The organism is Vibrio sp. 1159, assembly GCF_033340395.1.
Taxonomy (GTDB): Bacteria; Pseudomonadota; Gammaproteobacteria; order Enterobacterales; family Vibrionaceae; genus Vibrio; species Vibrio alginolyticus.
Genome location: NZ_JAWOWL010000008.1, coordinates 115344 through 157950, shown reverse-complemented (window position 1 = coordinate 157950; position 42607 = coordinate 115344). Strand labels below are relative to the sequence as shown.

Sequence of the window (42607 nt, the reverse complement as noted above, 5' to 3'; positions counted from 1 at the left end):
GGCTACGACGATTAATGGGTGTAGCCGATCAGATCGTAGCTTCTTGATTTAGTTCCATCGATTTAAGCAACAAAGCCGCGCCATTCTTGTCTGCAAATACGATCGTATTTAGTAGTAGCCAGCAGCCTAGTGTCATACTGGAACTGGAAGAGATCCAAGCTTTACCTACCACTAGCTACACGATGACATTGCCTTGGCTTCCTGCTTCGTCAGAGTTTTTAGGCGTTAAACTCAGCACGCTTCTTACACACGTCTACGGAAAGGTACCAGAGCAGGTTGATATCAGCAGCTTAAACGACTATCACTCGACATTGTCCCGACAAGATATTCTTCGATATCAACCAATACTGGCTTATCAACAAGATCAGAATTACATAAAAGTCAGGAATAAAGGCCCTTTCTGGGTGATATATCCACTCAATCTCTATCCAGAGCTAAACTACAATAAATATCATGCGCAAATGGTATGGCAAGTAAATGAAATAAAAGAAAAATAATAAGAATGAAGTTATCAGAACCCTATTCTAAGAAACAAAGAATATTGCAATATTCTACCACCAGCAAAATGCTGCTGGTGGTGTTTGCCGTTTCTTTGCTTCTCGCGAATGTCGTGCTTTTACAGCAAACACGTTCACTCTCACAAAATTTTAATAACGAACAAAAACAAGCGACTTGGTTTTTATTCCAACTCTCCAAAGAACTATCAGAACTTGTCGGCGAGGCCAGACGGTTAGATGAAAACGTATTGAATATTGATGGTGCAGAGCTTCAATACGAGTTAGCGTGGAGCCGCTTTGACTTATTGACCAGTAGCACGAAAGCCAATAAGTTCTTTTCTCGGAACAACATGCACCTTTACTTCATTAATCTTTTTGAAGAGTTCAAAGAGCTAGAAAAACAACTAGTAGAAGCTAGAACAGGTGACAGCCAAGCTGCTGCTGCATTTTATCGTTCAACTCAAACACTATATTTAGGCTTAATAGACTTCGTTAATCAAAACTTCCGCCTAAGCAGTAAAGCTTATGAAGCACAAAAAGGTCAAACCCAGCGCTTAATGCAAGCACAATATATGTTGTTTGCGACGTTCGTTTTGTCGATTATCTCTCTAACTTATTTCTTTTATCGTGAATCCCATTTTCATAGAAAATTGGCGCTCAGCGACCCTTTAACGAACCTAGGGAACCGCAATGCACTATTCATTACCCTAAACAAATTTACTCAAGAAAAAAGGCCCTTTTCTCTCTGGATTCTAGATTTAAATGGTTTTAAAGAAGTCAACGACACACACGGACACCAAGTTGGCGACACTGTACTGCGGGAAATCGCTAGGCGGCTTAATTCTATGGCACTCAATGATTTTACTGTTTATCGCATGGGAGGAGATGAGTTCGCGGTTATCCTTGAAGGTGAACATCTCAATGAAGAGAACGTACGTGAGCAGATAAATACCGTCTTTGATGCACAAATATTAAACTCCGATAAAGTCTCAACACTTTCAACAAGCATGGGCTTAGCGCAATACCCTAAAGACAGTGACAATGTTGACTTTCTTATCAGCATAGCGGATAAGCGCATGTACAAAATGAAATTTCAACGTTAAACGGTATATATGATGAGAAAGTTCATGCAAGTACTGCTTCTACTGGCAGTCATTGCGGCAGGTGTGTTGGCTTGGGTATTTATTCCATCGCACGAAACCATCGGGCAAAAAACGCTTGAGCAGGCACTCAACGACGACTACAGCCTCGTTGGCCATCGAATCTACTCAACCGATCCGGATGCTGGTAACCGATTCGGTTACTTCGTATTGGCAACGGGTCAGAGCATTGAAGAACAAGAGCCGTTTTTGGTCACTTCGGATCAGTTTATTCGCATGGAACAAACGGGTGATAACACCTTGTCTGTGACCGTCAATGGCCGTATCTACCAATACCACAACGACTTGTGGGTACCAAAATCGGATGGAAAGTTGCAGCACTTTTTAGTCAGCGCAACTGCCAACTACGTGCGCTAAAAAACGGGAACATTACTCCCCCCTCCCATCACACACAAAAAAACAAAGCCCCGCATGTACTGCGGGGCTTTCTACGTTAACAAGAAAGTAACATCGAAAGGAGGGCGTTACTTCGCTAACACTTTCTCTTTAATCACTTTGAGTACCCCAGCCTCTTGGTTGCTTGGCGCAGAATAACGAGCGATTTTCTTAATCTCTTCATGCGCATTGGCAACCGCGTACGAATGCTCACTGACTTGCAGCATTTCGAGGTCGTTGAGGTAATCACCAAACGTCATGGTTTCGGCCGGAGTAAAATTCATTGTATCTTGAAGATGCTTAATGGCCGCGCCTTTAGATGCCTCGGCATTCATCACATCCAGCCAAATTTTTGCGCTCACTACAACTTTATGCGTTGCACCAAACTTCGCGTTCATGGTCGGGAACAGGAGCTCTTCCGAACCGTCAAAGTGACAAATCGCTACCTTGATGAACTCGTCTTCGACCTCAAGCAAATCCGTCACCGTTTCACAGCGATGGTAGTACTTTTGAAACTCTTCCAGTGATTGCTGATCATGCGTTTCGATGTACGCCGAGCGCTTGCCACACAATACGATGTTCGCTCCATCAATTTCACGAGCCGCTTTCACAATCTCCGCCACTTCCGCTTTAGGAATGGCGCAACTGTAGAGCTCTTTGTCTTGGTACATCACCAAGGTGCCATTTTCGGCCACATACAACACTCTATCTTTGATTGGCGCGAACGTGTCTCGCAGGCTGTAATACTGACGACCAGACGCAGCGGAGAACAAAATACCTTGCTCTTCCAGTTGCAAAAACAGGTCGAAAAACTCTGGATCCAAACGACCGTATTGGTCAAGCAAAGTGCCATCCATATCGGAAGCAATAAATTTGATGCGAACTTGTGACATTAACTAAAACTCTAAATGACGCTGCGAAAAATATATCCATGTAAGGTACAGGATCTTGTATGAATCTCAAGTCGGGACAACGACGCCTTCGCGATTACCAAGGGTGCAGTTTAAAGTAATCTTCACTGTGATCGATGAAGGCTCTCACCGCAGGAGACAAGTGTTTACGTGATGAATACAGCGCGTAAATGTTGAGATCATTTGGCTTCCAATTCGGCAACACCGACTCAAGCTGACCCGATTGCAGATAGATATTGCTCAAATAGGTTGGCAGCATCGAAATACCCATGCCTTGTAACGCGCCATGCAATAACGCCGTGGCCTCATTGCTGGTTAGGCGACACTCAATTCCCACCGATTCGAACTGGTCGCCCTGAGACAAATGCCACACGTGACGCTCAAAGTTTTTGTAACCCAAACAGTCGTGTGAAGATAAATCTCGCGGATGCGCGATCGCGTGGTGAGTTTGCAAGTATTGTGGCGATGCCACCAACACCGATTCACACACCGCAATCGGCTTACCAATCAAAGAAGGATCGGGATCTGACGCAATTCGGATTGCCAGATCGATGCGTTGCTCGGTTAGATCACTCACTGAGTCTTGCAGATCTATGTCGATATGCACTTTGGGGTGCTTTTGCATAAAACTGTTTACTGCTGGGATCAACTGTGAGAATCCAAATGAAGTGCTAGACGCGAGACGGATTTTTCCGGACAGCTCACCATCAACGGCAATGTTCGACGTCAACGTATCGGCCTGTTTTAACCAGCGCTCAATCTGAGGCAAGCTGCGCTCCCCTGCGGTGGTGAGCGACACCTTGCGCGTGGTGCGGTGCAACAAACGAGTTTGCAGCCAGTTCTCCATCGCCTCTACATAACGAGTCACCATAGGCCGAGACATGTCTAACCGCTCTGCGGTCGCGGTAAAACTGCCAGAATAGACCACATCCACAAATACTTTTGCTGCCGTTACTCTGTCCATACATTTGCTCGAAATAAGAAATAGTGATGCACATTATTGTGTATTTTTCCGAGCGTATCAATTTCCTAATATAGCTCCCGTTCCCAAGCCATCGTCGCTTGGCCCCAAATTCTTTAGGAGCTTATTATGAAAAAATTCACTTTGATTGCTGCATCCGTTTTAATGGCAAGCCCTGTCCTAGCGGCAAACCACTCTCCCCTTACTCTTGAGGTTTACAACGCCGACGGTAACAGCTTCCACGTTAACTCAACCTTGGTATACGGTGAGACTGACGCCATGGTCATCGACACTGGCTTCACCAAAGCTGACGCGATGCGCATTGCCGCTAAAGTGTTGGACTCAGGCAAAACGCTTAAAACCATTTTTATCAGCCAAGCGGACCCAGACTACTACTTTGGCGCAGAGGCCCTACACCAACTGTTCCCTGATGCGCAGATCATCGCAACGCCTGCGGTTCAAAAAATTATTCAAGAGAAATTGGCTGGAAAGCTGGCGTACTGGGGACCAAAGCTGGGCGCAAACGCACCGGTAAAACCAGTGATCCCTGTCGCGTACGATAAAGCATCATTAGAGCTAGAAGGTCATAAGATTGAAATTCGTGGTAACCATGGCACATCAGCACACCGCCCTTACCTATGGATTCCAGATAACAAAGCGATTCTAGGTAACGTAGCCGTGTACTCAAACGTACATTTGTGGATGGCAGATGCCGCTGACCAGACCGCCATCAATGCTTGGGAGCAGCAACTTAGCGAGATGCTTGCGCTTAAACCTCAAGTGGTCATTCCTGGTCACATGAAAGCAGGCACAAAGCTGAACGCAGACACCATTCGCTACTCGCAACAATACTTGCAGGATTTTCAGCAAGCGAAAAAACACAGCAATAACAGCGTTCAACTCATTGACACCATGTCTGCGAAATACCCAGAAGCTCAATTGCCAATCGCGCTAGAAATCGGTGCGAAAGTGCATACTGGTGAAATGTCATGGTAACCGTGCATTACTTCTTCGATCCCATGTGTGGTTGGTGCTACGGGGCATCACCACTCATCGAAGCCTTGATGGACACCTCTCAATTTAAGGTAGAGCTTCATCCCGGCGGTATGATTGAGAAACGCGCGATTGAACCTGAATTTCGTCAGCACATCATCAACAGTGACGCTCGTATTGCAACCGAAACCGGAGCGACGTTTGGTGAAGCATATCTGCAACGCGTGAAAAGCGAAGATGCGTTTGTTCTTGATTCTTATCTACCAACACAAGCGATCTTGAGTGCGGAAAAAATGGGGCTGAATCCATGGCACATGCTAAAGGCCATCCAATCTGCGCATTATCAGCTCGGGTTAAAAGTGAATGAAGCATCGACGCTCAAAGCCATTGCAGAATCGCTAGGTTTAGCAAGTGATGCGTGGGAGCAAAACATGGCGTTAAGCGAAGCCGAACTAGATGAGAGAATTCGCTCTAGCCGACAATTGATGCGACAGTTACACGTTGGTGGTTATCCAACCCTGATTGCAGAAGTAAATGGCGAGTACTTGACCTTGCCGCACTCGGCCTACTACGACAAACCGGCACAGTGGAAGCTTGCATTACAAAAACTGCGATAAGCTCTTCCCCACTCGCTCTTGTTCTTAATCCAAGAGCGAGTGCCAACACCGACATGGCAATCCTGACTCAAACAGGTACAATCCTCGCTCGATTTTTTACTCTCGCGGATACCCACCATGCACTCGCCTGAACATTGTTTTACTCGTTTTACTGCTGATATTTCTGGCTATGAATTGCCAACGCAGTTTACGTTTCCGTTCTACTACACGCCGCATCCTCTTTGCGTTATGGCCGCAAAGCAATTGCAACAGCACTTATTAGCGCAAACCGACTTCGAACACGATTTTGGTTTGGTTAATGAAGAAACGGGGCGAGGCAAAATGTTTGGCGTATTGCTGGTAGAAAACCCTCAAGGCGATCTCGGCTTTTTAAGTGCGTTTTCTGGCAAAATTGCTGACCAAAACTTGATTCCAGGATTTGTCCCTCCTGTGTACGACATGCTGACCGATGAAGGCTTCTTCCGCGCAGAAACGGATGCCATCAACGCCGCCAATGCGGAGTACAAAACCTGTGCCGCGAATCCGGAATTAGCGGATCTTAAAGCGCAAATCCAAGCCGACCGAGCCGCTTATCAGCAAGAGGAGCAAACACAGCGCCAAGTGATGATTGATGGCCGAGCAGCACGCAAGCGACAGCGCCAACAGGGCGAGCAAACGCTCAATGCCGATGACCTCAAAATCTTGTTGGATGAGTTGGGTAAACAAAGTGTCGCCGAGAAAAACGTTCTCAAATACTTAAAGCAAGCGTGGGATGAAAAGCTTGCAATCAAAGAAGCGCGATTGGCCGAGTTAGAGCAGCAACTTGCTCATCTGAAAGAGCAGCGCAAGACACTCTCCAACGCTTTGCAGCACAAACTGCATAAACAATACCGCTTTCTAAACAACCATGGCGAAGCACGCGACTTGGTGGACATTTTTGCGGACACCACAAACCCAGTCCCACCAGCAGGTGCGGGGGAATGTGCTGCGCCAAAACTGCTTCAATACGCGTTTAAACACGAATTCAAACCGCTGGCGCTGGCAGAATTTTGGTGGGGTGTGTCGCCAAAGTCTGAAGTTCGCCAACACAAAAAGTTCTACCCATCGTGTAATAGCAAATGTCAGCCGATTTTGGGCCATATGATGCAAGGACTGGATGTCGAACCTAACCCATTGGCGGAGAATTGGGCAGAAGACAAAGAGCTAGAGATAATCTACCAAGACGACGCTATGGTCATCGTCAACAAGCCCTCGGGCTTACTTTCAGTGCCAGGTAAAACTATCAAGGACTCTGCTTATACACGCCTACAAGCGATGTTCCCTGATGTGGAAGGGCCGTTTGTGATTCATCGCCTCGACATGGCGACCTCTGGCATTTTGGTGTTTGCCTTAACTAAACGCGCGAACAAAAGCCTGCAAAAACAGTTTATGGCTCGCGGCGTACAAAAACGTTATATGGCACTGCTCGAAGGCGTATTAAACGAGCCTGAAGGGGAAATTTCACTGCCAATGCGTGGTGACCCAGACGACCGCCCACGTCAACTGGTGTGTTTTGAACACGGGAAACATGCAGAAACCTACTGGCAACTGATTGAAGTCAAAGATGGACGCAGCAAGGTATACATGTATCCGAAAACCGGGCGAACTCACCAACTACGTGTACACAGTGCTCATCACATGGGGTTAAACATGCCGATGGTTGGTGATGGTTTATACGGCGAAAAATCGAATCGCTTACACCTGCATGCTGAGATGCTAGAGCTGGATCATCCATACAGCAAAGAGCGTATGGTGTTCCAAGCTGAGTGCGAATTCTAACGTCTTCCCGATTTTAAATAACAAAAAGGCACTGACTATCAGTGCCTTTTTTTGTTTTCTAACAACAGAATAAGCGTGATGCGCGATACCGAAAACCGTTAGCTCACCTTAAACTTGGTCCACACCTGAGAGCGCCAACGTCTTGCCATGATGATACCACGTACCCATTCATCGAGAGCGATTGCCATCCAAGCCCCTAAAACGCCATAACCCAAGTGGATGCCAAAGATGTAAGAGAAAAGCACGCCTAGTCCCCACATACTCAAAATCCCCATTTGCACTGGGAACTTGATGTCACCCGCGCCTTTGAGCCCCGCGATAAAAATCAGGTTAAACACACGTCCGGCCTCGAGCAGAATTGAGCCCATGACTAACGAACCTGCCAATGCGAGTATCTCTGGTTGATCGGTAAATACGCGCAGAATCTCTTCTCTAAACAGGTAAATCAGTGTGGTTGCCGCCGTTGATGCCACAAATCCTAGTAAGAAGTAGATTTGTACGCGTTTTAAAATGCTGCTCACCCAACCTTTACCGATGTAGTAACCAGTCTGAATTTGCGCTGCCTGACCAATTGCCAGCGCGAAAGCAAACGAGAAACGGGCAATGTTTTGCGCATAAGTGAAAGCCGCTAACGATGCCGTCCCCATTTGCACCACAAAATACACAATGCAGATTTGCGCCACATTGTAAGACAGCACTTCACCCGCGTTCATACCGCCGATTTTTAAGATTTTTTTGTAAATCTCTGCCGGTACTTGTTTCATAGTCGACATTGGTAGTTCAATGCTACTGCGAGCGAGAATAAACCATAACATTAACGTACCGATGACTTGGCTGACGACGGTTGCTATTGCTACACCTTGCACACCATACACAGGTAAACCGAATGGCTGGTAAAGCGCAATATAGTTACCAATGATGTTGAACACACCCGAGATCAAGTTCACCACCATTGGAGAGCGCGAATAGCCATGGCTACGCAGAATGGTCGTAAAGACTATGCCTATGGTGACGTTGAACGTCATCGCTCCGCTGATCAGCAAATATTCACGTGCGTATTGCTCGACTTGCGCCTCCAAACCGTAATACGGGAGCAGGAATATCGCACCAAGCACGGCAATCACACTCAATAGCACACCGACGAGCACAGACAACGCAATACTCGCAACACCAACGCTCACTGACTCTTGCTCGCGTCCAGCGCCATTGTATTGGGCAATCAAAATCCCCGTACCGCTACTGACAAACGTCGAAACGATGATTAAAAAGAAGGTAATCTGCGTGATCACACCAACAGCGGATACGGCTTTGTCTGAGTAGCCACTCAGCATGAACACGTCACTGGTTCCTAAAGCCGTCCGTAGCAAAATTTCGACAAGAATTGGCCAAGCTAATGCCACGATGGACATTCGTTGGTTGATGTTTTGGCTTTTAGGCATGCTTGTAACCTTTCCTACAACTAAAAACTGCCTCACAATTTTGTGAAGCAGTTTAAAAATAGTGACTCGAACGAAGCTCGATATGAGGTTGTGATTTAGCGCGGATTCTAGTCGCATATTGGTCATAACGACAACAATATTTCGCCCTGTTTCGGAAAAATATTTCTAATGCATTTTCGAAACGACATATGCCTTGACGATACGTAGAGCAGAGATTGGTGAACAATACTCTCAATCAACGAGCACCGAACAGAATCAGGATAATCAATAGAAATATATCTAACTAAATGCATTACTTTGAATTATCAGTCCAACCATATAGAGCCATGAAGAACCGTCATGAAAACCTGCATGCGCCACCATTCCTCTTTGAACACTCGCACCAAATCACACTGATGGCTTTGCACTAAAAATGACTGATATCACATTTGGAAACTTTGTTGTTCTATTTATCGCGAAAATACCGCCTAGAATAAGCGTACACGTTAATTAAGCAAGGATACGTAATGTCGACATTGGCTGGGGCGCGCTTAGAAGAAATGGCGGACATCCGCTCAACAAGAAAAAAGAAAATTGTCTTTTTATGCTCCAGTATCGCCGCTGCCTGTTTAACTTATGGTTCCATTGCTCAATCACTTGAGAATAACTGGGGTTTAAGCTTTTTCCATGCTTTGTGTGCCTTGGCATGCTTAGCAATCAGTTATGTAATAAAAGTCCAGCGGCACCATCAATACGCCGACTTATGGCTAAGTGCTGTCTTAATGTTCGAAGGGTTATTGTTACTTCTGTATAACGACGCTCCGTCAGGCAAAATGTTATGGCTATATCCTATTGTCGCCACTCTAGTATTAATTAATGAGTTTAAGGTCGGTCTGCTGTTCAGTGGCACCTACATTTTACTGATCTTTTTTGGGGTCGCTTTTTTAGATCGACTGCCAACAGCCACAGAAATCATAGAGCGGAGATTGATGCTGACCCTGATAGCGACCGCGTTTGTGTGTCACACGTTCTCGTATTACTACACGAAAGTCCTCAATTACATTCAAACACTGTATCGTGAGGGGATTGAGGAGTTAGCATATTTTGACCAGCTCACTGGGCTTGCCAATCGCTGGAGCTTTGAGACTTGGGCGCGCGCAAAGCTCGATGAAATCAAGCACTCATCTGATGACAGCATCACCGCATTGGTCTTTCTCGATATCGATAACTTCAAGCACATCAACGACACCTACGGGCACGATATTGGTGACCAAGTACTTCAAGCCTTCGCAACTCGATTAAAAAATAACATTCGCAACAAAGACAGAAAAACCGATAAACACGACTACTCCATCGCTCGATTTGCGGGCGACGAGTTTGTAATCATGCTTTACGATGTAAAAAGTAAAGATGACCTCGACAGCATCCTAAAACGGATCGTGAATCTGTTTCCGACAGGTTACCGAAGCTACGATATGATTAACGAGTTAACGATGAGTGTAGGTGCTGCTATCTATAAGCAAGATGCAAAGGATTTGTCTGAATTGACTCGATGTGCAGATAAAGCAATGTACGCAGCTAAACATACTGGTAAAAACCAGTACGCCTTTTATGAGCACTGCAATACGGAGGAACAGTCAACATCTGATGCACCAGCGGTACCAGAAGCTTGCTAATGACTAAGCGAACACATGCATCACCCAAAGCCCCACAACGAGGAATACGATTAACCACACTACTTGCAACGTTCTGTTCGGCTTGTCTTGCTGACGAGTGGGGTGATCTTTAAACGCACGGCCCTTCATTTTGCCCATTAAGCTCTTTCCTAGAGCACGTCGATAAAATTCACGTCTCTTATGAGCGGCGTTGGCAACTTCGGTAAAGCGCTGTCTTTGCTCATTGGTGAGATCTTTATCCTCGTAACGAGGAGGGAGATCAGAATGCTTGCGTTGTACTGCCATCACTTCCTCCCTGGTCGATGGGTACATTTTTATTAAGTATATACCCAAATAACCAAAAAGATGCGTTATAAGTGAAGCACATAGACGAAAAAACCACCCGAAGGTGGTTTTATGACGAGCAACAAATGAACGCTAGAAGTACTCACATAAATACGCAGTCGCTTCTTTCACTTGAAGCTCAAATGAAGAATTACCTTCCACTTCAAAAAACTCACCACTTTGATAAGTCGTCCAATCGCTCTCGCCAACACGCTTGACCACAAGCGCACCTTTTACAACCGTCATACGCTCTGGTGCTTGAGTACCAAACGTGTACTCACCAGGAAGCATCACACCAACGCTAACATCCTGATCTTTCTGGTTAAAGCCTAGTGATTTTACACTACCAGCAAAATAGCTATTTTCCTTAATATTCATTATTGGTTTCCTTATCAAAAGTCCGCTCTTTTTTACCTTGTTTCTTTCCGTTACTCAAGCTTTGAAAGCCATTAAACTCAACGTAATAACGCTCATCCTTTGCTACTGAGCGAGAACCTCTTTTCGCGAGGATTAATCAGGCGACCTAAACCGAGCAAGAAAACCTGCGAAGTAATGAATGTGAGCAAACAACAAAACCATCAATAAGATGTGTATCTGAATGTAAAAGTGGACATTAGATCATAGTTTCGTCGTCTCAATGGCGGGATTGTTTGTTTTTAAAAAGGAAGGTTTCCACCATGTTAAAAAAGTGGAGAAAATTAGATCTATGACGGACTCAACTCGCCGAAGGCGAAAAACACGACAAGAACCACAACTTTCATTTTTGGCTCGCTACCAATCCAAAATCCTCAAGAGTACATTTGTCTGCTTCGGGATGGGTCTGTTGACGTTTTTTGGCTATCAAATACACCTATCCTATCAAGACCACATTGATCCGGAAAAGGTGTACGGCGAATGGATTGAGATTGGCGCGCCACCCTACCAAACAGAACGTCTCGTTTTCACTGAAGATGGGGTATACCGAAACCATCGACTCATTACGACGGAATTTGAATTCGATGGCAAGGTCATCACGTTGAATACCGGATTAGGAAAGACAGCGTATCAGATCTCGGGCTCTCATCTTTCACCTCAAATACGCCGTATTGAGCCTCTTATTCCAGATCAGCGATTCATTCGTAAAGGATTTGAGCATACCGTTCAGGGCTCAGAAACCGGCGCAGCCTCTAAACGTCGCGCCGCGTTGAGTGAACACTTCAGCCGTGACTAGTATGTCTTCACGGCTATTTTTCCTTTCAATTCTCTTTCTATATCAATGAAACAAAACCTTAATAAACAACAAAATAAGGCCTTCATCGCATTTAACTAACTCGTTACTGAGTAAACAATAATTTTAGTTTCTGCTGAGATTTTATAAATTATTGACTCAGTCTGACACTTTCTGTGTAACAGAGTGCGAGTTTTAGTTAAGTTCTCTCAAGTGCCTCGAAAACCGTCTTAATTTTTTTTGACGAAAAAAAACTCTCTGAAATGCTGAGTGTGATGCTTTTGCACGTGGAGTAAATCCAATCATCTTATCTGGTGCAAGAGCAGCCTATGTTCTAGGTAGAACATGAATCCAAGGATTGAGAGAGAAGTTATGATTCGATTTAACCTATGTGCAGCTGGAGTTGCTTTAGCGCTATCAGGCGCTGCAGTTGCGGCTCCAACCGCACCAAGTATCGATATGTACGGTTCCAACAACCTTCAGTTTTCTAAAATTGAACTCGCGATGGAAACCACGTCAGGCTACTACGACATGGTGAAATACCATGAGCAAGCGAAGATCATTGTTAAATTTAACCAGTGGAGTGGCACACCTGGTGACACTTACAACGTCTATTTTGATGGTGTAAAAGTAGCAAGCGGCCCTATCACTGGTAGCCAAACAACAGCTTCGTTTGAATACGGCCAAGGTGGCTTATACCAAATGGAAATCGAAGCATGTGATGCGACAGGTTGTGCGAAAAGCGCACCAGCTGAAATCACAATTGCAGATACCGATGGTTCTCACCTGAAGCCACTAACGATGAATGTTGATCCAAACAACAAAACCTACAATACCGATCCAAGCGTCGTGATGGGTACGTATTTTGTTGAATGGGGCATCTATGGCCGTGACTACACCGTCGATAATATGCCGGTCGACAACTTGACTCACATCCTTTACGGTTTTATCCCAATTTGTGGCCCAAATGAGTCTGTGAAGTCTGTTGGCGGCAACAGTTTCAACGCGCTACAAACTGCTTGTACAGGTGTGCCTGATTATGAAGTCGTTATCCATGACCCTTGGGCTGCTTATCAGAAGAGCTTCCCACAAGCTGGTCATGAATACAGCACGCCTATCAAGGGTAACTACGCAATGCTAATGGCATTGAAACAACGTAACCCTGATCTAAAAATCATCCCATCGATCGGTGGTTGGACACTGTCTGACCCATTCTTCGATTTCGTGGACAAGAAAAACCGTGACACATTCGTCGCATCAGTTAAGAAGTTCCTGAAAACTTGGAAATTCTACGACGGTGTTGACATCGACTGGGAATTCCCTGGCGGCGGCGGTGCAGCAGCCGATAAGGGCGACCCTGTAAACGATGGCCCAGCATACATCGCACTGATGCGTGAACTGCGCGTAATGCTTGATGAATTAGAAGCTGAGACAGGCCGTACTTACGAGCTAACGTCCGCTATCGGTGTCGGTTACGACAAGATTGAAGACGTAGACTACGCAGATGCAGTTCAGTACATGGATTACATCTTCGCAATGACTTACGACTTCTACGGTGGTTGGAATAACGTTCCTGGTCACCAAACTGCGCTTTACTGTGGTTCATTCATGCGTCCTGGTCAGTGTGACGGTAGTGGCGTTGATGAGAACGGCGAACCGTACAAAGGTCCTGCTTACACAGCAGATAACGGCATCCAACTTCTTCTTGCTCAAGGCGTTCCTGCGAACAAGCTAGTACTTGGTACAGCAATGTACGGTCGTGGCTGGGAAGGCGTAACTCCAGATACACTCACAGATCCAAACGACCCAATGACAGGTACTGCTACAGGTAAACTGAAGGGCAGCACAGCGCAAGGTGTTTGGGAAGATGGCGTAATTGACTACAAAGGCATTAAGTCATTCATGCTAGGTGCAAACAACACTGGTATTAACGGCTTCGAGTACGGCTACGATGCACAAGCAGAAGCACCATGGGTATGGAACCGTACTACGGGCGAGTTGATCACATTTGATGACCACCGTTCAGTGCTAGCAAAAGGTAGCTACGCGAAGTCTCTTGGTCTTGCTGGTCTATTCTCTTGGGAAATTGACGCGGATAACGGTGACATTCTAAACGCGATGCACGAAGGTATGGCTGGTGGTGTGGTTCCTCAACCAAACCGTAAACCAACCGCAGCCGCTGGCGCAGATCAATCGGTAACAGGTCCTGCAAATGTGGTTCTAGATGGCAGCCTGTCAAAAGACTCTGACGGCACCATCGCAAGCTACGCTTGGGAACAAGTATCTGGCACAGCAGTGGTACTAACAGGTGCAAACACAGCGAAAGCAAGCTTTGATGCAGCAGAAGTTACTGTTGAAGAGCAATTAACTTTCAAGCTGACGGTGACTGATAACGAGGGTGCAACGGCATCTGACCTCGTTGTAGTCACAGTGAAACCAGCAGGTGTTGTTGACCCAGTGAACAGCGCACCAGTAGCACAAGTTGTTGCTCCAGCAACAGCAAACGCTGGTGACGTTGTGGTTGTAGATGCATCTGCGTCTAGCGATGCAGACAACGATACCCTGACATTCAACTGGACTCTACCTCAAGGTCTGAATGCAACGGTTGAAGGCTCTAAAGTCACGTTCACTGCTGCGGAATACCCGCAAGACACAAGCTTAAGCTTCACTGTAAGTGTGAGCGACGGTAAAGCGTCTTCATCGGCAAGCGCGACAGTGGTTGTTGCACAGCACGCAACCGATCCGAACCCTGGTACTTGTGACAACGCATGGGATGCGAGCGCAGTGTACACAGGTGGTAACCAAGTGACTCACGCAGGTAAAACGTGGGAAGCGAAATGGTGGACTCAGGGTGACGATCCTAGCCAATCTGGCGAATGGGGCGTTTGGAAAGAAGTTGGCGTAGCTAACTGTAACTAACTTCAGCCTTGCAGACTTTCTGCTAAATAAACAAAGGACAGCTTCGGCTGTCCTTTTTGGATTTAACCTCTTAACGAGGAGAGCAACACCAGAGACGAAAAAATCTGAGGTGTTACTTTCAAATCGAATTAGCGCAAAACGGAGCGAGTCAATCAGTAAAAGTAAGGGTTACCAAGCACTATCGAGCAAACGGTCAAAACTACTGAAGACTTGCTCACACTTCATCACTCGACCATGCCCCTGACCTTGTGTTGTTACTAACTCAACGTTTTTAATCTCTTCAGCCGCTTTTGCCGAGACACTGTATTTGGTGAACTTGTCTTGCTCATCATGAATAATAATGGTGTGAGACGGACGCTCAGACAAACGCTTCATCGGATCAATGGACTGTAACGGATAACCAAATTGGTCTTCAACTTCTGAAACCACAGCATTAAAAAGCTTCATCGAGTAACCGGAACGTGCAATGCTACCGAATAAGTTCTCTACGTAATTTAATACCGGAGCAATAAGCAGCAAAGGCTTGTTTTCTAATTTACTGTGCCTACACTCAAGAGCAGAAGCGGTGCCCATGCTGTGCCCAACTAGGCCAACAATATCCTCGACCGTATCCAACACATCTTCTAATCCTCTGACAAACCCCGGAATGTGCCCATACTGCCCCTCACTCTCACCATGTGCCGGATGATCGTACGCCAAAGCAGTAAACCCTTTCGACGCAATATGTTCCATCAGTGGATAAAACTGACTTGCCGTTCCAGACCAACCATGAGTTAGCACCCAAATAGGTCCAGAGCCCAAAGTATAGGTTTTGATGATGCCTGCATGCCCTTTAATTTCACCTTTGATAAGCCCTTGAGGTTCAATATTTTTAGGTTGCGTACGAGCCGGTGTCAGAAGAAGCTTGCGCGCGGTCTTCTTTGCATGTGACGGGGCCAGTGTATGGTGTAACCGAGTACTAATGTTCACCAAACTGCGCTTAATACTGAAACGTTGCGATGTATTAAAGTAAATTTTTTCACTCATAATCATGTCCTTAACTATCAGCTTTGCACAAAATAGAACGGTCGTGCTTTTTATACTGATAAGAAAGAGCGAAGTCAGCCGCTCTTTGTGATTTTATGTCTACGAATCTGGGAAGCGAATAACCGATATTAGCCTTTCCAGCGAGAAAATAAGTTGTCGATCCCTTGCCAAAACAGACGCAAGCTTTCTTGCTCACCTTTAATTGAGTAAAAAACATGCGCACTCAAATAGAGACCGTACAAATCAAACGTTGCTTGGCGTGTATCTAAGTCTGCTGCAAATTCTTGCTTCTCTTTGCCTTTCGCTATTTGGATCTCCAAATAACTCAGCCAAGTGTCTATGGATTTACGCAGTCCGGCCTGAAGCGGGCAATCTTTATCTGCCGTATCATTCCAAGCGTCAAGAAACATACAACTTCCTTGGAATGCGTGATTCCAAGTCATCCAAGAGTCGAGCAACCCTCGAATTTTACGCTCGATATTGCCATCCCCGAGTTCTCGAGCAGGCTCAATAACCCGATCAGCGAACACTTTATTGGCGTGATCAAGCACCGATAGCTGTAAATTCAACTTCGAATTAAAGTGGGCAAACAGACCACTTTTCGACATACCGCATTGCTTGGCTAACTCTCCAATCGTAAGACTTTCTAATCCGTCTTCGCTGGCGATCTCGAAAGCCCGCTGCAGAATAAACTCTTTTGTCACTTTTCCTTTTTGCATAGTCTTATTTTTAGCACGATCGTTCTTTTTTGCAATCTCGAGTTAACTGGTCTAACCATTATTCAGTGCTATTTTCGACTCACGAATCAGGTATTGATTGCGTTAATAGGTTAATAATTAAGAAGTTTGAAGTAAGTCTTAATTTTCAAAACAGCTTCGATGTAAGCGCAAGTCTGTTGACTTTTTCACGTATTACTTCAGTAACAACCTGCTATTTTCACCTAAGTTTTTTATTTAGGTAAACAATGTAATGGCAAAGAAACAAAAAATAGCCAGCTTAGAGTTTGCACGTATCATTGCAATGCTTGCGATTGTGGGTTTGCATTGCCAGATGGCACTGACGTACTGGCAGTGGGATGGGATACCATGGGTTGGCTATATGCTCAACCAACTGGCTCGTTTTGCTGTTCCGCTATTCTTTCTCATCTCGGGTTATCTAATCCAGCCGAAGTTGAGTCATTCACCTATCGATACTCTTAAGAACTACGCCAAACCGTTAATGAAGGTTTGGCTCATTTGGAGCATGATCAGTTTACTGATGCCATTCCAATGGCAGACGGTCGCTGAGGCTGGGTATCTCGCCGAAAGGCAAGGTTATTGGGGGTACTTAATGTCAACCCCGATCAATTCACTCATCGAAGGCGGACTCGTTCATCTGTGGTTTATTCCGGCTCTGGTCATTGCCGTAGCGTTAATTGCCTTTCTCGTGCATATCAATATGGTGCAACTGATACTGCCAACCGCAGTATTGCTATACATATACGGGGTCTTTGCTGGCAGTTACGCGACCATTACCGACCTGCCAGCGCCTTTCTTTACTCGTAACGGGCCTTTTTTCAGCACGTTGCTAGTTGCTCTAGGTTATTCCGCACGAGAAGCGCAGTGGCGGTGGTCGCGAAACAATACGGTTCGATGCATTATTCTTGGCATGGCACTGCATTTTGGTGAAGCTTACTGGCTGATGCAACATGACATCGCTTTCAACTCGCACGACTTCCTATTCGGTACCGTTATCTGGGCTGTAGGTGTCTTTATGTGGCTTTTGGCTCACCCTCATTTTGGCGACATGCCTTGGGTCTTCAAACTATCTCCTAGCGTGTTAGGGATATATGTTAGCCATCTGCTTATCATAATTGTCATGATGAATGTCGCTGGATTTATCGGGCTGCAACACCTCGCGAAAGATGTGTTTATTTATCCTGCAACGATTGTTGCAACCATACTGCTTGTGAAAGCAATTGACACTTCACCGTTGAAAAAATGGCTCCTACGCTAAATGCATTCAGCTCTAGATATAGCTAGCTTTAACTCAAAAGGGTTAGAGCTAGCCAGTTAAAAATGAGATTTCTCTCTCACTGACCAATTTTTGACTTTCTAATCCTTCAGAATTTGCTTTCACTCACAAAAAACATTGTTCATTTCCTTTAAATTGGCTCGACTATTACAACATTGCTCATTAAACGGAGGCTGTATGTGGGCAGGTCAAGGACTCGTTCCTTTTTTAGAGATTAGTCACTGGTTAACTTACGGTTTATATGCCGCTGCGGTTTTATTCGGCGCAGCAAGCATTGCGTCACTCAGAAAATAGTGGCGCACACTATCATTTCCTAACTCCTACTGTTAATTCGAGCTCTCTCACAACTAACTCATTCATTTGTGGCTAATATTTCTCCAACCAGACAAAGGAGAAATGTCTATGCCAATCTATCCAATTGTGGCTTTCTGCTGTTTGTTGTTCTCTAGCGCCACCTTTGCTGCATCAACCAATGAACTGAATCTTGTTAATTCTGGTGTCGGTTACGCGGCTCTGATTATCTTTTCGATCGCTTACATACTGGTTATGTTGGAAGAGTATCTGAAAATGAGAAAATCCAAGCCAGTGCTGCTCGCTGCAGGATTAATTTGGATTCTGATTGGCTACACCTTTGCTCAACACAACCAGCCTGAAATCGCCAAATCCGCACTAGAACACAACTTGTTGGAATATGCCGAGTTGCTGCTGTTTTTGCTCGTGGCGATGACTTACATCAACGCAATGGAAGAACGCAAACTCTTCGATGCCTTACAGGCGTGGATGGTTGGTAAAGGTTTTGGATTCAAAAAGTTGTTCTGGCTGACGGGGTTTCTCGCTTTTGTCATTTCACCGATTGCCGATAACTTAACTACGGCCCTTTTGATGTGCGCTGTAGTGATGAAAGTCTCTGGTGATAATCCTAAGTTCGTCAATCTTGCTTGTATCAACATTGTTATCGCAGCCAACGCTGGCGGTGCATTCAGCCCATTTGGTGATATTACAACCCTGATGGTGTGGCAGGCCGGTCATGTCAGCTTTGCTGAGTTCATTCCGTTGTTTGTACCGTCATTGGTGAACTACTTGGTTCCCGCATTTTTGATGTCACTTTTTGTTCCAAACACAAAACCGAATACGATTCACCAACACGTTGAGCTAAAACGCGGGGCAAGGCGTATTGTCGCGTTGTTCATTCTGACGATTGCCACCGCAGTCTCTTTCCACGCCTTGCTGCACTTCCCACCCGTTATGGGCATGATGATGGGCTTGGCCTACTTACAGTTTTTCGGATATTTTTTGCGTCAAACTCTTAAACACTCACTCGCAAAAAAAGCAGCTATGGCAATTGCCAATGGCGATGATCAGGCATTGAAGCGCTTAGGCTCAGTGGTTCCGTTTGATGTGTTTCATCGTGTGTCTCGAGCCGAATGGGACACCTTGTTGTTCTTCTACGGTGTTGTGATGTGTGTTGGCGGTTTAAGTTTACTTGGCTACCTCGAACTGGTTTCAAACGTCATGTACACGCAATGGAACCCAGTCTGGGCAAACGTAATGGTTGGTGTCCTATCTGCAATTGTCGATAACATTCCGGTTATGTTTGCTGTACTGACCATGGAACCAAGCATGTCGATGGGCAACTGGCTACTCGTCACATTAACCGCAGGTGTCGGGGGCAGTTTGCTTTCCATTGGCTCCGCGGCAGGCGTCGCTTTAATGGGAGCCGCGCGTGGACAATACACCTTCTTTGGCCACCTAAAGTGGGCTCCCGTCATCGCCTTGGGTTATGCCGCCAGTATTGCGGTACACTTGTGGATGAATAGCGGTTTATTTACTTAAAAACACCTAGAATTAGTCACTTAACTTGCAATGTAACCTAACGGTCGGATGGATGGTTAACGCCATCCATCACTTCAATCGCTCCCAACTCATATGGGTTGACGCCCTCTAAGCAGCCGACATTATAGCCATACTCACTCGGGTCAGAACGACGCTGATGGTGCGTATAAATACCGCACTCGCCACAGAAAAAGTGCTTCGCAGTGTGTGTATTAAATTGATACTGCTTCAAGACTTCTTCGCCTTGCACAATACGAATACCGTTCAAAGGTACAGACGCGACAATCGCGCCACGACGTCGACACATAGAACAGTCACACCGTCTCGGCTTCTCAATACCATTGGGTAACGCCAGTTCCAGCTCAACTTTTCCACAGTGACAACTCAGTCGATGTAATGTGCTGATTTGGGTGTTGCCAACTTTCTTAATCATAACTTTTCCTTGTTGTTTTTCTATCTGTGTACATTATGTTAAACAGGTTAATATCATCATAATCTCGTCCAAAAACTCGACATCCATCACTTTTCGCGACATTTTATTGGCCGATTTGTTAGTTGCTATTTTGGCGATTGTCTATCGCGTCCGTGAGACGTGTTATCTCCGGCGCGGTTTTTAAACCAAGGAAATTAATTTATGGACAAAGATCATAGCCTAAGAGAGAACCTCTTGGCTCTGACGCTCGGCAGTGCGTTGGTGTCACTTGGGGTGATATTTTTTAGCAAAGTAGGATTGCTCACTGGCGGTACGGCTGGTTTGGCGATCTTCCTAACCAAAGTGAGTGACTTCAGTTTTGGTCAGATATTTTTCGCTCTTAACCTCCCTTTTTATATTTTATCTGTGATGCGCATGGGTTGGCGCTTCACTATCAATACCTTTATTGCGGTTTCGATTGTCTCTTTTGCGGTCGATCATCTGCATCATGTGATTGAGATTTCACGAATCGAACCTTTCTATGCGGCACTTTTGGGTGGTGGGCTGATTGGAATCGGTATGTTGGTAATTTTCCGTCACAAAATGAGTTTGGGTGGCTTTAACATTCTAGCGTTGTACCTTCAGGAACGTTTTGGAGTTCGAGCGGGTAAAGTTCAAATGGCGTTAGATTGTGCCATCGTGGTGATGTCACTGTTGATTGTAGATGTGCACCTTATCGCTCTATCTGTTCTAGGTGCCATCGCTACGAACTTGATTTTGGCGATGAACCATAAACCAGGACGATACCAAGCAAAAGCGCAAGCAGCATAATCATCGCTGCATAGTCAACAACCCTAAAGCCCCCAGCCAGTCGCTCGGGGCTTTTTTCATTCAACGCTAAGATCACGTCAACGAGCTCGTTTTGCAGTGCTGCTGCATCTCTTCATCCAATTTAGCTTTATATTTCTGGCTAAGATGGAAGTGTACTTGCATCAGCAAGTCATGTGCGTGGAACAGCTCAAGCGCGTCGCTACCATGTTGCTGACAAATATCTTCACAGCGCTCAGCATGCACTTTGGCTTCTTGCGGTTTATCCGCTTTAAGCAAGCTCATCGCTAAGCGATACTCTGCGCGCTCTTCTTGCATCCAACCCCCAGCCACTTTCCAATAGTCTAGCGCGAGTGTTGCTGCTTCTAACATCTTCGATTTTTCCATGGACGTGCGCTCAGCCAGCGCTTCGTACTGACATGCTAAGTTGTTTGCAGTGATCGCTATAGCGCGCGCTAATGGCCCTTCTGCATCGTTCGGCGTCATTCCTAACGCTGCCTTCACCAACCATTGACTCGCCAGTTCAAGCTGAACAAGTGCAGAAAGTTCATTCGAAATCAAAGCGTAAACTCGGCGTTGTTCTTGCTCTTCCAATAATTCCATATTGTCAGTGCCATCTACGAAGTAGCGCGCAACGGCAATACTGCGTTGAAATGCCAAACTCTCGGCAACCTTGCGTTCATCAAAGTGATCTAAACAAGTAAGAAACTGTTCTGGGCACTGGAGATGCCCAATAGCGGTATGCAGCATCAATGCGAATATTCGCTCGATTTGGGTAACGTCTTCCACCTCGCTCAGAGCCGTTTCTAGCTGAGCATAAATTTGTTCGGGATTGTCCTCGTGATGCTGCCAACACTCACTCATGAAGGCATCAAAATCCGTTTTGAAAGGCATGTCCTTATTGTCCTTTTTCTGTTCGTATAACGAATATGAAACCCTACACTATCGTTACCCCTGTGTAGCACGCTTAATCCCAATATGAGAATCGCTTCACTTAAAGCGGTGTACCTTGCTCCAGCGCGAGCAAACGTTGCTTGCGCTCCACTCCACCTGCATATCCAGTCAGTTTTCCGCTTTTGCCAATAACGCGATGACAAGGTACCACGATAGAAATCGGATTCTTCCCATTTGCTAACCCAACAGCACGCACAGCTTTAGGGTTACCTATCGCATTCGCAAGATCTTGATAGCTCCACGTTTCCCCATATGGAATGGTCGTTAGTGCCTGCCAAACTTGATTTTGAAAATCAGTGCCTGTCGCTGCAAGGGGCAAGTCGAATTCGTTGCGCAGACCAGCAAAGTATTCATCCAGTTGGGTGACAGCTTGGCGCAAAACCGGATGCTGCTCGTCTCGCACTCCCAGCTCACTAGGCTTAGTGGTGCATGTTTCAAACCAAATGCCAAGCAAGCCCTCAGCGTTCGATTGGATAGTCACCGTTCCTAGTGGACTCGGCATTTCGGTATAAAATGTTTTCATGATTGATTCCATAAGTGAAACGTCGCGTAGCTTCCCCAAGGGGCCGCAGTGTGCGTATTCAGTGATGGGTAACGCTGCATCGCCTTTTTCACCACTAAGTCTTTATCTAGAAAGCAATCGGGTTGAGATTGCCCTCGCAGTTGAGCATAACTGACGGTCCAAGGTCCAATGCCTTTCAAAGCTAGCCACTGCTGGGGGTCAGCTTCTGAGTTGTCCTGCATAAACTGAGCGAAGCGCACTAGCGTCTCTTTACGACTTTGCGGCATGCGCAAAAAGCTCACGTCGGCGTTTGCAATATCACTGGGAGTCGGGAAAAAACGTTTTTCTGACTCACCACTAAGTGTGGCCACCAATAAGTTAAGTTGACCAATCGCAGCTTTAACCGACACTTGCTGGCCTAAAATCGCTCTAGCCCCTGCTTCCCATGCATTCCATACACCAGGAATACGAATACCTTTACTCGACACGAGCCCAGGCGCGACATACTCCAAATGCTGCTCAACAGTACAAATATCAGCGTCAAGATCGAACATACGACGAATGTCAGACACCAAGTTTTGCAGCTTCGTTACGTCTTCAATTTCAAACGCCAGTTCTAAGTATCCTTCACCTTTTGTCGCTTTAAACCAGGCTTTGCTGTCATCCAAAAAAACGTTGCGCTCATAACTCTCATCACTCACCAGCTCAACCCCCTCAACCGCTCGCAAACGATAGAAGTCCAACATGTGCGACCAATTCAACTCACCTCGATAAGGTAAGACAATTCGATTGCAACCCGCACCATCAAACTCTTTACGGCGTACTTGAGAAGGCGTTAGTTTGAGAAACTTTTGAAAAGCATCGTTAAAGCGGCGCGTACTGTTAAAACCTGACGCAAACCCCACGTCGGTGACCGACATAGAGCTGGAGTGAAGCAACTGTTTGGCGAACATTAGTTGCTGATATTGCGCATACTGCTTGGGTGACATACCTAGATACTGCTCAAACAACATACGTAAGTAACGGTCAGAAATCCCAACACGCTCAGCCAACTCAGACACCGAATGGTGATGCAACTCCCCTCTATCAATTAACGAAATCGCTCGTTGAAAGGTCGTCTCGACACCTTTCCATGCCCAAGATCCAGGCGCGCTATCAGGTCGACAGCGTAAACACGGACGGTACCCTGCTTGAAGGGCTTGCGTCTTATCAGCGAAATACTCAACATTTTCTTCTTTAGGCAAATTTGCCGGGCAAATCGGACGACAAAAGATTCCCGTTGTTTTTACCGCCACATAAAATCGCCCATCAAAACGACTGTCTCGCGCGACTCGCGCCTTGTGACACTGCTCGAAGGTCAGTGAGGTATGGGGGTGAATAAACATAGTGCTTTCCTTGCTCATGCCTTTTGTCATTTATTGTTCATAGGCATCGTTCAATATAGTGTTATTGTAGCTTGCTTAAGCGCCCACAATTAGCCATTTTCGGAACTCAATATTGAGATTTATTGGCATTAGCGCTTTTGTACACTAAAGTTAGATCCAGAACATCACAACAACGTCGGCTAAAGGGAATTGGCATGGACTTACATACTTGCGTAATTGTATTAAGAAACCAAAAGGTTATTACCAGTAAATCCGTAGATCATTCTATTGGAATTATCGAACGAGACTCAGATAACGAGATCTCAGAAATTCAGATTAATGCGACGGATGGACGTAATATTCGAACTTATCACTACAACAATGTAGAGGATTCATTAGAGAGCTTAATGAACCTCTGACGGTTTTCTTTAACACACCTTTCTCCCTTGTTAAAAGCGAAAGCAATAGAGCACAGTACATGTGCTCTTTTTTTTTGTTTAACAGCAAAAATGTTTATCGAAAATAATGACAGACCTTGATTTAAAACAGAAAATAATCGGCAAATAAACACCCGAATATAAAAATCAAGACATTGATTTAAATAAATAAAAACCAATCATTCAATTTTTTAGAACGAGTTTATCAAAATCCTCCCGTTATTTTTATGTTCGCCTCTACCTAAACTGTTCTCAACAGCACGGGAGCACACGCTTCCCACTCATTGAAAAGAGTCAGAGGACAGAATCATGAAAGCACTATTACAGAAAATTACCACATCAAACGCAGGTTACAGCGCACTATCACTTCGCGTTCCAATCGGCATTATCTTTATGGCGCACGGCGCACAAAAACTATTTGGCTGGTTTGGTGGCTACGGCCTAGAAGGCACAGGTCAGTGGATGGCATCTATCGGTTTAGGTCCTGGCGTACTCATGGCGTTACTTGCGGGCAGCGCAGAGTTCTTTGGCGGCTTGTTCATTTTACTTGGTCTGCTAACTCGACCAGCAGCGGTTGCTTTGGCGTTCACGATGGTGGTAGCGATATTCTCTGTCCACTTTGAGAATGGCCTGTTCATGGCAAACAACGGTTACGAGTTTGGCTTAGCATTACTGGCAGCAAGCGTTTCTCTGGCGTTCTCTGGCGCAGGTAAAGCAGCGTTAGATAACTTTTTAAACAAAAAGCTCTCTTAAGGAGGCCTTATGATTACGGTAAGACATGCAGCAGACCGAGGTCGAGCAAACTCTGGCTGGCTTGATAGCAAACATACGTTTTCTTTTGGTAGCTACTACGATCCTCAACATATGGGCTTTTCTGAGCTGAGAGTCATTAATGACGATGTAGTCAAGCCTGGCGCGGGTTTTGATACACATGGCCACCGTGATATGGAGATCATCAGCTATGTGTTGGAAGGTGTTATCGCACACAAAGACAGTGAAGGCAACGTCAAAACACTACCTGCAGGTGAATTCCAACTCATGTCGGCAGGGAAAGGGATTTACCACAGTGAGTACAATGCATCGAACCAAGATACGCTGCGGTTTCTACAGATTTGGATTCAACCGAACACATTTGGAACCAAGCCAGGTTATCAGCAAAAAGATTTTGGTCGCAATCCTGGGTTAACGACTATCGCAACTCCAACTGGAGAAAACGGCACGCTACTTATTAAGCAAGATGCGACTTTGCATCAGTTAATTCTTGAGCCAAGTAGCGAACTAAACTTTGAGATTGAGTCGGGCCGAAATCTATTCATCCATCAAGTGACTGGGAGCCTTAGTGTCGACAATACCACTTTGACGGCTGGCGACGGCGCGAAGGTTGAACACCAGAGTAAGGTTGTTTTGCGCAATACATCAAACGAAAGCACAACAGCCCTGTTGTTTGACTTACCATAACTATCGATTCATCGAGATAAAAACAAAGCCGCCTTGATTTCTCAAGGCGGCTTTTTCGTTTTTCTGACTTTTCATTCAACGCTATTCGTCGGAAGTGCCAGAACCAATTTGCTGAAAACTGTAAGCGGTCAGTGGATCGATCTCTTTGACAATTTCTTCCACTTGCTTAATCGCGTCTACAGACGAGCTAGCTTTACGATAGCTCAAATAGATAGGGCGACACCAATCTTCTACTCCAGACACCTTGTGAAGCTGCCCATTAGCGATAAATGGCTCCACGAGAGAGATTGGTAAGTACGCGGCTCCACCCTTCTCTAAAATAAAGTCCAATGCGATACGCGCTGTTGAAGTGCGTAAATATGGAGCCGGAATCTTAGGGTGACGTTCAGAATGCTCTGAGGAGAAACGCGTCCCCCAGTCAACGTACACATATTTGTTTTCGAAAACGGTGTCTAAAGAATCTTTCTCAGTTGATACCAGAACGAGAACAACATCTGCCACTTTTTTACAGTTAAGCTCATCAGCTTTGATCTGATCGAACGCAAATGCCATATCTAACGTGCGCTCTAGCAAGCTACGACTGAGCATCTCACGTCCCATCACTTCTGCCATGAAGCCATAACCACCAAACGAATCTGTGACGACACTTAAACAATTCTGTAAATAAGCGTCCCAAATGTTTGGCGTGCCACCTAACGTTAGTTGCAGCGCTTTGCCATCTTCAAGCGATAATTCTAGCTTCGCTTGTTGCAATGTAGTGACCATTACCTCGGCATAGCTGATTAAGCGCTCACCTGCAGAGGTCAACTTTATGTTATTTCGATCACGAATAAACAATTGCGTATCGAAGTAACTTTCCAATTGTTTGATACGTGCGCTCACAGCGGCTTGGGTAATATAAAGGTTCTCAGCAGCACGTCCGAAGTGACGAACTCTTGCCAGCTCTAAAAATGTTCGAAAGACTTTTACATCCATAAACCATCTCCTGGTTAATATAAAACCAGATTAACAACTAATTAAAATCATGACGACAAAAAAGTTTTGTTTTTCTTTTGTTAGATTTAAGCCTAATTTTCGCCGTAAGTTCACTACATTCATCAATAACGGTTACAGAGGCTGTTGACATGTCTGACACTGAATTCCGTCATGGCAAAAAACGTTTTTACGATAACGTAAAATTCCCACGCGGCTTTGCAAAGTCTGGCGATTTTACTCTTTCAGAAGAGGAAATCCTAACAATTTATGGGGATACAATGCTTGGCTTAGAGTCAGGCGAATTAACACCTGAAAACAGCGAAGAGAAACACTTCATCAAGGTGTTAGAAAACCCGGGCAAAGCAAAAACAAAACTTGAGCGTACGTGGCTAAAGTACACCCAACTTGCTCGTGGTCGCAAGCGCTTCCATACGCTAAATGGTCGTAACAAGCCTGACGCCACAGAAGAATACATTGAAGAGAGTTTGGTTGAAGACGATTAATAACCAATAACCTAGTTCTCGCCTTTTTCTAGCAGTAGGCGAAAGCTCGTTTGACTTTACTGAGCGAGCAAGACAAGCTCATTTCTTCTCCTAAAGCCCAAGGGGGCATTCTCCCAAGGGCTTTTTTAATATTTGGGTGATGACCGTTTACTTGGCGAGCGTCGCAATCTTTTTCAGAAAGCTCTCTTTCAAATGCTCTTGGTCATATTCCAAGTGATAGGTGTTGTGGAAGCCAATTTTTAGCTCAACACCATTCCCTCTTAAGAAAACGTTGTACCCATCGTAGTCAGAAAACGCTTCTACACCTTCATACATTTTACCAAATTCGGTTGGCGTACCGTTGTTCATCACACATTCGTAAGCCTGTAGTACTTTGCTCGGATCTAACTCATTTTTCATACCGAATTCCTCACTGGTTTACACATTTCAATTATGGTTAAAGAATGAGCGCCATGCCATATCTAACCCATAATATTTGAAGTTCGTGTGCGATTTCGCACTCTGTAGGTTGTTAAAAAACAAGGTTAAGTGCGAAGGCAGAACTTAATTTAGATCATAAATTTTATCTATTGATTCGTCAGTTTCATAATGCAATTTCTTTGTAAAAAATCGTCTTATAAAAGCATTTAGATATAAAAATCGTCGACAAAACCAACATTGGTTAAAGAAAAAGCAAAATTTTGACCTAAAACAATAGCAGTTCGCCATTACTTATTTTATAATGCGAATTAATGTTTCAGTACATCGTCAATTCCAATAACTAGGGGCACAAAATGAGACTTATCCCGTTAACTCGAGCAGCACAAGTAGGTAAGTGGGCAGCTGCGCATATCGCTAAGCGTATCAACGACTTTAAACCTACTGCTGAGCGTCCATTCGTTCTGGGTCTACCAACTGGTGGCACTCCTCTAGCAACCTACAAAGCCCTAATCGAGCTTTACCAAGCCGGCGAAGTCAGCTTCAAAAACGTCGTGACTTTTAACATGGATGAGTACATTGGCATCCCTGCGGATCACCCAGAATCTTACCGCTCGTTCATGTACAACAACTTCTTTAATCACATTGATATTCAAGAAGAAAACATCAACCTACTGAACGGTAACACAGACGATCACGACGCAGAATGTAAGCGTTACGAAGACAAAATTAAGTCTTACGGCAAGATCAACCTGTTCATGGGCGGCGTGGGTAACGACGGTCACATCGCGTTCAACGAGCCAGCGTCATCTCTTTCTTCTCGTACTCGCATCAAGACCCTCACTGAAGACACTCGCATTGCGAACTCTCGCTTCTTTGACGGCGATATCAACCAAGTGCCTAAATACGCGCTGACTATCGGTGTTGGTACGCTTCTAGACTCAGAAGAAGTGATGATCTTGGTCACTGGCCATAACAAAGCTCAGGCACTTGAAGCAGCCGTGGAAGGTTGTGTAAACCACCTATGGACAGTTTCTGCTCTTCAACTTCACCCTAAAGCGGTGATCGTATGCGACGAACCAGCTCAACAAGAACTGAAAGTGAAGACAGTGAAGTACTTCTCTGAGCTAGAAGCAGAAAACATCAAAGGCTTTTAACCCATAGGATGGCAGCCTAGAAACACACTAAAAATACAAAACCCGTGTTGAACACGGGTTTTTTCTTATCTGAACAGCGGGCTTAAGTCGTCAATAAGCTTTAATACCAAACTGACGAAGACGCTTAGGAAGCACTTCATCCAACTTGTCTAGTTCACTCGGTTCGACTTCGATAAGATTGAAATGATGCTGCTCATAAACAGTACGAATGGTCTCACGGTCGGCCTGAGCCATCTCCCCATCGTCACTTCCCCAAAATTGCAAATAGACTTTGCCACCTGGCAAGTAAAAATCGCTAGTGACATCTTGGTCAATCGGCAACTGACGCTCATAAGCGTGCACAACACCAGCCAAGTACAGCCAGTTGTCGATGAGCAACTCCCCCTTAGAGCGCACGTAATGCCCATCTAATGTTCGGTGCTTGGCTTCAAATTTTTGGCGAAAGCTTGAGTACGATTTATCCGTAGAATGTGACTCCGCGTCTTGCCCCAAAAACTCAATGACAGACTGCTTAAGACGCTTGTTACGCAGCACCACATCGTGCCATACGACAAAGGTATTTTGTGTTTCTTTATCGGTTCTTTGCTGCCCACCAGCGCGCACACCAGCTTCTGTGACACTCCATCCCTCTTCGGATTTGGTCAACCAACCCAGTTCACTCAAAAGCTGGTTCATGCGCTTCGCATTCAATTTCAGCTTTTCACCCAGTTGTGTCGCGCTCAATGTTTTCCCTGAGCTGGGAGTCAGCTCAATATGTAAGTTGGTCGGCCAGACGATGAACTGGCCAAATTTAGGGTGATCCACATACTCACCGCCAAACTTTGCCCCTTCTTCGGTCAAAATCCACTTTTCATCTTGGCGAACGATGTAGCCTGCACGTTTGAGATCGGCAAACAGCAGCTTAGCTTCTACCTTGCGCATTTTCGCTAATGCCGACGTCGATATTTTTTCAGACATGTGGGTACCTCATGCTGCTGCAAAATTGAACACTATGTCGTCATAGTAACGCATTGATTTCACGGCTTGAAGTCAGGCAAACAAGATTTCGTGTTACAAATAGCAAAGCCAGCGTATAGGTGCTGGCTTTGTTATTTCGGTAAAAAAGCGAATGTTATCGAATAAAAGCGATGCATCCTTGCAAAATCACTAAATTCACAATGTCGATGAAGAATGCACCGACAATTGGAACCACCATAAATGCTTGTGGTGATGGACCATATCGACTCACGATGGAGCCCATATTCATGACCGCAGTCGGTGTAGCACCTAACCCAAAACCGCAGTGTCCGCTAGCGATCACCGCCGCATCGTAGTTGCCTCCCATCATGCGGAATGTTACGTAGTAAGTGAACATCGCCAACACTGCCGACTGAATAGCAAGAATAATAAGGAATGGGATCGCAAGATCGAAAATATTCCACAATTTCAAACTCATCAAGGCCATGGCAAGAAATAGAGATAGTGCAACCGTGCCAAGAATATCAACGGTTTCTAAATCAACCTTGCGCGCCTTCGTCACTTCCATGATGTTAGTGATAACAACACCAATAAACAGCGCATACACAAAATCGGGAATCATTAACCACTTGATGTCAAAACTGCTTACCCAACTCTCCAGATACTTCGCGCCTGTCACGCAAAGTAGAATGATGGACAAGCTTTCAACGACTCTTTTCGCTGTGACGCGATCTTCCTCATGTTCGTTGTACGTCACCAGTTCAGGGAAACTCTGATGACTTTGATTGGTGCGTCCGTATTCCGATTCCAAGTTGTGTTTGTTTAGTAGCTTTTGTGCAACAGGGCTGCCAATAATCCCGCCCATCACCAAGCCAAATGTAGCAGAAGCCATTGCCACCTCTAGAACATTATGCAAACCATACATTTCTTGAAAAGTTTGCGACCACGCAGCTCCAGTTCCATGTCCGCCAGAAAGCGTAATGGATCCGGCGATCAACCCCATGAGTGGATCTAACCCCAACGCTGTTGCTAAGGACACGCCGACCGCATTTTGGATAAGAATGTAGACCGATGCCACAACTAGGAAGATGAAAACCTTCGCACCGCCTTTAATCAGTTGGGTGTAATTTGCCGCTAAGCCAACGGTTGCAAAAAACATCAGCATAAAAACGTTTTGCAGTGGTAAATCAAAGGATACATCCACACCGTTTAAGTGCATCGTCGTGATTACGCAAGCGACCACTAGACCACCAACAATTGGCTCTGGAATATTAAATTTTTTTAAGGTTGGTAACTTGGTATTGATGAACTGCCCTAAAAACAACACGCAAATTGCGACAAGGAACGACTCCTGTGGGCCGATAGATATTACCTGATTCATGAGACCTCTTTACTCTACTCTTTCTCATTCATTGAGCACGCGCTCAACGTGAGATAGGTGCCTAAGCCAGTCAGATTGCCTCTCGAAACTTTTGTTTTCTAGGCCTCTTTGACCATTGATTCTCATCAAGTAAGAAATAGGCAGACCTAAAATTATGCTAATTATCATTCAGTGAGAATATTTATTTAGAACAGGCGATAAGTGTATTGATGGGAAGAGAAAAACAACACTTCTCAACTTATGAGAAGCAATTAATTTCCATATAAAACAAAACCTCAAAACAACGACCACATAGGTGGATATTTAGAGCGAATGAGACAGGCGGATACACTAGGTTTTAAATTATTACTTTCTCTCTAACGCACTAGGTGTTATACATATATATAACACCATCTCAACCAAGAGATTCACTCATGACTAATTGGCATGATCGCCAACCGATATTTCGACAGTTGGCAGACCAGATCACGCAGCAAATACTGCAAGGTGTCTGGCAAGAAGGCGATGCTCTGCCCTCCGTCCGTAGCATCTCTGCAGATATGAAAATTAACCACCTCACCGTTATGAAAGGCTATCAATTGCTTGTTGATGACGGGCTAGTGGAGAAAAAACGCGGTCAAGGTATGTTTGTCGCTTCAGGAGCAAAGCTCAAATTACTCGCAGACGAGAAGGCACGTTTTCTTCAGCAACAAATTCCGCAGATAGCCGACACAATACAGCGTCTGGATATGTCACTCGACGAATTCATTCAACAACTAAAACCACACTTGAAAGGTGACCAATGAGCGCATTAGTCAGTGTAAACAACGTCTCCAAGCAATATCAGCAACAAGGAGAAGCACTGCATGAAGTGAGTTTCGACCTACATGCAGGACAAGTACTTGGCTTACTCGGCCATAATGGCGCAGGTAAATCAACGCTTATTAATGCCCTACTCGGTGCACATGAATATCAGGGCACTATTCGTATCAACGGATTTGAACCCATTATGCAACGCGACAAGATAATGCAGAGCTTATCCTACATCTCGGATGTCAACGTTCTGCCAGATTGGATGACCGTTGCTCAACTGCTTCACTATACCGAGGGTGTGCACCCAGGGTTCAATCGCGCCCAAGCAGATACACTGCTTCGTCAAACGGACATCAAACCTCGTGCGCGTATCAAATCTTTATCCAAAGGGATGAAGGTGCAATTACACCTCGCGATTGTGATCGCGACCAACACCCAAATCCTCATATTGGATGAACCGACACTCGGGTTAGATCTCGTGTATCGCGAGACGTTTTATCGTCACTTATTGGAATGGTTTCACGACGGCGAGCGCGTGTTGATCATCGCCAGTCATGAAGTATCAGAGATTGAGCACTTGCTGACAGATGTTCTGATTCTCAAGCATGGTCGCCCCGTTCTGCAAACCTCGATGGACAGTATCAGTGAAGACTATTTCATTCTTGAAGCCAACGACGAGCACCGCACACAAATTGAAGCGATGAACCCACTCTCGTCACAAAAAGGCCTCGGTTCAACGAAATGGTTACTCAAAGCCCAGTATGCCCAACAAGCAGAAACAATGGGGTCCATCCATGGGGTGAAGTTAGCGGATCTATTTTTAGCATTGCAGAAGGAGGCAGCGTAATGCGTTCAGTTGTCGCGATGTTGCAAAAAGAGTGGTTAGAGAACCCTCTTGTTTTACGTATTCCACTGTTTGTGTTGGCGTGTGGAGTTATTCTCTTTGTGAGTTTAATGAGTAACGACACTCTACAACACAATATGTTTTTCCAAATGAGCTTTGGTGGCGATGTCAGTGACATTCACAAAGAGCTTGGTGATGATGTCAATATGTTGATTACCGGAGGAGCAGGGCTGCTGTCTATCTTGTTAGCCGTTCAGTACTTCCCAAGAACGCTACGCAAAGAACGGGCGGAAGGCAGCATTATGTTTTGGCGCAGTATGCCTGTCAGTGACATAAAAACCCATTTAGTGAAGCTAGGATTTGGCTTATTGGTGATTCCGCTCGTCTGCTCGGTGCTCGTACTCGCTGCAAATTTAATGTTGTGGTTGCTGAACATCTCTACTGATCACCAATTGGCTTTATTGTACCGCCAAGCCTCGTTAGGTTACGTGCTGCTGCATTGGGGAGAGTTTTTAATCAGAATGTTGTTCGCCGGTATTCTGCTGTTACCGCTGGCATTAACTGCGATGGCTATTTCACAAAAAGTGAACTCACCACTGGTCATTTTGTTTATCGCCATTTATGCGCTGCGTTGGATGCCTATCGCACTTTTTGGTTTCTACGGGCTAGATCAGTTTTTCTCCGAAGTGCTTTACCTTCCGCTGCACGCCATTATTACACCAAACCCATTCAATGCCATTCCTCAAGCGGGTTGGTTAAACGTTGGCATTTACGCCTTCATTGGTATTCTTGGTTGGACAGCTAGCCTCAAGTTCAGCCGAACTATCCAATAATGCTTCGTTCAATAAACGACCAAACCAAGTCATAAAAAAACGGTCACAACCAGTGTTGTGACCGTTTTATTTCGCCTCTAGGAGCTCATCCACTTAACTTTAACCAAGGAATGAAATGTAGCCTTGCAAGATAATTAAGTTGACGATGTCGATAAAGAAAGCGCCCACAATTGGCACCACCATAAATGCTTGTGGCGACGGGCCAAATCGGTTAACGATTGAACCCATGTTCATTACGGCTGTTGGGGTTGCACCCAAGCCAAAACCGCAGTGCCCCCCTGCAATAACCGCAGCATCGTAGTTGCTTCCCATCACTTTGAACGTAACATAGTACGTAAAGATAGCTAAGACGACAGACTGCACAGCTAAAATAACCAAGAATGGAATCGCTAGATCAAAGATATTCCATAACTTCAAGCTCATCAGAGCCATCGCTAGGAATAGAGATAGCGATACCGTACCTAACATATCGACCGTTTCGGCATCTAACTTACGAATTTTGGTCACTTCCAAGAAATTCGTAATGATCACACCAATGAATAGCGCATATACGAAGTCTGGAATCATCAGCCATGAGATTTCATACGTGCTTACCCATTGCTCGACATACTTGGCCCCAGTAACACAAATCAGTAAGAAGAAGAGTTTCTCCACCACTTTTTTCGCCGTTACTTTATCTTCTTCGTATTCATTGTAAGTCACCAACTCCGGGAATTTCTCGTGAGTTTTGGCATCTCGACCACCACGACCATACTCAGACTCTATGCTGTTCTTTTCCACCAGACGCTGCGCTACAGGGCTACCAATGATACCGCCGATGATCAAACCAAAAGTCGCTGATGCCATTGCAATTTCTAAGACGTTATCCAATCCATACACGTCTTGAAAGGTTTGTGACCACGCAGCACCTGTACCATGACCACCAGACAGAGTAATCGAGCCAGCAATTAACCCCATCAAAGGATCTAAACCGAGCGCCGCCGCAAGTGAAACGCCAACGCCGTTTTGTATGATGATGTAAAACGATGCGACAGCTAAGAAGATAAAAACCTTCGCACCTCCTTTCATCAACTGAGTGTAATTTGCGGCCAAACCAACTGTCGCAAAAAACATTAACATAAACGTATTTTGTAATGGCAAGTCGAACTCTAAATCGATGCCGTTGAAATGAAGAGCAGTAATCATGCAGGCTACAATAAGACCACCTACAATCGGCTCAGGTATGTTGAATTTCTTTAAAATCGGTAGCTTAGCATTAATAAAATGCCCCAGGAAAAGCACACTAATTGCGACCAAGAAGGACTCCAGTGCACCTACAGATATTAAATGATTCATATCGCCTCTTATTATTGTTCTCTTCATTCTCCGTAATGAATGAGTGTTAGTTTAACCTTCGTTCAATAGCAAATTTTCTCGCTTTATTGTTTCGAAAATACTCAAAAAGTTGGTGTAGATGCGCCTTAGGCTAGTTTAAGGGGCGCTCCTTAAGCGATGTGTCAGTTTTTACGCTGTTAGCAAGCCCTTAAATGTGAAAGGAGCTGATACAGCTCCTTCAAATGGCCCCTCGCAATACCTGTGCGTTATCGCTTGGGGTGTTGTGAGTAAATTCTGGGTGACACTTTCTGAACCACTTCGGGCTCCCTTACTTAAACAGAATGTGTCAATTACTATCAAACAAAGTTCCTTCCCGTTGTAACCGCTAAACGCCGAGAGCGCGTTCAAAACAATTGGGTTTGCCTGTTCCTGTCGTAGCTTTTCAACTCTGGCTCATGGTGTATAAACGAGCCGAATCCAAGGAAACTCTCAGGCTGCAACAAACGTTTTCGTCACAACGGAGCAGGATTATAACATATCGCTGATAATTTTCTTCAATTCAGTGACATTCACCAACCCCATGATTAAACCTTGCAATGATTAACTGCCTATTATCATTTTCACAGATAAAGATCGAAGCACAGTTACTCAGTAAGCTTCTTAGAAAACGATGCATAGCTAATAACTTCACCGACGTTCTTATCCAAGAGGTCTTGATAAACGCCCTAGAGAACCAAGCAGCCGAAATATGCGATGTTATCATGATTGCTTTTCGAGACCGACGTCCCGACTTTGGCTAATGAGTACAACCCCAACTATGCATCAGACAAAAACATGTATAATTTTTTATACAAGTTATTCAATAACAAGAGTCCCACATGAACATTCATTCGCTTTGCGCTGCGCTATTACTCAGCATCGTCTCATCAGCTACAGCAGCTGAAAACATTCGTATTCAATATTCTCCCATAGAGACAACTCATGAAAAAATCGCCCAACAATCGATTCAAAGCAGCGATGTAAACACCATCTTTGTTGAGCTGTCTCAGGCCTACTTTCCATTTGATAAAGCTCTCACGCTGGTTTACGGCGGAGAAGATGGTCCAATGTATGATCCTGATACACACACAATATACGTTCCTTACACTTTTTATTTGGAGTCGCTCAATTACTTCTCCAATAATCAGTATGAAGAACGCTTCGGAAAATCCCCAAAAACAGGGGCGCTAGATACGTTATTGCACACTTTACTTCATGAAGCTGGACATGCTTACATCGAAGATCAAAGCATCCCTGTTCTCGGAAAAGAAGAAGATGCGGTCGATAATTTTGCCACTATTTTAATGATTGACTTCCTAGAAGATGGCGCAGGTATGGCCATTAGCGCCGCCGACATGTTCGCATTCGAATCCGACGACAGACCGGACTACTACGATTTTGGCGAGTACATTGACGAACACAGCTTTGATTTGCAGCGTTACTTTTCAACGTTATGTTTGGTGTACGGTAGTGATCCTGAGCAATACAAAGCCTTACTCGATGAAGTAGAAAAAGACTACCTGCGTGATCGCAAAGAGTTCTGCCAATTCAATTACGGCAACATTCGCGACAATTGGCTGCATTACTTGCAAAACAATGAACCAAAAGAAAATTCGCCACGTAAAAGCGATTAGAAAATCTCAAATAAGAAGACCGCAATGACAAAACTCACCATATTTTATGACGGAACCTGCCCGCTTTGTGCCAAAGAGATGAAGGCGCTAAAACAACGCGATTCCAAGCAGCACATCAAAACCGTCGATATCTATAGTGATGCATTCGCAGATTATCCGCAGATCGATCCTGAACAAGCCAACACCATTTTGCACGCTCTCAACGAAAAGGGGGAGCTTCTGCTTGGGTTGGACGTGACTCATCGTGCGTGGCAATTAGTTGGTCGCGGTTGGCTCTACGCTCCACTGCGTTGGCGCCTCGTTAAACCTGTTGCTGACTGGCTTTACCTCAAATTCGCAAAGAATAGGTATCGCGTCTCATATTGGTTAACAGGGACTTCTCGTTGCAATAGTGGGTCGTGTTCACGTTAATTGTGATCCCGCTTAAAAATGCTACGACCTTCGTCTAGATTTACAAATTTCCAGTACTTCTGATTGATTAACTCGGTTAATCTCTAAGCATTACAACAATAAGTATTAACACTTTTATCAGGCAAGCTTATTCAGCTTGTCACTTGTAACGCTGCGCCGAGAGAAGGACGTCTCTATGAATCTGACGATCAGAAAACGACTATATATCCTTTCAATAATTCCAATTCTAACTATGGCAATAGGCATGATGTGGTTCACCTACGTACAAACCACGGCCTACAACGAGCACGAGATTGAGCAAACTCGAAGTCGAATGATGGAGATGAAAAAAGCCGAACTCAAAAGTTACGTACAAATGGCGCGTTCCGCTGTCGAGCCGCTACTCGCACAAAATGCCCCACTGGAAGAGGCTCTGCCTATCTTGAAACAACTAGAGTTTGGTCAATCCGGCTACATCTTTGGTTATGATTCAAAAGGCGTTCGCGTCGTGGTGGGCAAAAACACCAAAGGCATCGGGGAAAACTTCTATAACTTGCAGGACAAGAAAGGCAATTACCTGATTCAGGATTTGTTAAAAAATGCCAAAACTGGCGAGTTCACGACTTATTACTTCCCGAAACTCGGTCAGAGTGAAGCACTACCGAAACTCAGCTACTCAGTCTTTATTCCTGAATGGGACTTGATGTTGGGAACGGGTTTCTACACGGACGATATCGACGCCATTGTGGCAGACATGGAAAAAGCCGCACACGAAGATCTCAACACCACACTAACTGCGATAGCCCTGTTTTGTGCCTCGATAACAGCGATAGTTGCAGTCTTTGCCGTATTTGTTAACCGCAGCATCATGAAACCTATTGAGCAGTTTGATGCTTCAATTCACTCTTTCGCACAAGGCGATGCAGATTTAACCGCGCGCATGGAAGAATCAAGCGTGCCGGAGTTCACGCAGCTGAGCCGTAACTTCAATATCTTCGTTGAAAGCCTGCAAGGCATCATCAAGAGCGTTAGCCACGTAGGACAAGAAGTGGTTTCAGAGACCAACGAGATGTCACAGCGTGCATCGCAAGTGGACGAGTTGGCTTCTGGTCAACGTGAAGAGACCGAACAAGTCGCAGCGGCAATGACCGAGATGACAGCAACGGCGCACGAGATTTCAAACAACGCTAACCAAGCAGCGCAATCAGCCAGAGACGCCGATGAAAACTCACAACAAGCAAAACACATTGTTGATTCGGCAGCGAACTCTGTCGAAGCACTCGCGCTAGAGGTGTCAGAAGCCAGCACGGTGATTTCTCGTTTAGAGAGCGACGTAAAAAACATTTCTTCTTCTCTGGAAGTGATTCAGGATATAGCCGAGCAAACTAACCTATTGGCACTGAACGCAGCCATTGAAGCAGCCCGTGCAGGCGAACAAGGTCGCGGCTTCGCAGTCGTTGCCGATGAGGTCCGTAAACTGGCAAGTCGCACTCAAGACAGCACAGGCGAAATTCACCAAATGATCGAGCAGTTGAAGTCTGGCTCGGATGCGGCAGTGAAAGCCATGGGTTCAAGCCAAGCTCGTGGTGAAGCAACCGTTGAGGAAGCACGGGCAGCCTCTGCCGCACTGCAAGAAATCCAAGCCGCGATTGCTAACATCATGGACATGAACACGCTGATCGCAACGGCAACCGAAGAACAAAGCCAAGTTGGGCAAGAGATTTCACAACGCATAGAAGTCATCTCTCAACAAAGCAGCCAATCGGCGCACCTTGCGAATCAAAACCGCGCAGGCAGTGGCAACCTTAACCACAAAGCTAACGAGCTGTACGACTTGGTCGGTCGCTTTACGGTCTAGAGCTTTCCTCAAACACTCAACATGCAAACAGCGACGCCAAAACGTCGCTGTTTTTATTTCTGCTATCATAATGCGACTTAGCTATAATGCCGCCAACTTAGCACCCACAAGGGCAAACAAGATGATTATTATGACCACCAATTTCGGTGACATCGAAATTGAATTGAACCTAGAACGAGCGCCAGTTAGCTCAAAGAACTTCAAAAAATACTGTGAAGATGGCTTCTACGACGGCACCATTTTCCACCGCGTTATCGACGGCTTTATGATCCAAGGTGGCGGTCATACCGAAGACATGGCAGAAAAGCCAACACGCGCCCCTATCGCGAACGAAGCAAACCGTGGTCTAAAAAACCTTGTTGGTACTATCGCAATGGCGCGTACCGATGCTCCGCACTCTGCAACGGCACAGTTCTTCATTAACTTGGAAGACAATGATTTCCTAGACCACACCGCAACCACCAACCTAGGCTGGGGCTACGCAGTGTTTGGTAAAGTGACCGCGGGTATGGATGTCGTAAACCACATCGCGAAAGTGAAAACGACCTCTAAACTTGGTCACGATGATGTGCCATGCGATCCAATCATTATCGAGAAAGTGACGATCAGCGAATAAGCCCATTCGCCTCTGCAGAGAAATCGTCGCTATAAAACGAAGAAAGCGCCTAACGTCTGATGACTTAGGCGCTTTTTGTTTTTATGACTCAGCCGATTAGTTGGGCTTATAACGAAGTTATTGATAGAAAAGCTCAGCTTTGGCTCCAACCAAATCCAGTTCAGAGCCTTGAAAATCAGCCAGATATTCAGCAACAAGGTTGTACCCAACCCAATACCCCATGTATTTCGGCCAGCGGCTTTCATCGCTGCCAAGAAAGTAAGCGTCGAAGTTGTAATCTAAGCTGGTCAACTTGCCTTTCATCTCAGCGTAGAAAGGGCGCCAATCTTGATCTTTGATTTGCTCAAACAAGGTCGGAGTGACGCCGCCATTCACCTTACGTTCGAAGTGACAAGCTAACCCTTCCATAATTAGTACATCACCAAGTGCAACGCCACTTTCTCCCGCTCGCATACGGAACAGGTGATGCAACTCATGCGCTAACACCGCAGCTAGTTCTTTCTCAATAACGTTTTTAATATCAGTACGTTGAGTATCAAGCAGAATCTCTACACGATAGGCACTTAAGCAATAGCCACCAATCCCCGTCTGCGGTACGTCATTGCGATCAAACGGGCTAATGGTGAGGTCAATGTTACTCAAATCAAAGTAACTAGAAAGTTGTGAGCTCAGATCATCAAGTTTCTGATGCAAATACTCAGAGATTGGAGACAGTTCTCCCGTCGCATTTAACAGGGTTACGCGATAACTCATTTATCTTCCTTGATAATGTGGGTTAAGATCAGCGAGTTTACAGTGTAAAGAGTGAGCAGTTCTAGCGATTACATCCCTTTGAACAAACTTTGAGATGCACGGCTCACAGCGAGCTTAGTTTCTCCAACGTGAACAAACATTCTTCCAGCAAAGTCTTTGTTTACTTTGCTAATTTTGCACACTTGCACAACGCTTGAACGGTGTACTTGCCAGAACTGTTCTGGGTTAAGCTGCCCTATCAACTCTTTCAACGAGGTGCGAATCAAATACTCCTGCACTTTGCCTTGTCCTTGTTGGGCATACACAGAAACGTATTTTTCTTCCGCTTTGAAATACAATACATCAGACGTAGCAATCAGATGAATATCTTCCCCTTGCGTCGCTTTGATCCACTGAAGATATTGCGGCGTTTGTGGCGCGGATAATTGCTGCAACTGTTCTAACAGGCTGCTCATCTGCACATTACTGCTTTGTTGCTCTCGCTTAGCAAGGCGTGTTTTCACTCTTTCACACGTCGTCAGTAGGCGCTCATCCGAGATAGGCTTGAGCAAATAATCGGCGGCATTTTGCTCAAAAGCTTTGATGGCGTAATCATCGTACGCGGTGACAAACACAATCAAAGGTGGATTGGCGAGTTGATTGAGTTTTTGCGCTAGTGTCATGCCATCCAGAACTGGCATACGAATATCAAGAAACGCAATGTCAGGTTGGCTTTGCTCAATGGCTTGCAACGCTTGTTCACCATCGGCGACTTTGGCTATTACCTCTAGCTCTGGCCACACTTCAGCTAGGCTTTTATCAAGATGACGTCTCAATAGCGGTTCATCATCAGCAATAATGGCTGTAAACCCTGTATTCATTCCTTTCTTCCTTGATTACGATTCCATTGGCCAACTCAGGCGAACACAAACGCCACCCTGAGCAGACTCACTGATAGAAACCTCTCCTTGCCCTGCGAACAAAGCTTCAACTCGCTGCTTTAGATTACTTAGACCCACTCCAGAGCCCATGTGCCCACTAACGTGATTCAAGCCAACACCCGTGTCTCTGACTTCAATCAGCAAGTTCTGTTGTTTGCGCTTAATCAGCAAACAGACTTCACCGCCTTCTCGCTTCGGTTCAATACCATGGATGATGGCGTTTTCGATTAAAGGCTGGAGCATCATCGGCGGTAACTCGGTTCTGCCTAACCCCTCTTCCACCTCAATCTTGTAACTGAGTCGATCACCCAAACGAGTTTGTTGGATGCCTAAGTAAGCCTCAATTAACGCCGTTTCATTGTCTATGGTGGTGTGCTCTTCGCGTGAGCTTTTGAGCGTTGCACGCAGCAGCGCGGTTAACTGTTCTAGCATCAGCTTGGCTTTATCGACATCTTGCGACATGAGTGCACTGATATTCGCCAAGGTATTGAATAGGAAATGCGGTTCAATCTGGCTTTGCATCTGCTTAAGCTGACTCAGCAATAGCGCACGATCTTGCTCTGCTTTCTCGCGTTTGATGGCCTCTAACTCTCTTTGAGCGATTGCATGTTGCTCGCGTGAATAGAAATAGAAAAAGCACATGGCACTGAATAACAACCCCATGAGACCAACCGACAGCATACTTGAGATACCGAAGTATTCCCCAAGCCAAAGCTGAGCGTTCACCACACCAAACAATAGGCAAGCCGTCAGCGAAATAGCCACTTCCGCCAAACGAGGAATGGTAGGAAACAGGCGGTCGACAAGCCATGAGAAGAAGATAGCCGAATAGCCAAATCCAAAGCTAACCACCACATGAATGTAGAATGGACCGCCCCAAACCGAGAGCGTCATTGCTGCGATAAAGAGACAAAATGCCGTAGTCACTAATAAGCTACGCGGCCATCCACTTTTCACCACTGATTTTGCTGAACACATTTAGAATTTCCCTTTGATGTTAAATACAATCATATGCTTATCATTGATTTGTGCGTAAGCAGATTGGTCGTCTCCGGTTAAAAAGCGTGCGGCAACTTCCACTTCTACACTTTGATCGCCGGTATCAATCCATTGGTAGTTAAGCCACTGCGTGACGATCACACCACCATCTTGTGGCGACAGCATCACATCCAACGTAGGGGTTACATCACTTAGCCAGCCCATATCCGCTTCGCCGTTCCATGCAGCCCATGCTTCTACATCCCAACTCCAGTGCAGCATTACGTTATGCTGAACGATATTGGCATGCTGAAACCCTTGGGCGTAGCTTGTCGCAAGTAGAGCGCTGCTAGCCAACAGAGAGTTGTTAGGTTCAGGGAGCTGAGAGAGTAATTCGCCACGCTCCATTGCTTGTTGCCATTCGTTTTTCGACCATGCTCGGCTGTCGTACCAATATTCAGCAATCACGTTGTGTCCGGCTTGGTTTGCCCAGTTCAATCCAATCAAGGCTTGGAATGCGCTGCCCTGCTTCTCAACCGAAACAGGTTGGTAAAGATCGTCTTG

Annotated in this window: 44 protein-coding genes (1 of these 44 running past the window's edge); 24 read left to right on the top strand and 20 right to left on the bottom strand. The window is 45.4% G+C overall.

Annotation, left to right across the window (positions count from 1 at the left end; all coding sequences use genetic code 11):
- Positions 1-56: 56 nt before the first annotated feature.
- Genes R7127_RS09145 through R7127_RS09135 form a run of 3 tightly spaced genes read left to right on the top strand, consistent with a single transcriptional unit; the run spans position 57 to position 2014 of the window.
- Complete coding sequence (locus tag R7127_RS09145; protein WP_318148381.1) at positions 57-497, top strand: oxidoreductase; 441 nt, start codon at positions 57-59, stop codon at positions 495-497.
- A 5-nt stretch (positions 498-502) separates the two neighbouring features.
- On the top strand, positions 503-1600 hold the full coding sequence (locus R7127_RS09140) for a GGDEF domain-containing protein (protein WP_005383270.1): 1098 nt from the start codon (positions 503-505) through the stop codon (positions 1598-1600).
- A 24-nt stretch (positions 1601-1624) separates the two neighbouring features.
- Complete coding sequence (locus R7127_RS09135; RefSeq protein ID WP_005464976.1) at positions 1625-2014, top strand: hypothetical protein; 390 nt, start codon at positions 1625-1627, stop codon at positions 2012-2014.
- Positions 2015-2121: 107 nt separating this feature from the next.
- Here the strand turns inward: R7127_RS09135 and R7127_RS09130 are convergent, their stop codons facing one another.
- Both R7127_RS09130 and R7127_RS09125 read right to left on the bottom strand, forming a co-directional pair.
- Entirely contained in the window at positions 2122-2925 is an 804-nt protein-coding gene (locus tag R7127_RS09130) for a Cof-type HAD-IIB family hydrolase (protein ID WP_025516303.1), read from the bottom strand.
- A 94-nt stretch (positions 2926-3019) separates the two neighbouring features.
- The gene (locus tag R7127_RS09125) at positions 3020-3907 is read right to left on the bottom strand and encodes a LysR family transcriptional regulator (protein ID WP_020841638.1); all 888 of its coding nucleotides are present in this window, start codon (positions 3905-3907) and stop codon (positions 3020-3022) included.
- A gap of 126 nt (positions 3908-4033) precedes the next feature.
- Here R7127_RS09125 and R7127_RS09120 point away from each other — a divergent pair, with 126 nt between their 5' ends.
- From R7127_RS09120 to R7127_RS09110, 3 genes are all read left to right on the top strand, one after another.
- Positions 4034-4900 (top strand): MBL fold metallo-hydrolase, encoded by an 867-nt coding sequence (locus R7127_RS09120; protein ID WP_053320008.1) that lies wholly within the window; start codon positions 4034-4036, stop codon positions 4898-4900.
- Positions 4894-5514: a DsbA family protein gene (locus tag R7127_RS09115; protein WP_017633828.1), complete on the top strand. Its 621-nt coding sequence runs from the start codon at positions 4894-4896 to the stop codon at positions 5512-5514. Before R7127_RS09120 ends, R7127_RS09115 begins: the two co-directional genes overlap by 7 nt.
- Before the next feature lie 117 nt (positions 5515-5631).
- A complete protein-coding gene (locus R7127_RS09110; RefSeq protein WP_172563678.1) occupies positions 5632-7311 on the top strand; it encodes an RluA family pseudouridine synthase in 1680 nt (559 codons plus the stop codon).
- Between the two features lie 98 nt (positions 7312-7409).
- Here R7127_RS09110 and R7127_RS09105 read toward each other — a convergent pair whose 3' ends face one another.
- Positions 7410-8750, bottom strand: a complete 1341-nt coding sequence (locus R7127_RS09105) for an MATE family efflux transporter (protein WP_172563677.1) — start codon at positions 8748-8750, stop codon at positions 7410-7412.
- A gap of 506 nt (positions 8751-9256) precedes the next feature.
- Here R7127_RS09105 and R7127_RS09100 point away from each other — a divergent pair.
- Positions 9257-10405 carry a GGDEF domain-containing protein gene (locus R7127_RS09100; protein WP_025768745.1) on the top strand — a complete coding sequence of 383 codons (1149 nt, stop codon included), beginning with the start codon at positions 9257-9259 and terminating at the stop codon, positions 10403-10405.
- Between the two features lie 3 nt (positions 10406-10408).
- Here R7127_RS09100 and R7127_RS09095 read toward each other — a convergent pair whose 3' ends face one another.
- Both R7127_RS09095 and R7127_RS09090 read right to left on the bottom strand, forming a co-directional pair.
- Positions 10409-10690, bottom strand: a complete 282-nt coding sequence (locus tag R7127_RS09095) for a hypothetical protein (protein WP_005374405.1) — start codon at positions 10688-10690, stop codon at positions 10409-10411.
- Positions 10691-10822: 132 nt separating this feature from the next.
- Positions 10823-11107: a pyrimidine/purine nucleoside phosphorylase gene (locus R7127_RS09090; RefSeq protein ID WP_005383244.1), complete on the bottom strand. Its 285-nt coding sequence runs from the start codon at positions 11105-11107 to the stop codon at positions 10823-10825.
- A 328-nt stretch (positions 11108-11435) separates the two neighbouring features.
- Between R7127_RS09090 and R7127_RS09085 the strand changes: the two genes are divergently transcribed.
- Both R7127_RS09085 and R7127_RS09080 read left to right on the top strand, forming a co-directional pair.
- On the top strand, positions 11436-11939 hold the full coding sequence (locus R7127_RS09085; RefSeq protein ID WP_064376370.1) for a DUF2850 domain-containing protein: 504 nt from the start codon (positions 11436-11438) through the stop codon (positions 11937-11939).
- Positions 11940-12308: 369 nt separating this feature from the next.
- Entirely contained in the window at positions 12309-14855 is a 2547-nt protein-coding gene (locus R7127_RS09080) for a glycosyl hydrolase family 18 protein (protein ID WP_064376355.1), read from the top strand.
- Positions 14856-15023: 168 nt separating this feature from the next.
- Here the strand turns inward: R7127_RS09080 and R7127_RS09075 are convergent, their stop codons facing one another.
- Positions 15024-15881 (bottom strand): alpha/beta hydrolase, encoded by an 858-nt coding sequence (locus R7127_RS09075; RefSeq protein ID WP_017633823.1) that lies wholly within the window; start codon positions 15879-15881, stop codon positions 15024-15026.
- A 128-nt stretch (positions 15882-16009) separates the two neighbouring features.
- Entirely contained in the window at positions 16010-16600 is a 591-nt protein-coding gene (locus R7127_RS09070; protein WP_005374416.1) for a TetR/AcrR family transcriptional regulator, read from the bottom strand.
- Between the two features lie 250 nt (positions 16601-16850).
- On the opposite strand from R7127_RS09070, the gene R7127_RS09065 reads away from it, so the two are divergent.
- Complete coding sequence (locus R7127_RS09065) at positions 16851-17876, top strand: acyltransferase (protein ID WP_033907218.1); 1026 nt, start codon at positions 16851-16853, stop codon at positions 17874-17876.
- 420 nt (positions 17877-18296) lie between these two features.
- A complete protein-coding gene (gene nhaD / locus R7127_RS09060; protein WP_017633821.1) occupies positions 18297-19727 on the top strand; it encodes a sodium:proton antiporter NhaD in 1431 nt (476 codons plus the stop codon).
- A gap of 37 nt (positions 19728-19764) precedes the next feature.
- Here nhaD and R7127_RS09055 read toward each other — a convergent pair whose 3' ends face one another.
- Positions 19765-20160 carry a GFA family protein gene (locus R7127_RS09055; protein ID WP_033907219.1) on the bottom strand — a complete coding sequence of 132 codons (396 nt, stop codon included), beginning with the start codon at positions 20158-20160 and terminating at the stop codon, positions 19765-19767.
- A 201-nt stretch (positions 20161-20361) separates the two neighbouring features.
- On the opposite strand from R7127_RS09055, the gene R7127_RS09050 reads away from it, so the two are divergent.
- Positions 20362-20970 carry a YitT family protein gene (locus R7127_RS09050; protein WP_033907220.1) on the top strand — a complete coding sequence of 203 codons (609 nt, stop codon included), beginning with the start codon at positions 20362-20364 and terminating at the stop codon, positions 20968-20970.
- A 72-nt stretch (positions 20971-21042) separates the two neighbouring features.
- Here the strand turns inward: R7127_RS09050 and R7127_RS09045 are convergent, their stop codons facing one another.
- The 3 genes from R7127_RS09045 to R7127_RS09035 all read right to left on the bottom strand — a co-directional run bounded on the left by R7127_RS09045 (position 21043) and on the right by R7127_RS09035 (position 23808).
- A complete protein-coding gene (locus R7127_RS09045) occupies positions 21043-21861 on the bottom strand; it encodes a hypothetical protein (RefSeq protein WP_172563676.1) in 819 nt (272 codons plus the stop codon).
- 100 nt (positions 21862-21961) lie between these two features.
- Positions 21962-22444 carry a methylated-DNA--[protein]-cysteine S-methyltransferase gene (locus tag R7127_RS09040; RefSeq protein ID WP_005374431.1) on the bottom strand — a complete coding sequence of 161 codons (483 nt, stop codon included), beginning with the start codon at positions 22442-22444 and terminating at the stop codon, positions 21962-21964.
- On the bottom strand, positions 22441-23808 hold the full coding sequence (locus R7127_RS09035; protein WP_318141928.1) for an AlkA N-terminal domain-containing protein: 1368 nt from the start codon (positions 23806-23808) through the stop codon (positions 22441-22443). The genes R7127_RS09040 and R7127_RS09035 overlap by 4 nt, the downstream gene beginning before the upstream one ends.
- A 194-nt stretch (positions 23809-24002) precedes the next feature.
- Here R7127_RS09035 and R7127_RS09030 point away from each other — a divergent pair, with 194 nt between their 5' ends.
- From R7127_RS09030 to R7127_RS09020, 3 genes are all read left to right on the top strand, one after another.
- Positions 24003-24206: a hypothetical protein gene (locus R7127_RS09030; RefSeq protein WP_172563674.1), complete on the top strand. Its 204-nt coding sequence runs from the start codon at positions 24003-24005 to the stop codon at positions 24204-24206.
- Positions 24207-24533: 327 nt separating this feature from the next.
- Complete coding sequence (locus R7127_RS09025; RefSeq protein ID WP_005374434.1) at positions 24534-24977, top strand: DoxX family protein; 444 nt, start codon at positions 24534-24536, stop codon at positions 24975-24977.
- A 9-nt stretch (positions 24978-24986) separates the two neighbouring features.
- The gene (locus R7127_RS09020; protein WP_065275579.1) at positions 24987-25682 is read left to right on the top strand and encodes a pirin family protein; all 696 of its coding nucleotides are present in this window, start codon (positions 24987-24989) and stop codon (positions 25680-25682) included.
- An 81-nt stretch (positions 25683-25763) separates the two neighbouring features.
- Here the strand turns inward: R7127_RS09020 and R7127_RS09015 are convergent, their stop codons facing one another.
- A complete protein-coding gene (locus R7127_RS09015; protein WP_005374436.1) occupies positions 25764-26657 on the bottom strand; it encodes a LysR family transcriptional regulator in 894 nt (297 codons plus the stop codon).
- Between the two features lie 149 nt (positions 26658-26806).
- On the opposite strand from R7127_RS09015, the gene R7127_RS09010 reads away from it, so the two are divergent.
- Complete coding sequence (locus R7127_RS09010) at positions 26807-27160, top strand: DUF413 domain-containing protein (RefSeq protein ID WP_005374439.1); 354 nt, start codon at positions 26807-26809, stop codon at positions 27158-27160.
- A gap of 147 nt (positions 27161-27307) precedes the next feature.
- Here the strand turns inward: R7127_RS09010 and R7127_RS09005 are convergent, their stop codons facing one another.
- Positions 27308-27559 carry a DUF3081 domain-containing protein gene (locus R7127_RS09005; protein WP_005374440.1) on the bottom strand — a complete coding sequence of 84 codons (252 nt, stop codon included), beginning with the start codon at positions 27557-27559 and terminating at the stop codon, positions 27308-27310.
- Between the two features lie 374 nt (positions 27560-27933).
- Here R7127_RS09005 and nagB point away from each other — a divergent pair, with 374 nt between their 5' ends.
- Complete coding sequence (gene nagB / locus R7127_RS09000; RefSeq protein WP_005374441.1) at positions 27934-28734, top strand: glucosamine-6-phosphate deaminase; 801 nt, start codon at positions 27934-27936, stop codon at positions 28732-28734.
- Positions 28735-28824: 90 nt separating this feature from the next.
- On the opposite strand, the gene R7127_RS08995 is transcribed toward nagB, so the two are convergent.
- Positions 28825-29691, bottom strand: a complete 867-nt coding sequence (locus R7127_RS08995) for a hypothetical protein (RefSeq protein ID WP_005374442.1) — start codon at positions 29689-29691, stop codon at positions 28825-28827.
- 154 nt (positions 29692-29845) lie between these two features.
- Positions 29846-31072 carry a sodium/glutamate symporter gene (gene gltS, locus R7127_RS08990; protein ID WP_005374443.1) on the bottom strand — a complete coding sequence of 409 codons (1227 nt, stop codon included), beginning with the start codon at positions 31070-31072 and terminating at the stop codon, positions 29846-29848.
- Positions 31073-31485: 413 nt separating this feature from the next.
- Here gltS (R7127_RS08990) and R7127_RS08985 point away from each other — a divergent pair, with 413 nt between their 5' ends.
- From R7127_RS08985 to R7127_RS08975, 3 genes are read left to right on the top strand one after another with little or no spacing between them, the layout of a single operon-like run.
- Entirely contained in the window at positions 31486-31857 is a 372-nt protein-coding gene (locus tag R7127_RS08985; protein ID WP_005374444.1) for a GntR family transcriptional regulator, read from the top strand.
- On the top strand, positions 31854-32711 hold the full coding sequence (locus R7127_RS08980; protein ID WP_005374445.1) for an ABC transporter ATP-binding protein: 858 nt from the start codon (positions 31854-31856) through the stop codon (positions 32709-32711). Before R7127_RS08985 ends, R7127_RS08980 begins: the two co-directional genes overlap by 4 nt.
- Positions 32711-33541, top strand: coding sequence for a hypothetical protein (locus R7127_RS08975; RefSeq protein WP_054576512.1), 831 nt, complete (start codon positions 32711-32713; stop codon positions 33539-33541). The genes R7127_RS08980 and R7127_RS08975 overlap by 1 nt, the downstream gene beginning before the upstream one ends.
- Before the next feature lie 99 nt (positions 33542-33640).
- Here R7127_RS08975 and gltS (R7127_RS08970) read toward each other — a convergent pair whose 3' ends face one another.
- Entirely contained in the window at positions 33641-34876 is a 1236-nt protein-coding gene (gene gltS / locus R7127_RS08970; RefSeq protein ID WP_005374448.1) for a sodium/glutamate symporter, read from the bottom strand.
- Between the two features lie 857 nt (positions 34877-35733).
- Between gltS (R7127_RS08970) and R7127_RS08965 the strand changes: the two genes are divergently transcribed.
- From R7127_RS08965 to R7127_RS08950, 4 genes are all read left to right on the top strand, one after another.
- On the top strand, positions 35734-36528 hold the full coding sequence (locus tag R7127_RS08965) for a DUF4344 domain-containing metallopeptidase (protein ID WP_053350111.1): 795 nt from the start codon (positions 35734-35736) through the stop codon (positions 36526-36528).
- Positions 36529-36552: 24 nt separating this feature from the next.
- Positions 36553-36939, top strand: coding sequence for a thiol-disulfide oxidoreductase DCC family protein (locus tag R7127_RS08960; RefSeq protein ID WP_054576513.1), 387 nt, complete (start codon positions 36553-36555; stop codon positions 36937-36939).
- 175 nt (positions 36940-37114) lie between these two features.
- Complete coding sequence (locus R7127_RS08955; protein ID WP_025768726.1) at positions 37115-38776, top strand: methyl-accepting chemotaxis protein; 1662 nt, start codon at positions 37115-37117, stop codon at positions 38774-38776.
- A gap of 121 nt (positions 38777-38897) precedes the next feature.
- Positions 38898-39392 carry a peptidylprolyl isomerase gene (locus tag R7127_RS08950; RefSeq protein WP_053350113.1) on the top strand — a complete coding sequence of 165 codons (495 nt, stop codon included), beginning with the start codon at positions 38898-38900 and terminating at the stop codon, positions 39390-39392.
- A gap of 117 nt (positions 39393-39509) precedes the next feature.
- Here the strand turns inward: R7127_RS08950 and R7127_RS08945 are convergent, their stop codons facing one another.
- From R7127_RS08945 to R7127_RS08930, 4 genes are all read right to left on the bottom strand, one after another.
- Positions 39510-40145, bottom strand: coding sequence for a DUF2268 domain-containing putative Zn-dependent protease (locus R7127_RS08945; protein ID WP_005383209.1), 636 nt, complete (start codon positions 40143-40145; stop codon positions 39510-39512).
- Positions 40146-40213: 68 nt separating this feature from the next.
- Positions 40214-41005 (bottom strand): LytR/AlgR family response regulator transcription factor, encoded by a 792-nt coding sequence (locus R7127_RS08940; RefSeq protein ID WP_053350114.1) that lies wholly within the window; start codon positions 41003-41005, stop codon positions 40214-40216.
- A 15-nt stretch (positions 41006-41020) separates the two neighbouring features.
- On the bottom strand, positions 41021-42043 hold the full coding sequence (locus tag R7127_RS08935) for a sensor histidine kinase (RefSeq protein ID WP_005374473.1): 1023 nt from the start codon (positions 42041-42043) through the stop codon (positions 41021-41023).
- Positions 42044-42607, bottom strand: the 3' portion of a protein-coding gene (locus R7127_RS08930; RefSeq protein ID WP_054576514.1) for a hypothetical protein. 783 nt of this gene lie beyond the right edge of the window; 564 of the gene's 1347 nt are visible here — the last part of the coding sequence; the start codon falls outside the window, past its right edge; its stop codon occupies positions 42044-42046.

Excerpts from the sequence above, each read along its gene's own strand:
- R7127_RS09140 (WP_005383270.1), top strand. The coding sequence starts at position 503 with ATGAAGTTATCAGAACCCTATTCTAAGAAACAAAGAATATTGCAATAT.
- R7127_RS09135 (WP_005464976.1), top strand. The coding sequence starts at position 1,625 with ATGCAAGTACTGCTTCTACTGGCAGTCATTGCGGCAGGTGTGTTGGCT.
- R7127_RS09130 (WP_025516303.1), bottom strand. The coding sequence starts at position 2,925 with ATGTCACAAGTTCGCATCAAATTTATTGCTTCCGATATGGATGGCACT.
- R7127_RS09125 (WP_020841638.1), bottom strand. The coding sequence starts at position 3,907 with ATGGACAGAGTAACGGCAGCAAAAGTATTTGTGGATGTGGTCTATTCT.
- R7127_RS09120 (WP_053320008.1), top strand. The coding sequence starts at position 4,034 with ATGAAAAAATTCACTTTGATTGCTGCATCCGTTTTAATGGCAAGCCCT.
- R7127_RS09115 (WP_017633828.1), top strand. The coding sequence starts at position 4,894 with ATGGTAACCGTGCATTACTTCTTCGATCCCATGTGTGGTTGGTGCTAC.
- R7127_RS09110 (WP_172563678.1), top strand. The coding sequence starts at position 5,632 with ATGCACTCGCCTGAACATTGTTTTACTCGTTTTACTGCTGATATTTCT.
- R7127_RS09105 (WP_172563677.1), bottom strand. The coding sequence starts at position 8,750 with ATGCCTAAAAGCCAAAACATCAACCAACGAATGTCCATCGTGGCATTA.
- R7127_RS09100 (WP_025768745.1), top strand. The coding sequence starts at position 9,257 with ATGTCGACATTGGCTGGGGCGCGCTTAGAAGAAATGGCGGACATCCGC.
- R7127_RS09095 (WP_005374405.1), bottom strand. The coding sequence starts at position 10,690 with ATGGCAGTACAACGCAAGCATTCTGATCTCCCTCCTCGTTACGAGGAT.
- R7127_RS09090 (WP_005383244.1), bottom strand. The coding sequence starts at position 11,107 with ATGAATATTAAGGAAAATAGCTATTTTGCTGGTAGTGTAAAATCACTA.
- R7127_RS09085 (WP_064376370.1), top strand. The coding sequence starts at position 11,436 with ATGACGGACTCAACTCGCCGAAGGCGAAAAACACGACAAGAACCACAA.
- R7127_RS09080 (WP_064376355.1), top strand. The coding sequence starts at position 12,309 with ATGATTCGATTTAACCTATGTGCAGCTGGAGTTGCTTTAGCGCTATCA.
- R7127_RS09075 (WP_017633823.1), bottom strand. The coding sequence starts at position 15,881 with ATGAGTGAAAAAATTTACTTTAATACATCGCAACGTTTCAGTATTAAG.
- R7127_RS09070 (WP_005374416.1), bottom strand. The coding sequence starts at position 16,600 with ATGCAAAAAGGAAAAGTGACAAAAGAGTTTATTCTGCAGCGGGCTTTC.
- R7127_RS09065 (WP_033907218.1), top strand. The coding sequence starts at position 16,851 with ATGGCAAAGAAACAAAAAATAGCCAGCTTAGAGTTTGCACGTATCATT.
- nhaD (WP_017633821.1), top strand. The coding sequence starts at position 18,297 with ATGCCAATCTATCCAATTGTGGCTTTCTGCTGTTTGTTGTTCTCTAGC.
- R7127_RS09055 (WP_033907219.1), bottom strand. The coding sequence starts at position 20,160 with ATGATTAAGAAAGTTGGCAACACCCAAATCAGCACATTACATCGACTG.
- R7127_RS09050 (WP_033907220.1), top strand. The coding sequence starts at position 20,362 with ATGGACAAAGATCATAGCCTAAGAGAGAACCTCTTGGCTCTGACGCTC.
- R7127_RS09045 (WP_172563676.1), bottom strand. The coding sequence starts at position 21,861 with ATGCCTTTCAAAACGGATTTTGATGCCTTCATGAGTGAGTGTTGGCAG.
- R7127_RS09040 (WP_005374431.1), bottom strand. The coding sequence starts at position 22,444 with ATGAAAACATTTTATACCGAAATGCCGAGTCCACTAGGAACGGTGACT.
- R7127_RS09035 (WP_318141928.1), bottom strand. The coding sequence starts at position 23,808 with ATGTTTATTCACCCCCATACCTCACTGACCTTCGAGCAGTGTCACAAG.
- R7127_RS09030 (WP_172563674.1), top strand. The coding sequence starts at position 24,003 with ATGGACTTACATACTTGCGTAATTGTATTAAGAAACCAAAAGGTTATT.
- R7127_RS09025 (WP_005374434.1), top strand. The coding sequence starts at position 24,534 with ATGAAAGCACTATTACAGAAAATTACCACATCAAACGCAGGTTACAGC.
- R7127_RS09020 (WP_065275579.1), top strand. The coding sequence starts at position 24,987 with ATGATTACGGTAAGACATGCAGCAGACCGAGGTCGAGCAAACTCTGGC.
- R7127_RS09015 (WP_005374436.1), bottom strand. The coding sequence starts at position 26,657 with ATGGATGTAAAAGTCTTTCGAACATTTTTAGAGCTGGCAAGAGTTCGT.
- R7127_RS09010 (WP_005374439.1), top strand. The coding sequence starts at position 26,807 with ATGTCTGACACTGAATTCCGTCATGGCAAAAAACGTTTTTACGATAAC.
- R7127_RS09005 (WP_005374440.1), bottom strand. The coding sequence starts at position 27,559 with ATGAAAAATGAGTTAGATCCGAGCAAAGTACTACAGGCTTACGAATGT.
- nagB (WP_005374441.1), top strand. The coding sequence starts at position 27,934 with ATGAGACTTATCCCGTTAACTCGAGCAGCACAAGTAGGTAAGTGGGCA.
- R7127_RS08995 (WP_005374442.1), bottom strand. The coding sequence starts at position 29,691 with ATGTCTGAAAAAATATCGACGTCGGCATTAGCGAAAATGCGCAAGGTA.
- gltS (WP_005374443.1), bottom strand. The coding sequence starts at position 31,072 with ATGAATCAGGTAATATCTATCGGCCCACAGGAGTCGTTCCTTGTCGCA.
- R7127_RS08985 (WP_005374444.1), top strand. The coding sequence starts at position 31,486 with ATGACTAATTGGCATGATCGCCAACCGATATTTCGACAGTTGGCAGAC.
- R7127_RS08980 (WP_005374445.1), top strand. The coding sequence starts at position 31,854 with ATGAGCGCATTAGTCAGTGTAAACAACGTCTCCAAGCAATATCAGCAA.
- R7127_RS08975 (WP_054576512.1), top strand. The coding sequence starts at position 32,711 with ATGCGTTCAGTTGTCGCGATGTTGCAAAAAGAGTGGTTAGAGAACCCT.
- gltS (WP_005374448.1), bottom strand. The coding sequence starts at position 34,876 with ATGAATCATTTAATATCTGTAGGTGCACTGGAGTCCTTCTTGGTCGCA.
- R7127_RS08965 (WP_053350111.1), top strand. The coding sequence starts at position 35,734 with ATGAACATTCATTCGCTTTGCGCTGCGCTATTACTCAGCATCGTCTCA.
- R7127_RS08960 (WP_054576513.1), top strand. The coding sequence starts at position 36,553 with ATGACAAAACTCACCATATTTTATGACGGAACCTGCCCGCTTTGTGCC.
- R7127_RS08955 (WP_025768726.1), top strand. The coding sequence starts at position 37,115 with ATGAATCTGACGATCAGAAAACGACTATATATCCTTTCAATAATTCCA.
- R7127_RS08950 (WP_053350113.1), top strand. The coding sequence starts at position 38,898 with ATGATTATTATGACCACCAATTTCGGTGACATCGAAATTGAATTGAAC.
- R7127_RS08945 (WP_005383209.1), bottom strand. The coding sequence starts at position 40,145 with ATGAGTTATCGCGTAACCCTGTTAAATGCGACGGGAGAACTGTCTCCA.
- R7127_RS08940 (WP_053350114.1), bottom strand. The coding sequence starts at position 41,005 with ATGAATACAGGGTTTACAGCCATTATTGCTGATGATGAACCGCTATTG.
- R7127_RS08935 (WP_005374473.1), bottom strand. The coding sequence starts at position 42,043 with ATGTGTTCAGCAAAATCAGTGGTGAAAAGTGGATGGCCGCGTAGCTTA.